Source organism: Paenibacillus sp. Root52, assembly GCF_001426865.1.
In the GTDB taxonomy this organism is placed as follows: domain Bacteria; phylum Bacillota; class Bacilli; order Paenibacillales; family Paenibacillaceae; genus Paenibacillus.
On the sequence record NZ_LMFO01000004.1, the window covers coordinates 115,343 to 173,013 of the forward strand.

General features: G+C 44.4%; 45 protein-coding genes (2 of these 45 running past the window's edge). All 45 read right to left on the reverse strand.

All coding sequences use genetic code 11. The features are described from left to right. Positions 1 to 428, reverse strand: the beginning of a protein-coding gene (locus ASD24_RS07320) for a helix-turn-helix domain-containing protein (RefSeq protein WP_235540447.1). 973 nt of this gene lie to the left of the window's left edge; the window shows 428 of its 1,401 coding nt (coding positions 1–428); its start codon is at positions 426 to 428; the stop codon falls past the left edge of the window. Positions 429 to 633: 205 nt separating this feature from the next. Then, positions 634 to 936, reverse strand: coding sequence for a hypothetical protein (locus ASD24_RS07325; RefSeq protein WP_235540449.1), 303 nt, complete (start codon positions 934 to 936; stop codon positions 634 to 636). Positions 937 to 1,467: 531 nt separating this feature from the next. Next, entirely contained in the window at positions 1,468 to 1,848 is a 381-nt protein-coding gene (locus ASD24_RS07330; RefSeq protein ID WP_056693766.1) for a hypothetical protein, read from the reverse strand. 375 nt (positions 1,849 to 2,223) lie between these two features. Next, complete coding sequence (locus ASD24_RS07335; RefSeq protein ID WP_056693769.1) at positions 2,224 to 2,946, reverse strand: response regulator transcription factor; 723 nt, start codon at positions 2,944 to 2,946, stop codon at positions 2,224 to 2,226. A 4-nt stretch (positions 2,947 to 2,950) separates the two neighbouring features. Then, complete coding sequence (locus tag ASD24_RS07340) at positions 2,951 to 4,111, reverse strand: sensor histidine kinase (protein ID WP_056693771.1); 1,161 nt, start codon at positions 4,109 to 4,111, stop codon at positions 2,951 to 2,953. 47 nt (positions 4,112 to 4,158) lie between these two features. Further along, positions 4,159 to 6,882, reverse strand: a complete 2,724-nt coding sequence (locus ASD24_RS07345; protein ID WP_056693774.1) for a stalk domain-containing protein — start codon at positions 6,880 to 6,882, stop codon at positions 4,159 to 4,161. Between the two features lie 713 nt (positions 6,883 to 7,595). After that, positions 7,596 to 8,084, reverse strand: coding sequence for a hypothetical protein (locus tag ASD24_RS07350; RefSeq protein ID WP_056693777.1), 489 nt, complete (start codon positions 8,082 to 8,084; stop codon positions 7,596 to 7,598). 28 nt (positions 8,085 to 8,112) lie between these two features. Beyond that, positions 8,113 to 8,709 (reverse strand): hypothetical protein, encoded by a 597-nt coding sequence (locus tag ASD24_RS07355; protein WP_056693779.1) that lies wholly within the window; start codon positions 8,707 to 8,709, stop codon positions 8,113 to 8,115. 337 nt (positions 8,710 to 9,046) lie between these two features. Continuing rightward, entirely contained in the window at positions 9,047 to 12,877 is a 3,831-nt protein-coding gene (locus tag ASD24_RS07360; protein WP_056693782.1) for an S-layer homology domain-containing protein, read from the reverse strand. A gap of 241 nt (positions 12,878 to 13,118) precedes the next feature. Further along, positions 13,119 to 14,321, reverse strand: coding sequence for a methionine adenosyltransferase (gene metK / locus ASD24_RS07365; RefSeq protein ID WP_056693785.1), 1,203 nt, complete (start codon positions 14,319 to 14,321; stop codon positions 13,119 to 13,121). A gap of 257 nt (positions 14,322 to 14,578) precedes the next feature. Next, positions 14,579 to 14,854, reverse strand: a complete 276-nt coding sequence (locus ASD24_RS07370) for an alpha/beta-type small acid-soluble spore protein (protein WP_056693790.1) — start codon at positions 14,852 to 14,854, stop codon at positions 14,579 to 14,581. A gap of 148 nt (positions 14,855 to 15,002) precedes the next feature. Further along, positions 15,003 to 15,602: a hypothetical protein gene (locus ASD24_RS07375; protein WP_056693793.1), complete on the reverse strand. Its 600-nt coding sequence runs from the start codon at positions 15,600 to 15,602 to the stop codon at positions 15,003 to 15,005. 121 nt (positions 15,603 to 15,723) lie between these two features. Next, the gene (locus tag ASD24_RS07380; RefSeq protein ID WP_056693797.1) at positions 15,724 to 18,369 is read right to left on the reverse strand and encodes a hypothetical protein; all 2,646 of its coding nucleotides are present in this window, start codon (positions 18,367 to 18,369) and stop codon (positions 15,724 to 15,726) included. Positions 18,370 to 18,550: 181 nt separating this feature from the next. Further along, on the reverse strand, positions 18,551 to 21,661 hold the full coding sequence (locus tag ASD24_RS07385; protein WP_056693800.1) for an S-layer homology domain-containing protein: 3,111 nt from the start codon (positions 21,659 to 21,661) through the stop codon (positions 18,551 to 18,553). Positions 21,662 to 22,178: 517 nt separating this feature from the next. Then, complete coding sequence (locus tag ASD24_RS07390) at positions 22,179 to 22,520, reverse strand: hypothetical protein (protein WP_056693802.1); 342 nt, start codon at positions 22,518 to 22,520, stop codon at positions 22,179 to 22,181. A 204-nt stretch (positions 22,521 to 22,724) separates the two neighbouring features. After that, positions 22,725 to 26,636 (reverse strand): S-layer homology domain-containing protein, encoded by a 3,912-nt coding sequence (locus ASD24_RS07395; protein ID WP_056693804.1) that lies wholly within the window; start codon positions 26,634 to 26,636, stop codon positions 22,725 to 22,727. A 164-nt stretch (positions 26,637 to 26,800) separates the two neighbouring features. After that, complete coding sequence (locus ASD24_RS07400; RefSeq protein ID WP_056693807.1) at positions 26,801 to 27,928, reverse strand: glycosyltransferase family 4 protein; 1,128 nt, start codon at positions 27,926 to 27,928, stop codon at positions 26,801 to 26,803. A 431-nt stretch (positions 27,929 to 28,359) separates the two neighbouring features. Next, positions 28,360 to 29,118: a WecB/TagA/CpsF family glycosyltransferase gene (locus ASD24_RS07405; protein WP_056693809.1), complete on the reverse strand. Its 759-nt coding sequence runs from the start codon at positions 29,116 to 29,118 to the stop codon at positions 28,360 to 28,362. 7 nt (positions 29,119 to 29,125) lie between these two features. Beyond that, the gene (gene csaB, locus ASD24_RS07410; protein WP_056693812.1) at positions 29,126 to 30,316 is read right to left on the reverse strand and encodes a polysaccharide pyruvyl transferase CsaB; all 1,191 of its coding nucleotides are present in this window, start codon (positions 30,314 to 30,316) and stop codon (positions 29,126 to 29,128) included. Next, entirely contained in the window at positions 30,292 to 32,313 is a 2,022-nt protein-coding gene (locus ASD24_RS07415; protein WP_056693814.1) for a DUF5693 family protein, read from the reverse strand. The genes csaB and ASD24_RS07415 overlap by 25 nt, the downstream gene beginning before the upstream one ends. Positions 32,314 to 32,639: 326 nt before the next feature. After that, a complete protein-coding gene (locus tag ASD24_RS07420) occupies positions 32,640 to 34,358 on the reverse strand; it encodes a phospho-sugar mutase (RefSeq protein ID WP_056693816.1) in 1,719 nt (572 codons plus the stop codon). Positions 34,359 to 34,505: 147 nt separating this feature from the next. Further along, positions 34,506 to 34,937, reverse strand: a complete 432-nt coding sequence (gene fabZ / locus ASD24_RS07425) for a 3-hydroxyacyl-ACP dehydratase FabZ (protein ID WP_056693818.1) — start codon at positions 34,935 to 34,937, stop codon at positions 34,506 to 34,508. A 495-nt stretch (positions 34,938 to 35,432) separates the two neighbouring features. Beyond that, positions 35,433 to 35,657 carry a DNA-directed RNA polymerase subunit beta gene (locus tag ASD24_RS07430; RefSeq protein WP_056693821.1) on the reverse strand — a complete coding sequence of 75 codons (225 nt, stop codon included), beginning with the start codon at positions 35,655 to 35,657 and terminating at the stop codon, positions 35,433 to 35,435. Between the two features lie 12 nt (positions 35,658 to 35,669). Further along, the gene (locus tag ASD24_RS07435) at positions 35,670 to 36,509 is read right to left on the reverse strand and encodes a flagellar hook-basal body protein (protein WP_056693824.1); all 840 of its coding nucleotides are present in this window, start codon (positions 36,507 to 36,509) and stop codon (positions 35,670 to 35,672) included. 45 nt (positions 36,510 to 36,554) lie between these two features. After that, the gene (locus tag ASD24_RS07440) at positions 36,555 to 37,439 is read right to left on the reverse strand and encodes a flagellar hook-basal body protein (RefSeq protein ID WP_056693828.1); all 885 of its coding nucleotides are present in this window, start codon (positions 37,437 to 37,439) and stop codon (positions 36,555 to 36,557) included. A gap of 102 nt (positions 37,440 to 37,541) precedes the next feature. After that, entirely contained in the window at positions 37,542 to 38,540 is a 999-nt protein-coding gene (locus ASD24_RS07445; RefSeq protein WP_056693831.1) for a rod shape-determining protein, read from the reverse strand. 219 nt (positions 38,541 to 38,759) lie between these two features. Further along, positions 38,760 to 39,047, reverse strand: coding sequence for a sporulation transcriptional regulator SpoIIID (gene spoIIID / locus ASD24_RS07450; protein ID WP_024632710.1), 288 nt, complete (start codon positions 39,045 to 39,047; stop codon positions 38,760 to 38,762). Between the two features lie 171 nt (positions 39,048 to 39,218). Continuing rightward, a complete protein-coding gene (locus tag ASD24_RS07455; protein WP_056693835.1) occupies positions 39,219 to 39,956 on the reverse strand; it encodes a M23 family metallopeptidase in 738 nt (245 codons plus the stop codon). Between the two features lie 1,155 nt (positions 39,957 to 41,111). Next, a complete protein-coding gene (spoIID, locus tag ASD24_RS07460; protein ID WP_056693837.1) occupies positions 41,112 to 42,467 on the reverse strand; it encodes a stage II sporulation protein D in 1,356 nt (451 codons plus the stop codon). 447 nt (positions 42,468 to 42,914) lie between these two features. After that, entirely contained in the window at positions 42,915 to 44,261 is a 1,347-nt protein-coding gene (gene murA, locus ASD24_RS07465) for a UDP-N-acetylglucosamine 1-carboxyvinyltransferase (protein ID WP_156395370.1), read from the reverse strand. Between the two features lie 520 nt (positions 44,262 to 44,781). Further along, a complete protein-coding gene (locus ASD24_RS07470; protein ID WP_056693844.1) occupies positions 44,782 to 45,039 on the reverse strand; it encodes a DUF1146 family protein in 258 nt (85 codons plus the stop codon). 631 nt (positions 45,040 to 45,670) lie between these two features. After that, positions 45,671 to 46,075, reverse strand: coding sequence for a F0F1 ATP synthase subunit epsilon (locus ASD24_RS07475; protein WP_056693845.1), 405 nt, complete (start codon positions 46,073 to 46,075; stop codon positions 45,671 to 45,673). 64 nt (positions 46,076 to 46,139) lie between these two features. Continuing rightward, complete coding sequence (gene atpD / locus ASD24_RS07480; RefSeq protein ID WP_056693848.1) at positions 46,140 to 47,543, reverse strand: F0F1 ATP synthase subunit beta; 1,404 nt, start codon at positions 47,541 to 47,543, stop codon at positions 46,140 to 46,142. A gap of 156 nt (positions 47,544 to 47,699) precedes the next feature. Further along, positions 47,700 to 48,572 carry an ATP synthase F1 subunit gamma gene (atpG, locus tag ASD24_RS07485; RefSeq protein WP_056693849.1) on the reverse strand — a complete coding sequence of 291 codons (873 nt, stop codon included), beginning with the start codon at positions 48,570 to 48,572 and terminating at the stop codon, positions 47,700 to 47,702. A 127-nt stretch (positions 48,573 to 48,699) separates the two neighbouring features. Then, the gene (gene atpA / locus ASD24_RS07490) at positions 48,700 to 50,214 is read right to left on the reverse strand and encodes a F0F1 ATP synthase subunit alpha (protein ID WP_056693852.1); all 1,515 of its coding nucleotides are present in this window, start codon (positions 50,212 to 50,214) and stop codon (positions 48,700 to 48,702) included. 16 nt (positions 50,215 to 50,230) lie between these two features. Then, complete coding sequence (locus ASD24_RS07495; protein ID WP_056693855.1) at positions 50,231 to 50,779, reverse strand: F0F1 ATP synthase subunit delta; 549 nt, start codon at positions 50,777 to 50,779, stop codon at positions 50,231 to 50,233. After that, positions 50,776 to 51,264, reverse strand: a complete 489-nt coding sequence (gene atpF / locus ASD24_RS07500) for a F0F1 ATP synthase subunit B (RefSeq protein ID WP_235540450.1) — start codon at positions 51,262 to 51,264, stop codon at positions 50,776 to 50,778. Before atpF ends, ASD24_RS07495 begins: the two co-directional genes overlap by 4 nt. Before the next feature lie 120 nt (positions 51,265 to 51,384). Then, the gene (atpE, locus tag ASD24_RS07505; RefSeq protein WP_056693857.1) at positions 51,385 to 51,609 is read right to left on the reverse strand and encodes a F0F1 ATP synthase subunit C; all 225 of its coding nucleotides are present in this window, start codon (positions 51,607 to 51,609) and stop codon (positions 51,385 to 51,387) included. A gap of 77 nt (positions 51,610 to 51,686) precedes the next feature. Beyond that, the gene (atpB, locus tag ASD24_RS07510; protein WP_056693861.1) at positions 51,687 to 52,505 is read right to left on the reverse strand and encodes a F0F1 ATP synthase subunit A; all 819 of its coding nucleotides are present in this window, start codon (positions 52,503 to 52,505) and stop codon (positions 51,687 to 51,689) included. A gap of 47 nt (positions 52,506 to 52,552) precedes the next feature. Beyond that, entirely contained in the window at positions 52,553 to 52,930 is a 378-nt protein-coding gene (locus ASD24_RS07515; RefSeq protein ID WP_056693864.1) for an ATP synthase subunit I, read from the reverse strand. After that, a complete protein-coding gene (locus tag ASD24_RS07520) occupies positions 52,923 to 53,177 on the reverse strand; it encodes an AtpZ/AtpI family protein (RefSeq protein WP_056693868.1) in 255 nt (84 codons plus the stop codon). The genes ASD24_RS07515 and ASD24_RS07520 overlap by 8 nt, the downstream gene beginning before the upstream one ends. 187 nt (positions 53,178 to 53,364) lie before the next feature. Beyond that, a complete protein-coding gene (wecB, locus tag ASD24_RS07525) occupies positions 53,365 to 54,522 on the reverse strand; it encodes a non-hydrolyzing UDP-N-acetylglucosamine 2-epimerase (RefSeq protein WP_056693870.1) in 1,158 nt (385 codons plus the stop codon). 238 nt (positions 54,523 to 54,760) lie between these two features. Further along, complete coding sequence (gene upp, locus ASD24_RS07530; protein ID WP_017691929.1) at positions 54,761 to 55,390, reverse strand: uracil phosphoribosyltransferase; 630 nt, start codon at positions 55,388 to 55,390, stop codon at positions 54,761 to 54,763. Between the two features lie 429 nt (positions 55,391 to 55,819). After that, entirely contained in the window at positions 55,820 to 57,070 is a 1,251-nt protein-coding gene (glyA, locus tag ASD24_RS07535; protein WP_056693873.1) for a serine hydroxymethyltransferase, read from the reverse strand. A 252-nt stretch (positions 57,071 to 57,322) separates the two neighbouring features. Then, positions 57,323 to 57,671, reverse strand: partial view of a TIGR01440 family protein gene (locus tag ASD24_RS07540; protein WP_056693875.1) — the 3' portion only. Its footprint extends 245 nt past the window's final position; 349 of the gene's 594 nt are visible here — the last part of the coding sequence; its start codon lies off the right edge, out of view; the stop codon is at positions 57,323 to 57,325.

The following is a 57,671-nucleotide window of genomic DNA, read 5'->3' on the forward strand; positions in this document are numbered from 1 at the left end:
TCAGCTTCACTTACAGTACGATATAAAATTCTAGCTGCTAGCCTTTTATGACTCTTAAACAATTCTTCTGCCATGTCAAAAAGAATAGTGGTATAGGATAGGTCATCTATTAAACGATTCACGGCCTGTTCAATACAATCTAGTCGATCTAACTCGGCACAGCGAAAAATAAAAGGCCGAATCCGTCTAATCGAGACGGAGAATGCAAAACATTCTTCTATGTAATCATCAAAAAAATAGTCTTCAGGAAGTCTCATTCCAGATGTTATTCCGACAAGTTGGTTCATAGATATCGCTCTGTCTCCATGTAATATGCGGCTTAACGTACCCGAGTTGATACCCGACATCTCAGCAAATTGAGATAGATTCATGTTGTTTTTTTTCATATGCTGCATTAATTCCTGCCGAATAGAATTAGCAGTATCCAAAAGAAAACACCTCCCGGGCAACTAAAAAATCCAAAATTTAGTGTTTATAACCTATATATAGATGATCATAAATAAAAATCAAACGAAGGTCAATAACATAAATTCAGATATCACTCTCACATCTCAATAAAACGCAAAAAAAAGCACATGCTCTCCCGACGATTTGTCGGCGCATGTGCTTCCTGTCCATTCTTTTATACTCTCATTATTCTATACCCTGTTCTACATCCGTATCAGGACATGTATACCCTGGTTCCGCAGTACATACAAGAATAGACTCCCCAGGCTCAAGCATACGTCCATTATACATAAACCTAAATGTCGTTTCAGGTGAGGTACCATATATATCCGGAACATCTTGCCCATCCCAATCATCTACGGACATTTGCTCCTCTGTAGCAACTTCATCCATATGAAAAACGTCGGCAATTATTGCGTTTGGATCAACACCTAAGCCACTAATGATCATACCGAGCAATACCAAGAAACTAATCAAAGACTGCTTCAACCCTTTCACCCCAGTAATTCGTCCACCTCGCATATATGTACACATTCCAATCAATATCCATATTAAGTAATTATATGGACATTACTACCACCGGTCAACTCTCACATCTTCGTAAACATAAGACAACTATTAAGAAGCGAACTTAAAACTAGATTATATACTAAGCAAAATGCTTCTATTACTTCCCTTCAAGCCAAGGAAACAATTTACCCAATACAACACTTCCTTGCATTCAGCTAATAACGAGAATCTTTCTGATTATTATGCGAAACTTTTTCCAGAAGAAATCGTCTATACTTTTAAGTTAAGAATTCCGAGTTCAAATGAGTCTTTAGCAATTGGATATCTCTCGCAGTGCCCTGCTACACCCAATTCTTTAGCTCAATATCCATAGATTGCATAAAAACCCATTTACAATTTAATAGCAACCTTGACTACAATTACTACAATTACAAAAAAAAGACTACAGCCTAGGCTGTAATCTTTTCTGCGGATCTATACACACCTGATTACTTCAGGTCACAACATTGTTCACAGCTTAGGTTCACGTAGGTCAATTAAGCGAACGCCATGCTTCTCCGTCTGTAGAGCCCGTTCCATATCAGAGGGTACAGCAGACAGGTAAGATAGCTCCATGCCTTGCCTGAGCATTATCTTCTCAATAATGCGAACCGTCTCCGATTCCTTACGTTCAGCGACAACCGTCATCGTGAAGCTTTTTCCACGGTAGACCAATTCCCGGCAAAGTGCCCTTACAATACCTTCAATCCGATGTTCCTGATTAGAAGGAATGAGCAGAATCTGCTCGAAGCCTTCGGTTTCCGGACGGGATAGATGGCGCTGGTGTATCGCATGAACGGCCACTGCCGCCAGGAAGTATATGAGCAGAATCATAGTCAAATGAGCAACCATGGCAACTGCACCTCCTCGGAAGGTTATGCTCACCCATGGCGAACATCCCTGTATACAGCAGTATATGCCGCACACTACGAAGGGTTACAATTGCATATGTGAAGACTCACATCGCTCATCTCGCGTATTCCAAGACACTTTCTTGAACAACCTCTTATCCCCGATCGACGCTGGAGACAAAAGACCGGCCAGGTCATTACTCATCCATGCTCAACGTTGAACAGATGTTCTTTGCACCTTTACTCTTTGCTCATTTGCAGTAATAAAGTCTATTAACCCGCGGACTAATCCAGTATTTGGAAGAGGCGCGAGTGAACAGTAATCTATAATCAACCATTTCATTCATCATACATAGGTGCTTTTCATTAATAAAGATTAGAGCGTAACCCAACCATATTTGATCGAGTTGATAACAGCCTGTGTGCGGTCATCCACTTCCATCTTCTGCAGAATGCTGCTGACATGGTTTTTAACGGTTTTTTCACTGATGAACAAGAATTCACCAATCATTTTATTGCTCTTACCTTCGGCCATCAAACGCAGTACTTCAGCCTCACGACGAGTCAATGGGTTATTATCGCCAGCGACAAACTTCACGCCTGCCTCTTTGGAAGTTCCCTCACTCATCGCACCTGTTTCATTCAGATACGTCATACGACGCAATTGCATAATCAATTTCCCTGTTACTTTAGGGTGGATAAATGCATGTCCCTCATGAACAGAACGAATCGCATTAATTAGAGACTCTGCCTCCATATCCTTCAGCAGGTATCCATTAGCCCCTTTACGAAGCGTTTCAAATACATAACTCTCATCATCATGGATCGACAAAATAATAACTTTGACATCCGGGAACAGCTCACGCAATTTCTCTGTTGCTTCAACCCCGTTCTCGATTGGCATGTTGATGTCCATCAAGACGATGTCTGGTTTCTCCTGATTGCAGAATTCGAGCACTTGAATCCCATCGCCACATTCCCCGATGACCTCAATGTCGTCCTCCATATTCAAAATGCGTTTAAGCCCTTCACGGAACAGCTGATGATCATCAGCCAAAAGAACTTTAATTGATGTTTTACCAGTATCACGGTTTTCCATCCTGCTACTCCTTTCCCTTATCCACGTTTGTCGGGATATGAATCACGATTTTGGTTCCTTGATTTTCGCCCGATTCGATCTCTATTCTTCCTTCTAACAGTTCAACCCGCTCTCTCATCCCAATCAGACCGAAGTGGGTATGATCCTTGCTTTTCTTCGCAAGAAGCTCCGGTTTGAATCCAAGCCCATTGTCCTGAACGACAATTTTGACGAGCTGAGCCTGGTATGTAATTTCCACTACAACATAAGTGGGATAAGCATGCTTGGCCGCATTGGACAGTCCCTCCTGCACGAGACGATAGATCGCAGCCTCCATAGCAGAAGATAAGCGGTGTTCCTTGCCTCTGGTTTCAAAAAGCGACCGGATTTTTGTTTTTACTTCAAAATCCTGCACGTACTTGCGAAGCGTTGGAATTAATCCCAGGTCATCCAGTGCCATTGGACGCAGATTGAAGATTACTTTTCTCATTTCTTCAAGACTGGAACGAACCTGGCCCTTCAAATCTACTATTTCGGCTTGGACCATCTTAAAATCCTGCTTAATGAGCATTCTTTCTACAATTTCCGTCCTAAGCACTAGATTAGCAAGCATCTGCGCAGGCCCGTCATGAATCTCACGTGCAATACGTTTCCGCTCTTCTTCCTGGGCCAAAATTATTTTCAAACCAATCATTTGTCGATTTTTAGCATTTTCAATGATCCGGGTCACTTGACCCAATTCACCTGACAGGTACTCGAGTACAACACCCATTTGCGAACCGATGGTCTCGGCACGCTCTACGGAAGCTTCCACATTTTTGGCACGCTTCTGCAGATCATCCCGACGGGCTTTGAGATACATTTCCTTCTCACGATAAATCATCAGATCCAGCTGCAACTGTGTCGCTTTCTCATACGCCTGCTTGATATCATGCTCGGAATAGCGGACGAAGTCACGACTCACCTCGGTAAGCCGAATCCGGGAGCGGCGGTAATTCAGCTCCAATTGATCTACTTTCTCGATCGTTTCCGCCGCCTCCTTCAGAACAGACTTCAGCTCTTCATTGAGGGTCTTGAGCTCGTCGCGCGTCGAGTCCATGATTTCGAACATTTGATATTTGCTGTTTTCCATGACTTGTATGGCGTTTTTTATGACGCGGTCTATGGCATCGGCTTGTAAATCCACGTTTGTTCGACTCCATTTCTATCGTTTCCGGTATATATCATACCATATCACGATGAGATGGTAACGGTCTTCGTTTTCTGTTCCCATTTTACAGTCAATCCAAGTTGCTCAGAAACGAGACGAAGAGGGACTAAAGTCCTACCTCCTGATACATACGGAGCTACAGTTGCGCTCTGTCTTTTACCATTAATAATGAATTCTTTCTGACCAACCACCAGATCAATCAACTTTCCACCACGCAAAACGGTAATACGTTGATTTTTGCTATCCCAGCTCGCCTGTCCACCAAATGCATCCAATACATGCTTAATTGGCACATACGTAGTTCCATTTTTCAATACAGGTGCTGCATCGATCGCTTTCTTCGTTCCGTTAACGGTCATCGACTTCTGTCCAAGCACTAGGGAAGCTGTACCTGTCGGCAGTCCAACCTCGCTTGATTTAGATGGCATTGTGAAGGCAATATTGTCAAAAGCAACCTTACCTGTCATCGCACGCTCGTCTTGACCTTCTTCCACATTAACCACGTACACTCGCTTCAGCTTCGCTGGATAAGCAATGTTCAGACCGTTCAGATCAACATTCACTTTCTTCCAACCTGTCCAATCAATTGCCTTCGCAAGATCAGCGTAGACGGTTTTGCCATTCGCATCGGTGAACTCTGCACGGAGCCAGTTCAAGCTCTTATCACCCATCACATCTAGGGACATGGAGGTTGCCGCCGCAGATAATTCTCTACCAACTGTACCGTTTAGTTGTGCATAAGCATACATTTTACCTGTTCCTGCGGTCATATCATAGCCCAGTTCAAGCACCTTGGAACCTGACTTCTCGCCTGTTCCACTTACAACGGTTGCTGAACCAGTCACACCTGCTGCATTCGTAGTGAAGTTAATTGGATAATTCACGTTCTCAAAATTCTCCCACATCGTCTCACTCGCAGCAGCAGAGAGAACTACAACTGTGCTATAGCCATCATAACGACCGATCGCATAACCTACCTGTGCCCCCGAATTGACCGAAGATACCGTCAACTGATCTCCTGCTACCTTACCTTTGAATCCAATAAATTCCCAAGTTAGTGAATCTGCTGGAACCGTAACGCTCTGTCCATCTTTCGTCTGTGCAGTAACCGGGATAGATATCGTTGATCCTGCTTTCAGAGAGCCAAGCCCTGATCCTGCCTTCAGGGAAGACAATTCGTTTCCACCAAGTACGGTAACTTTAATGGAAGAGGAAGCGCCGTTGCTTGATGCGGTCAACGTAGCCGACCCTGGCTTCACGCCTTTGATCACACCATTACTCACATTAACAATGCCATTGTTGCTCGACTTCCATGAGAAGTTAAGATCCCCTGTTGCGATAGGATTGTAGTACGTGTCATAACCTTTGGACGTATACGTTCCCTGCTGACCAACTAGCAATGTTTTGCTACCGCTAATCGCGAAGCCTTTCAGTTTACCTTCTGGAGCCGTGGAGAATACTCCCAGTGTATTAACGACCTGGCGTTGCTCCGTACCATACTCTGTGTTGAAGGTAAGACCTGCAGACTGCTCTCCTAATGGACGGGTTACCATCGTGGTCGATCCACCGCCGTCCAGATTCATGCCTTTCCATACGCCGACACTGGTCATGAAGGATTGCAATTCGTTTAGCGACATACCGCTACTGTTACTATTTTTCTCTGCAGCAATAATGTATACATAACGACCATCCTGGGAGTATCCCACCGCTGTTCTTGCACGAACACCACCGATACCGGATGAGGCAATATTACGTGAAAATGCTGCCGCTTTGCCCCCATTCACCAGAATGGTGTGTCCGCCAATCATCATATCCAGATTACTTGGATCAACGGTTTGCCCTGTCGTTTTGGCTTTTAACTTATAATCCGCCGTCAGTGGCTGACCGACAGACAGATGACTCATAATCCACGTTGCCGCCGTTCCATGAGCACGCAAAATGTACCCATCTGCTGGTACCTTCATGTTCAGTGCTTTTTTATCGGATATTTGGGTGATCACACCATTCTGTACAAGCACCTCAGTTGGTGTGGTGGAAGGGTCATTTGGACGTTTATCTGATATCCAGGCTGGTGTATAAATATACATAGAGTTCGCATGACTGTATTTCACCGCACCGGATTCAACTGTATAATCCTCTTTATTTATCCCACGCAAAGCGAAGGTTGAACCATCACTTGCCTTGACCGAGCCATCAAAAGAATATTCATCAATCATCGGCTTGCCATCTTTGGTTACCGTGAGAGCATACATGCCTGACAGTTCAGAAGGTGTAGAGATCAGAACGCCATCAGATACTTGTCCACCAATGGGCGCCAGCTCGCCTGATACGTTGAAATAATCGCCATTTACCGCGGCAACTGCTTCGTTTTCCTTCGCCATGCCACCTGTGCTCTGTTTCGTGTTCAGCGTACCGCCTTTACCTGTCATCACATCTAGCTTCACATACGGATTCTGTAGATCCACTTGGATAACGTCGGCCAGGACATTCACCTTAGAGCCTGAGCGTGTTGTTGTATATCTGTATTTCATTAGCTTCGCACCGGAAGTGAGAATCTCCTCACCCAGCTTCGTTGTATTTGTAGATGCCGCTGCAGCCACAGATTGCCATGAGGTTCCAGACAAGACTTGTTGTCCTACATCCATAACCGGTGCAATCCAGATTACGCCTGCCAGCGTCACGATCATCCATTTCTTCGCCTTACTACCCTTAACGTCTACCAGCTGTTTCTCGCGTTTCCCCAGCATGTTCGAAACGTCTCTCCCATCTTGTATATCAATCTTAGAGATTACACCTCTCTACCAAAATGCAGAAAAAGGCTAGATCTCTAGCATACTCTTCTATTAATAGACTTCTATTTTAGGAAAAAGTTACGCCCATCACCAAGATTGAGGGTTATATTGGAATTCAAAAAAGCTGCCGCCTGTGAATTACAGACAGCAGCTTCAACGAATTGCTTAGATTTCTTTTAGAATGTACTTTATAAAGGGTACAAATGAAAAATACATCTCTACCGTTAGCAAAGAAGGTTAAGCCTAAAATTACCTAGATACATAATCTCTTATTTAGAATACTATTTTTCCTACTATATTCTAAACACCACAAACCTATTCTCCATTTTCTAGGTTAGCATTGAAATTCTTAAGTGCCTCTAAATATTGATTGATATTTTGCATACCGAACGCTTCTTTGCTGGGATCCGCAACAGAGAGGATCTTTAACCAATGTATCCTTCTCGGCATAGCTTTTTATTGCATTCATAATGTTATCTAGAATAATTTCATTGACAGTAATATCAGGTTGGGAAGAAGAGATATAAGCTGATCCACATACTGAAATCCCCCCTTCAAGTAGACTCTAATGTGCTTTTTACACACTGTCGACTTAAAGGGGTATTATCAAGTTCATCTCATAAAATATTTCCTATCTCTAGATTAATCTTTATAGTTGACCACTAAACTTAAATTATCTGAATAGGACGCCCCCAAATATCCAAGTAAAAAGTAATCTCGGAACTTAAGTTTACTTTCCTCCAGTCCGATTTATCTATTAAGAAGCTCTCTTTCCCAATTTCAGGTGATTCTACGGAGATATAAAAATTCTCATCTTCCTCAAATTTATTAGTTATTACTCCTGACAAAGGATCTCTTGTTAGTTCATTATTTATTGAAACGATGTAGAGATGCTTCCCTCTATTTAGATATTGATACGTTATTGCATCACCTTCCTTTAAATCAACGCATGATGGGCTTTCAAATCGTTCTGTTTGAGTACTCTCGATAGATTTTTGGGGATTATTGACGGTAACTTCACATATATTACCATTAAGTTCAACTGATTTTACATGCCTGCTGGTTTGCACAGGAATTGGATCTTTTGTGAAGAAGAAAATAACAATCATTGCCATAATAACTGATAAAAGCACTACTAAAAGCACTCCTTTTTTCAAAAAAAAACTCCCTCCTTCTTATTTGACTTTAATAGTATGTTCTCCAACCTGTCCATGCAGTAGGTTTGCCCTCATAAGTAACAATTACTGACTGCATAATATATCCTTTAGGGTTAGTCACATAAATCATTGTAGTAACTGTTCCTCTTTCAGAAACTTCGACATTGCCGAATAACGATGCTACTAAATATATTGCATCTCCAGTGGGTGTTTTCGTCTCTCTTGAAGCCAAACTCATGAGTTGCGAAGCAATTTTCCCCATAATCGCATCTGTTTTACCTTTTGTGTACGTTGTTTCATCATAGATGCAACCTGTGCAAAAATATTTAGAAGAATTTGCATAATAGACTATATTACTTTTTGGATTTACCATTACTTTCATATCTCTTGAAGTCTCATGTTGTAAAACAAATGTATTTAGTATAGGGTCACTTTGCTTTAAAAGTCCCTGCATACCTTTATTGCTGTTTCTTATCGCTTTTGCTTGATTTGCAGCTTGGTTTCGCTTGTTGTGTGCGTGAACCCACATTGATGAATTGTCTTTGGATCCTTTAAAAATCCCATCCCAGTAAACCCAATCTGCTTTTAAGGAATTTAACTTCCAGTTAATGTCGAAAACATCCATATCTACAGCAATATTTCAATAAAACCTTTTTTTAAACTCACGAAATCAAATTCCTCTTTTTTTTGTAATATCAATCCATTTAATCCCTAAAAAGATACTCAAATGGCTTGTGAATAATTAATATCGGCATTGTCCTAATTTTAGGTAATAGTAAGATAGTCCTTTTTTTATGGGATTATTATCCTTTTATAATTCAGATAACAAGAATTCATCATACATATAGTCAAAAAAAGAACACTTCAAGAAATGACTTTCTTGAAGTGTCCCTATTAATTACTTACCTTTAACCCCAACTCTGGATGAGTAACATTGTTGTTAATACGTTAATCTATATCCTTTACAGATACCCTAACTTATCCAATACACGCTTCAACATCACTGCTGCTTGCGCACGGGTCGCATTGCCTTGGGGTTCGAATGTTCTCGATGTCATCCCTTGAATGATTCCCTCCTGCACCGCTTTGGCGACAGAATCCTTGGATTGGATTTTCTTGTTGTCATTGAACTTCGATAAGATGGACATCGATGAAGAGTTCAGCACCGTTTGCTTACCTCCGTAATTCAAAGCACGAACCATCATAATCGCCATCTGTTCACGAGTAATCGGACGGTCTGGCTTGAATGTTCCATCGGTATTACCTGTAATAATTCCTGCTTCAGCAGCGGCACCGATATAGGCACTTGTGATACTTCCACTACGAACGTCAGGAAAACGACTTGCAGCGGTTGGTTCCCCGCTTAATCCTAGTCCTCTAGCAACTAATTCAGCGAACTCTGCACGTGAAATGTTCTCATTTGGACGGTAGTAGGAACCATTCGGTGCACTAATGATCCATTTAGCCGAAAGCTCCTTAATGACCTCACTTGCCCAGTGTGAAGCTGTATCCGGATAACTTACAACGTTATTAATCGGAACAATCGCCTGGTTGCCGTTCAGTTGTCCTTGGATTACTACACCACTAGCAATATTTTTGAAGGAGCTAGGCACATTCGAAAGTTTAAACGTCACTGGATCAACAAAGGCAAATCCAGACGTTAAGCTAGGCGTGTTGGCAGCCAGCTGCATCGCCAATTGGCTTTTAACTTTTTGCTCTACACGCTGATCATTCGTTCCATTGTTAGCAAATACATAGACATCTGTAGAGTTAGCTAGCTTCTGCGCTCTTGCGCTTGCAATCAAACTTTCCATTGTCCCTGATGACGATACAGGAACCGTCTCTAATTGAACATAGAAGGATGGAGCGGCTGCTCCTGTGGCTGTGCTTGTGTTAATCGGTGTAATCACCGTAGAAGCACCAATCGTTCCCATGCTCCGGTTCATCGCTGCCAGATCTAGATTAGCTAGCGGCACCGTCCAGAGACGATCACCATATTTCACACCAATCGAACCTGTACGATAGCTTACAGCCACCTGTGTCAGTGCATTCAATGGGAATCCAACAAACGCAGAGGACTCACTATCTGGGATTTCGAACACAATCGGTTGATTCAATTTCCCTGAAGCAGAAGCATATTCAAAGGACTGAATCAATTTCGTTCCATCCACATTGAACTGTCGCGTAGAGCGGTTAAAATGGGACATCGCAGGTACAGCAGAAGCTGTATTGTTGTTCATTACAAGTAACGGCTGACCATAGTTTGATGTATCCATTTCCGTCACCCAAACCGGACGGCTTCCCGTCTGATTGTTATTGACGTTAGTATTGGTCGTCTGTTGCAATGCAAGCGGCCCGAACGCTGGTACAGTTACACTAGATGCATCCCGAATTGGGACAGCTCCAGGTACATAACTTACCGTTCCCGTCTGTGCAGTTGTGGTTGATCCAGTCCCAATAGTAGACGTATCTAATTTCAATGTCACCACCGAGCCAGAAGCTGTAGCCGATAATATCGTTGCAGTTGAACTATTCACTACGACACTGAACTGAGGCAATGTTAATGCCGCCTCTGCTTGGATTGCATCACGGAAGTTAATCTGAACCGTATCCCCCTGAATGGTAGCTGACAGGATTTTGCCGTTACCGTACGTATACGTGACTGGCGTGAGATTCAGATATCCTGCAGGATTATTATTCAGATCCGTTAAGCGTAATGAACCCGGTACATAAGATAATGAAATATTTTGAGTATCCTTCACAGCCGAAGCCAGTGTCAAAGTAACCAGATCATCCTCGATCACCGAATCATTAACGTAGACCGGCTTGCCATCGACTAGAACGGAATACTGGCTATTCGTTGGTTTGTTCGTTGTATTCAATGGTTCATTGTAGCGAATCCATAATTTGTTACCACTGACCTCTGCGCTCTTGAACTCAGGTGGTTTGGTATCAATCGAGTTACGGACATAGAAACCACTGAATCCAGCAAGAGCTTGTCCACGTGTATCTTTTACAGGCCATGCGCCTGGTGTGTATGCAACACGAACCACTTCGCCATCCGTAATGGAACGACTGAGATTCAATGTCACAACCGAACTTCCGTTGATCGATATGCTATTGATGCCTACAGTCGACTGATCTGCTGTTACACTGAATTGTCTCGCAGCATCACTCGAAGTAATGTACACCGTTTCAGGATAATACAACGTAATGGTACTGTAGTATGCATTTCCTTCACGCGGCTTAGACATAACGGAGTCTAACCCGTTCTCTACATCTCGAGCGCCAAATGCAGCGGCAGCATTAGAAGACTGGTCGGTCACGCGATTGCCAGTTGTGCCAGGGGCATAAGCAATCCGTACAACCTGTCCTACTGCTACTCCCGTGCCCAGTACAACATACACACTGTCACCTGAGATGTACGTGGTGCTGACACTCCGATTTTCTCCGTTCACCGTAACCGTATAACTACTGCTTAATGGGCTGGTGCTGCTAAGCCACTTGTCATACGTAAGACGAATCGTTGAATTGTCGTGCATCTTAGACGTTTTCAGCACAGGTGCTGTTGTGTCTCTGCTTATTGTTTTGAATGCCCATGAGGTTGATCCATTCAGGCCGGCAAACGTATTGCCTGCTTGATCACGGAACGTATTTGCAGGAATATCGACAACATAATTCGTATTATTCTCCAACGAGCTGGTTGGCGTAACAATCAGCTGTCTGTTGTTCGAACTGAAGGTTGTTGTTGATGCAACCGTTGTTCCGTTTGATTTTTTGAGTGCGATCTGTCCTCGATACGTCGGATCGAGTTCCTTGCTAAACGTAACCGTTAACGTGCTGTTAAGAGCCGCATTGGTTGTTCCATTGGTAGGGGTTAACCCAGTCACCGTCAAGGCAGACGGATCAGACTGCACAGTGAATCCCCAATCCATACCGCTGATCGCACTGATGTCATTCCCCTGCTGATCTCGCAAAAATCCTTCAGGCATCACGATGTAATATGTATTATTGCTGTTGAAGTTTTTGACAGGATCAATCGTAATTGTCCGAGTTCCCAGACCTTTAATTAACGAAGAACCAATAGCAATTTCTTCAAATGGTGTACCCGTAGCATTTCCTTGGAAAATCTGAAGTGTACCTACACCAGCACCGACTGGCTTATCAAATGTCATCGACACACTGGAAGCAGGTGTCACCCCAAACGCTGCATTCTGAGGGGTTTTGTTCGTAATAGATGCTGTACCTACACCATCCGTATCAAACGTCCACTCTTTGTTCAATCCCGCAAAAGCAGCAGGTTCAGCACTATCCGTGTAGACAAATGCCCCTGCATCGATCTGAACATAGTATTTTCCCCCTGGAATTGTAGCTGAAGGTTCAAGTGTTATAGTTACAAATTGTCCCGTAGCAGGTGTTGTAGTTGAGTCATCTCCAGTTGGTGGTACTGCTGGACTGGTGATTGGCCCTGTAGTTCCAATAATTACTTGATTACTGGATACCGGTATCGAAGCAACCACCGTATCGTCATTAACACGTTTAATCGCTACTATACCTTTGTTATCCGTAGCTTTCTGAACTGGTCTGGCGAATTCAATCACCAATGGCGTAGAGCCATCGACATTTTTCGCATTTACTCCTGGAACTGTATTTACAATTCCTTTGTTCGTCAATTCACCAGCAGCATATGTTGCCTGCTCTACTCCACTCCAGCCCATTAGCCAGCCTTGTGCGGTCAGCATCACGATGAGAATGCCAAGTAAGCCTTTTCTCGCTATTCTATTCAAGTTCACTGATCTTCCCCCTTATCCTGTATTTCTTCTCCTGTCTGATGTACAGACCTCATTATGTATGTCGGCAAAACAAGGCATTTCGATTAGATAAATGGGGTATTTTGGTATTAATTTCTGAACTTCCTGTAGAATTTCCATCGGAATGAAGCACCTACTCTCACCAAAACAAAAAAGCTCCTGATTCCGTATATCGGAACCAAGAGCTCTCTTTAGATCGTTCTCATATTTTACTGGATTTAACTTACAGACCTGCTTGAGATTTCAAAAGTTCTGCTTTGTCCACTTGCTCCCAAGGCACATCCAAGTCTGTACGGCCGAAGTGACCGTAAGCAGCGGTTTGTTTGTAGATTGGGCGACGCAGATCCAGCATACGGATGATGCCAGCCGGGCGAAGATCGAAGTTGTTACGTACAAGCTCAACCAATTTTTCTTCGCTGACTTTGCCTGTTCCGTATGTATCTACGTTAATCGATACCGGATTGGCTACACCAATCGCGTAAGCGAGCTGGATTTCTATTTTGTCTGCAAGACCTGCTGCTACGAGGTTTTTCGCTACGTAACGAGCTGCATATGCAGCAGAACGGTCTACTTTTGTCGGATCTTTACCAGAGAACGCACCGCCGCCGTGACGTGCATAACCTCCGTAGGTATCTACGATGATTTTACGTCCAGTCAAGCCTGCATCTCCCTGAGGTCCGCCAATAACGAAACGTCCTGTTGGGTTGATGAAATATTTAGTCTGCTCATCCAGCAATTCGACTGGAACAACAGGCACAAGTACATGTTCTTTGATGTCCTTTTGAATCTGCTCAAGTGTGATTTCTTCCGCATGTTGCGTGGATACAACGATCGTATCAACACGTACCGGCTTATCACCGTCGTATTCAATCGTTACTTGAGTTTTACCATCTGGACGAAGATATTCAAGTGTACCGTTCTTACGCACTTCAGCCAGACGGCGTGCGATACGGTGGGATAGTGCGATTGGCAAAGGCATGAGCTCAGGTGTTTCATTCGTAGCAAAACCGAACATCAACCCTTGGTCACCAGCACCAATATTTTCTGTTTCGCGCGCAACTTGCTCTGGATCACGGTGCTCAAGAGCTGCGTTTACGCCTTGTGCGATATCAGCAGACTGCTCGTTAAGAGACGTCAGCACTGCACAAGTGTTGTAGTCAAAACCGTACTGGGCATTGGTGTACCCAATTTCCTTAATTGTATTTCGAACGATGGACGGAATGTCCACGTATTCAGACGCTGAACTGATCTCACCAATGACAAGCACAAGACCTGTAGCTACGGAAACTTCGCAAGCCACACGAGCGTTAGGATCGTTCGCAAGGAACGCGTCCAACACGGCGTCCGAGATCTGATCGCAAATTTTATCCGGATGTCCTTCAGTTACAGACTCCGAAGTGAATAGATGCCGGCCTTTAATAGACATTGAAGTTTCAACCTCCCATAACGAGTAGTATGGCGATTGCCCGAACAAAACATTTACGGTGGTTCGTTCACTGTACCCTCGAAGCTTTCCAGTCGGAATAAGGACGCGGAGTCCTAAGTTACGAAGATAAGGATTTTTCAGGTAATTGCCCCAATAAAAAAATCAACCTTCTCCTACCATGGAAAAGGTTGCATATCTAACTGCCATCTTATCGTATTTGTCAAGTAGTGTCAAACCTTGTTGATATGAAGGAAAAGCTATAATAAGTGCTGCTCTGCCTGGCGAATCAGCCTTTTGGTAATCTCTCCACCGACCGATCCGTTCTCACGTGATGTCAGATGTCCCCAGCCTTTGTATTGACCATAAGAGTGATTGATCTCGCCCAGCTCAGAGCCAAATTCAGTATCTGCACCAGCAAGACTCCCTTTACCGCCATACCCCACATTCAGACCAAACTCCGCTGCAATCTCATACTTCATCTGATCCAGCATTTGCCGACTTTCCGGTACCACTTTACGGTTGCTTCTAGCCATCGTTCCTGCACCTCCGGTTATTGGTTGTTTACAGGTTTAGATTGATCCAGAAGCAGGCTGGCTAGCCGTATAAATGTTTGTTAGAACTGGTTAATCTGCGCAATCGTTTATACATAATCATGAATAATTGCTACTACTTATGCACACTCTATTTAAGAGTATATCCGCCGCGTACCATAACAGTCAGGCTGTATTTGTTACCATCAAGAACGGCAATACCACGCCCATCCTTTGGAAAGGAAAGCAGATGATTGGTCGGTGCCTCTTGACCATTCGTCAGGTCTACCCCGTCCGTCAGATCGGCTACACCATTCGTACCCTCACTGACGATCACAGCTTTACCGCTACGTACAATGAACTCCGCGCCAGTTGCACCGATAAGCTGTTGACCCGGCTTCACCATAACAATTTCCAATGATTCCGAAGCACCGGATACTAATGGAGGAAGCGTCGTATCTCCACCTGTGCTCCCTGTAGAAGATATAGTGGAACCTGTACCTGACCCACCTGTGTTGCCTGAACCAGCGTTGCTGTTATCACCACTATTTGTATTTCCACCTGTCGAAATTTTACCGCCTAAGGCTTGTTGAATCTGCTGATCTACATAACTTTTGGTCACCACGGGATCATCTGCTGTTCCTGGCTGACTTGTTCCTGCACCAATTGCCGTATTGCTGTATACCGACCCAACCCACACGCCAACTCCAATGGCCAGCGCCGCCAGGGATACTTTCATATAAGGTTTCATCTGTCTATGTTCCTCCTCTGGTAATCTATCTAATATTTACTATAGAGAAAAAAGCGCGATGCGACAAGCAAAACCTCGCTCCGTTAAGCTAGAGACGAGGTTTCTTGAGTGACTCATAACATTAATTATTTTGTGAATTGTTATCAACAGTGTTTTCTGGGAATCTTTCAGGTTCTTCTTCCGGTACTCGGGAAACATCATAACTATAAATTTGCTCAGCAAGCTTGATACGATTACCCTGAAATTGATCATATAAAGCCATCTTATAAGATCCACCTCTTAATTTATTGAAAATTTCATCATCAATACTCCAACTCAATGATTGATTCAAACCAGGCTTTAAATCACCTTCTAGTGAAAATTCCTTTGCAAATGTCTTTCCTGCTGAGTTATGAGTCATTTCCAAAATTAGTTTATGCTCATTTTCTCCAATATCCATATCTTCCTCTTGTGTTAAAGTGTATGACATCTCAATCTGAACAGATGCTCCACCTGTTAAATAAGCTCTAATGTTATTACCTGTAAAGGTGTAAGGGTACAAGTCAATATTACTTAATGTACTTTTTACTGTCAGAGAAGAAGGCTGAATTTCAAATGACATAGCATTCACATAAGCTGTAGCTGTAGCTTCTCCTTCACCTGTCACGAACTTATTATCAGCAATTCCTTCACCCACGATTAGACGCATATCAGATGATGTAACACCTCTCGGTACTTTCGCCCAGAAGGTTACAACGCTCTTCTGCCCCGGCCCTGGTGCACGATCTGCTTGTTTAGCGGTTGCTTTGTAATATTGACCATCAGCTGTCTTGTAGTAACCTACCAACTTACCAAGACCACCCTGGCGTAGAGACTTGTTCGTCATTTCGAATTCAGTATATACGATGTTGGATGAAGTACCTGGATAGATATACGTTCTACGTACACCAAGTTCGGTTTCTTTCTCGCCTGTACCTTGGGTAAAGGTCTTGCCTGCACCAACATAAGAGAGCGGCTGGATTAAACCAGACGTACTAAGGGTAATCCAATCGTTCGTTTCCTGCTCGCTCACTTTCTCCAGCAAGGTTACTTCCAGGCGACTCATGTTGAGCTCAGACGGAATCTTGGTTATGAGATATGCCTCAGTGACCATGCCCGAACCAAGTAGCTTACCACCTTGGGCACGGATCAATTTCGTATCGCCATCAATACGTGCGGAATCAATGGTGAACATCGCTTCCAACTCTGGTAATTGAACGGTCTTGTTCGAAGCATTACGAATGGTTACTTTCGCAGCAATGATGTCACCGTCAGTCCATGGCAGACGCTGCAAGGAACCAACAGATACACCGAACGTACCTTTACCGTTCTTAATGACTGTCTCTGTAGTTAAGCCATCTCCAGTAATTACTGAATCAGGAATCGTATAGATGCCCACAGGATAAGAGAACTCCAGTCCATTAGAGCCTGTATCGCCTTCCTTGTTCTCATCCTTAGTCGTTGGGGTCATGACATAGAATTTGATCTTGCTTGTATCCCCATCCCCTTGAATGGTAGAGATCAGCTTAATCGTCTTCGTTGCACCTGGTTTAAGCTTCAGATCATCCAGTGCCTTTGTCTCGATCGGATAAGCTACGCCATCTTCTGTACGAATATCTAAACCATATTTAGGAATCTTCACTTCCTTCTTGCCTTGGTTCTTAATCACCCACTGCATCGTTAGATCATACTCTTCATCCTCTACACGTGTCCGGGCAGATTCCAGCAAGGTGGATACCGGTTGTCCATCAATAGAGATAATATTCGGTTGATTCGCTTCCGTATTCACGTTCGTTTGACTTGCTTCTGGCAATTGAAGTGCAGCTACAGGAAGTGCGGTTTTCTCTTCACCTTGTTCTTCAACAAGCAACAATTCGGATCTCTCCAATTTCCCTGCTGTAGGCAAGGAAGCAAGTAAGCTCAACGTTTTGTTCGCTTGTGCCTGAATGCTAATGCTTGCACTATCTTTGTCCAGCGTTAAGGGATAGTTCATACCGCCTGGTGTACGCAAAATCCACTTAATATTCGGGTTATCCAAAAGCTTGTAGCTGATGTTATTGAGGTTTACGCCGACTTTGACGTATCGCTTCTTATCTTCACCTGGATACACCTTAATACCGGATACCTTCACCTTCACCGCTGAATCACTTAGGCGAACGGTCTTGGTTTTGCCAGCTGGCGTAGTGATGCTATACGAAGATGGGACATTAAACTTTCCTAAAGTGCTTTCGTAATTCGGTTTACTGAAATCCCATTTGACGATGAGGAAATTCAGATCACTTAACTTCACTTCACGTCCAACCTTCATCACATAAGTGAGTTCTACCGTGGAGCCCGGAGACACGGTCTTCTTCTCTTGATCCTTAGCAATCAGCTTCGGAGAGAAGCTTGTCCCACCTTTGGTTTTCACTTTGCTCCAGTAATCCAGCATCATCATCGGTTTACTATCATTATTTTTGTAAGATAACGTATACGTCACCGTGTTTCCATCATCTTGAGCTAATATATTCACATCTGTTAGATGCACTGTACTACGAGCAGTAACTTTCACCGCAGGTACGTTAGCCAGTGTATGTACGACTTCTTTGGTAGCAGATGTCTGATCCTTCTGAGTTGTATTACTATTTGCACTATTTGTCGTAGGTTTCCCCGAATCCCCCGACGTACTTGCCGCCGATACGATCCCCCCACTGGAACTGATGAACAACATACTTGATAACAAAGTCATCATGACCTTTTTATGATCCACTTCCAAACCTCCCATAAGTTGCTTGTTGCTATATAGTATAAACGTTTGGGAAGGCGAGAAAGTTACGATGTTGTTTAATTTGATATTATCTAAAACAATAAAACACCCTCTTAGCAACATATAGCTAGGAGGGTGTTTACCATATTATTTAACATAAATAATATTCTTATTTCAGAAAGTATTACTTAATTTCAAAATCTTTAAGTGCATTGTTTTTAGTAGCATCTACACTGTTAATTTCATCTGTAATCAGTTTAACGCTATTACCAGAGAACTTAACGTTGTAAACATTAAGATTACCAACTGCAACAGTTGTTGTTACTGTTAAAACAATTTCATTGCCGTTGACAATTTCAACATCAGTTACAGTAGCAGCAGAGTTATTCAAAGTTACTGTAAACAACTGGCGAGCTGGGAATGCAGCATTAGAGTTATCTACTACATTTTTAGTTGTTTTGAATGCTACTTTGTACTCATTTGCTGTCGAAGTACTCGTAATTGTTGGTGCTTTTCCATCCCACTCAGGCTTAATAGTATTAGTTACTACTACTGCTGGATCCAATTTCACCAAGTTACCATAAGTATCTTGTGTGTAAGTTGTTCCAGATTTAGTTTCTACTTTCAAAGTGTTCAGAGCAAAGTCCAACGGAAGTTTATTGTTATCAAACTTCAATGTAAGTGTTTTACCATTAGCAGATAGTGTAGCATCATTCGGTTGATAAGTTACACTTGTTGCACTTGCTGGCGTATATGTTGCAACAAAATCTTGTGCATAAGCATTGCTAACTGGTGTTGTAAACTCCAATTTCAATTCAGTAGCACTTGAAGCTTCTACAGTAGTAGGAGCAACAGAGATCGCTGCGTTTCTTCCAACAATTTCTTTGGAAAGTACATATCTATTTGCAGTAGTAGATCCACTGTAAATATAGTTCCCGTTGTCAAGATACTTACCAGTTGTATCGGCAACATAACTCACAACAATTTTATTACCCGCAGCAAGTTTCACATTGTTACGTTTAGTTACACGAACAGTATCAGCGGAAATCAGCTCGATATCCGAGTCATTCGGTGTCAATTGATAGAACTGACCAGCTTGTTCAACAACATATTTTTCAGCTTTTAAAGCATTTCCTTCGCCAGAAGTAGCAAGAGCTTTATTGAACTGAATGTATACTTCACGAGCATCATCAATGTTATTGGAATCTGTGTATGCACGGACAACTTGACCATATGCTGCATCTTTAACAGACAAATTAATTGTCACTGGCAACAGAACGTTTGCTGCATAAGCAGTATCACGCAGACCGGATACAGTCAAACTGTAGTTGTCGTCTTTCAGATTAGAACCAAAGTTGATTTTCACAATTTTGTTACCGCTGTTCGCAACAAACTCTGGAGTACGGATTGGGTTACCATCAGAGTTCAAACCATTTGCATTTGGGACTTTGCCATCAGCATTTTTCAAAACGTAGTTGGAACGATCAGTAATACTGCTTGTAGCAAGAGCTTTGCTAAATTGAACTTCAGCAATGTAGTCACCGCTCACGCCTTCTTGATAGAACTTAGAAGTTACAACAGTTGGACGAGTAGAATCCAAAGAAGAAGTAACATCATGCTCTACATTACCAGTGTTACCACTGTAATCTCTAACACCAGTCAAGAAGATTTTGTTGTCAGTGTAGCTAAGTGCTTTCTCGCCAAATGTGAGGGTTACCTTGTTTCCACTAATTTCAGTTTTCACTGGTTTAACAGAAGAAACGTTAGCATACGCACCGGATACCGCTTTAACCGGCTCATCGAATTCAACTACAACTTTTTGCAAGTCGTTAGTTTTTGCAGAAACTACTTTAGGTGCTGCAGTGTCAGCAGTAGCCGTGAAAGTTTTCTCTACTGGAACTACAGTTAGACCAGAGAAATCTTTAACATTGCTTACACGTAGAGTATGTTGACCTTCAGTCAAGTTTGTTTCAGCAATAATCACATTAGGATATACATAAGTAAGAGATGCAGCAATGTTTTTATCGTCGATACGGAAGTTACTTGAAGTAAGATTCGTATTTACGATTGGCTCACTGAACTCAATTTTGAATGCTTTTGTTCCCAGAGCTGTAACTTCTTTAACTTCTGGAACTGTCACATCAAGCGGTGTGAAAGCAACACGTTGAGTAATCGTTTTAGTATTGTCAGCGTTCTTAACGTTGTTTACTTGTACAAACGTTTCACGTTGACTTGGCAATACATTTTCTACTTGACCAGGCAAGAAACTGGAAGTGCGATCTGCCAACAACAATGTTACTGTTGTTTTGTCATCAGACAATGTAGCAGATGCAATTTGTTTACCATCAGAGTTAGCACTGTTTTCAATTACATAGTTGTTTTCATTTTCAGCAGATACTGCATCTACAGTACCATCGAATTTAACAACAACTTCTTTCAAGTTAGATGCAGATGCAGAGACAACTGCTTGTGCTGTTGTAGTTTCATAAGTAACTGTATGTTTGAAGTCACGATCGTTATACTTGAAGGAAACTTCAGTTGCTTTATTAGCTTCAAGAGCTTTATCCAAAGTCACTTTAACAGATTCGCCATCACTCATTTTGAAAGTAACAACTTTACCTGCTTCAGATACTTCGTAAGAAGATACTTTCAGGTTTTGAGCTTCGTCAATTACGTAAGCTGCTCCTACGAGCAATTCACGGGAAGCGTTACCTGCGAAGTTAGCGTTAGCATCCAAGAATCCAGCGTTAATTGCTGCTTGAACGTAACCTTTAGCCCATGCCGGAGCACTGTTGTTAGTTTCAGCTGGGATTTCCAGATCGAGTGCACGAGTAAGGATTGTAGCCATCTCGGACACAGTTACTTTACCGTTGAAGTCGAAGATTTTCTTTTCAACGTTTTTACCTTCCATGATACCTGCAGCAGTTACTGCTTCAATGTAAGGTACAGCCCAGTTCTTAGCTGTGTAGTTTTGGTCAGTGTAAGACAATTGGCCCGTGATTTCTTTCAGGCCGAGCAATTTAGTGATGACTTTAGCGAACTCAGCACGAGTCATGTCTTTTTCAAGACCTGCTGTACCATCTGGATAACCATTGAAGATACCTTTTGCTTTCAATGCATCAAACTTTTGTTGTGGTGAAACTGCTGTATCACCGAATGCTACAGATGCAAACATTGAGAATGCCATTGCTGTAGACAACGCTACGGATAAAATTTTCTTCATAACCTTTTTTTCTCCTCCTTGGGTGTTCATAACATTGTAATTTTCTTTAATAGGGTTGCTCTTATTTCTCATATATTGTTGCACCCCCTTTCCAGAGTTCTGAGCAAGTTAATATAAATGATGTCTGTGAGCTTATCACAGAAACTTGTAAACTAGTTCGTAAAGCAGAATCATACGAAAATAGAGTAGTTTCCTAATCCTACCTACGTATTATACAATGGGTCTTGCGAGTCGTAAAGCAATTTTTTCTAATAAATAGACAAGATTCTTCACGAGGTCATTCTTGGAAAGTCCCCCAATGTTTTTGACTCTACATCTTAAACGCAGTAGATTCTGAAAAGTTGCGGATTCCACAAAAAAAATTTTGAATTTATTTATGTACTGTTACCGTGCGGGCCTTCTTGAAATTCAAAACCTCGTCAAACCATTGATACAACAGCGTTTCCAACTCTTAGGATTTGTTTCCACTTGAATGCCAACGTTTAAATATACCCTCCATTTTTATCCTTGAACCGACATTTTTCTCAAATTTAAAAATAAAAAAAAGCATCCTCGAAAGGATGCTTTTGCGTATTCTTGGCTATATTGGTTAGCGAATTTTCATCGCAAGTTCAATAATTTGGGCACGCATTTGTGGGTCACTATTCAATCTCAGATACATATCATCGATCGAAAGTCTGTTCTCACGATACGTTTTCTCATGCTTCATTGTTGTATGAGACCATTCAATTAGTTCATTCTCAGCCAAGACCAAATTATTGTATGCATCATGGAATCCAGTAGACTGTACAAGTCCTTCCATGACTTCCTGAGAGATCTCTTGTGTCTTACGTGTATCTTCCAACTTTTTCTCCAGAATGACTGCCTGCTTCTCGAACTGTGTCTTTGCCTTCATGTAGCCCAACTGAGCTTTTGAATAAATCGGTTTCATTAGCTAACTTCACCCTCTAGATCATTGTGTATTTACCGTTATTGTATCTTAAACTCTAGCAAATTACAAAATTAGTTATTGGTAATAAATCTGTTTCTTCTATTATAAAAGTGTTCTTTACAGCTTGATGAACAATCATGAAAAGACCTGCCCCTTTAATGTAAGGGACAGGTCCTTCCTAAATACATTGATAAAACCCTTGAATTAACTCAAGTTTTTAGGGAATACTTTCGTACTCTTCTTCAGCAATTCCACGGCAATTTTACCTGCTTCTGCGCGAGTCAGATTACCTTTTGGATTAAAGGCAAACTGTGGTTTGCTCTGCCCTGCAACAGTTACTGGTGAACCTTCCATGATTTTGGCTTTGGTAACAGCTTGTATCGCAGGTCCGGCATAATTCTCCATGCTCCCTGAATCAATGAACGACTTAGCCAAGGCAGTCTTTAGCTTAGTATCGTTAGCAGCCAGTTTGAGTTCAAGTGCTCTTGCGATCATTACTGCCGCCTGTTCCCGTGTAAGTGGTCTGTCTGGGCCGAACACACCATCAGTTAATCCAGTGATAATACCTGCTCTCGCTGCTGTTTCAATACTGTCATAATCCCAAGCAACTGAACTAGTACCAGTCGATACATCTGTAAAGGTTGGTCTGTTGTCTGATGTAATTGGAAGATTGAGCCCTTTAACCAACAGTGTCGCAAATTCCCCTCTAGATGTACGATCGTCTGTGCCGAATTGCTCGAACCGAAGTGGAGCCATAAACCCTTTAGCGTATAAAGCATTCAAGATATTTCTTGCCCAGCCATGATTGGTAATGTCGTTGTAACTTCTTCTCAATTTCATAACTTTATAATACCCAAAATTGTCAAATGGTACTGTAATGGTTTTCTTTTTAGAATCAACCTCACCACCAATCCGCTTCCATTCACGATTTGGAGTGTAATAGAATACGGAAATAGTTGAACCAGCATCATCCACAACATTGGAATCGTAAGTTAACTTTAATGTTCCTCTCTGAGAAGGCTTAATCTTTCTTTCAGATGGGGTCTGAGGATTCCCATAGAAAGACTCCATAGTATAAGGACCTAGACCATTAGTGCCCGCCTTGTAGGTTGAAGTTCCTCTTTCTCCTGTCTCACCCAAACCACCACTAATCCAATAAATATCGGAAATAGGGCTGAAATTTATAGAGTCTCCAACAATTGCCGAGAACCTTCTGTAGTATTCCTCAGGCACCGTTAGTGGATTTGGATCATCATCTGCTTTCTTGAATCCAACAATGCTCCCATAATCATTACGACGTTCAACGATTCCTGTAGTTGGATCAGCAATCCCGAACAACAGCTTGTTATCCGGATAAAACGTCTTAATGCCATTGACATCGGTACTTTCCATAACAGTTCCTTTAGGAAAGCTTAATTCAAGTTCTTTATTAAAGGTAGTGTATTTATTAGTTACTTTTGGAGCCATGTATTGCGAATCTACTCCTGTAGCCCCAGTGTAAAAGACCTCAATCGTGTCTGTTGTTTTTACCCCATCCCGATCAATCGTAAGTTTAATTTTGTTAGACTTGTCCTGCTTCAGCCCCACGTAATCTAGCACAAAACGATTATCTGTCCCTTCAAGTTTCTTAGCATTCTCTTTATCAATAACAATTGAGGTAGCACCTTCAGCTTCAATATCAAAATGCACGAAGTTTTTGTTTACAACAATTTTGTTACCAGAGGTAGGTTGGGGAGATAGCATTCGGTATCCCGCTGCTTCCCTAATAATTTCAATTTTTTGGCTTGTTTTTGCACCTGTTTTATTGAACAGATCCAATGTGTAAATATACGTTCCAGGAGTGTCTGCTTTTAGGTTTTCGAGACGAACCAGAAAATCCTGCTGTTTCCCTATGCGATCAACAACAACAGTATCAGGCTGATTGTCTAATGCATATTGTGTATCAATTTTTAATCCTTGATCGGTCCAAACTGTATCACCTGCAGCTCCATCAGGAATATCTAGATCAAAAATTTTTTGAGTTCCCATACTCAGAGACATTCGAGTTGCTCCCGCACCACGGAGCACCAAATCAAATTTTTTCAAACTTGTTGTGTATTTTTTATCTGCTAATATAAATTCAGGTGAAAGAGACAGTAAATTTTTCACCCACAAATCATCTGGATTGTATGGTTCTACAAATCTCGGGCGATCCTTAGTTGGAGTCGGTACGAAGCTCTGAATAGTCGACACATTGTTATCGTTGATGTATATCCTAAGTTCCTTAGATACTTGATTTAACTGTCCTTTGTCGCCTTTTCCTGTACCTGTAAGTACAATCCGATTTTCTCCAAAGAACAACGGCCCTGTATTACCATCAATTTTAATCTTCAAACCTTTGAAATTCCCATCTTTGTCCAAGGCCAACTTTTCCTGTACAGGATCAGTTCCCGCTTCAGGGTGTGTTGAAAAAACCTTTACTCCATTAGCGAAAATTTCAGCTACAAAATAGTCACTATCTAACGTAGTAAAATCAACATACTTTCCGTTGAGTTCTATTTCTCTAGGTGATCCCTGTTTCAATTCATAAGTTTGTCCATCAGATAAATTCTCAACAAAAATATAATTCTTTGAGGCAAACGAGATCGTAGCATTTCGGCCTGTTGCTGATTTATCAAACTTAAATTGTACAGTCTGGGTTCCGTTTATAAATCCCGAAATTTTATAAATATACTTCGTTGAAGAGACCTCTTGTATTGGTTCAGAAAGCTCTATACTACTCGTTCCTAACGGAAGATATTGCGCCATCAATTTTTCCTGAGGTTTTGTACTTGTTTCCACCAAAATATAAAAATCAGGAGAGGTTACACTAGCTCCATTCAAAGGAACTCCATCAGGAATTGCACCTCCTGGTTTAAAATCCTTGAGATATTTTAAATTGGTAATCACTGTTTCGTTTTCTAAGTATACAAAATCCATATTCGTGGTTGCAGTCTTACCACCATACTTAACTGACAATGAATGTTCCTGTACTCGGTCAGGCTTAGTCACAGGAGGTGTATCCGTTGTAGTTATAGTTTTGAACGTTATAGATGGAATCTCAAAGGAGATCAATACATACGAAGGAGTATTAATTCCTATACTAGGGATCGGCGTAACATTAGGTGTAATTGGTGAAGCAACTCCATCAACTTTGATTTCAGTTGCAGTACTGCTTTTGTCATCAGGAAGTAATAATTCTACTTTGACGCTTGCCTGTGTTGGATCCCCTCCATAGGTGGGAGTTTCAGATAGCATACTTTGGGCTATTCCGCCGCTCTCTGTCAGATCCAACTGGGAGAATGGATTTTGATCATCGTAGTACATTAATGAATAATTGAACACATTTTTATCCACGCCACTCTCAATTGTGATCTGGAGATCATTATTTCCAGATTTTAAATTGAGTACTGGCGAATTGAATATAAAGTCTAGTGGCGAAAGGGCAGTTGGTAAAGGCTGACCACCATTAAGTGATACAGTTACTTTCGAAGAATTATGTGCAGTACCTTGCAAGGTTACTTGTTCCGTATCTACTACAACCTGAGATCCTTCGTTTAAATTTAGACTATCCGGCCCTCCAAGAACTTGGAGCTTTTCAATGTATGGAACTGCATCATACAAGATGTAAAAACTCTCGGAACGTTCACTCGGCCCTTGCGAACCTGTAAACGTGATTTTATTCATTCCTGGAAACAATGTAAGATTAGCACGAAAACGGTTATCGGGACGGTTCGGATCGACAGTTATTAACCCCGGTGCTACACGCGTAGACTCTGGTGTCCATGTGCCATCCTTAAGGTTCATTAACTGAATATTCACACCCAGAGTAGATCCTGTTACATTGGTAAAAGTTCCTGTCAATACTTGCTCAGCATTTGTCACATTAAACGCATTACTTCGTGTCAAGCCGTTTGTCTCACCACTTCTCATATCTAGGCCAACTGTATCTTTCAATGGTACGTTACCTACGTTATCTGGAGTAAAATAACTCGTCTGTCCTGCCGCCGATGCGACGGGTGCAAAACCTGCTGGTATTAGTGATACAACCAGTGCCACCATCATTAGCCAAATCATCGGCTTCTTCATACGTTGCATTCCATCATCTCTCCTTCTTTTAAGTCAGTTAGAGTTATATATCGGACAGAAGGTTCCAATTATTTAGTAAAAACAGCAAAAAAAACAAAAAACCTTATCCACGAGGGATAAGGCTTGGGGCAGGGAAAATGGTATATATAGCGTTAGGCATATCGTTTATTATGTTATGATTTCGAGCGAGTCTCTGGACTTAGTTTGACGCGCATGCGCATCAGGAAATTAATAACTGGCCTTCTGGTTTTGCTGACTAAGCCAATGACCTCTGCGCCGACCTGTAGGAAGAACATCATGATACAGATCACGACGAACGTCACCCAGTTGGCTTCGAACATGGCAGCAGACGATTGGATAATCGCAAGCACACCGAAGAATGCAGCAATACCGTAGATGATCAGCACCGTCTGGCGGTGACTGAATCCAAGCTCACGTAAGCAGTGATGCAAGTGGCCTTTGTCCGGTGAGAAAATCGGCTTCCGTTGTACCGCACGACGAATGATCGCGAAGAAGGTATCCGAGAGCGGCACACCGATGATGATCAGCGGTGTAATGAAGGACACAACTGCAATTTGCTTGAATCCGAGCATAGACAGCATCGCCAGTGAGAAACCAAGGAATAGTGACCCGGTATCTCCCATGAAGATCTTCGCCGGATGGAAGTTGAAGAACAAGAACCCGATAATACTTCCGAGCAACACAAGACACATCAAGGCAATCATCATGTTCCCCATCAAGAAGGACATCACGGCGATTGTACCAATCGCAATACCGGACACGCCGGCTGCCAGACCGTCTAGGCCATCAATCAGGTTGATCGCATTCGTTACCCCAACAATCCAGAAGATAGTCAGCGGAATCGCTACCCAAGCCTCCAGTGAAGAATACGCATCCTGAAATGGAATGTTAACGAAGTCTACGCGAATATTGAAGCCAAACACAACAACTGAAGCAGCAACGATCTGTCCAAGCAGCTTCACTTTGGCTGACAATTCAAACCGATCATCCAGTGCACCAATCAGTACGATAATCGTACCACCGATTAGAAATGCACTAACAAAACTCATATCTCTCGTTGTAAACCATGCAGACACAAAAGGCAGCAAGGCTGCAACTGTAATAATAAAAGCTAGGAAAATTCCGAGTCCACCTAGACGTGGCATAATCCGAGTGTGCACTTTACGTGCATTCGGCGTATCCATCGCGCCAATACGTACTGCGAACTTTTTGACAAGCGGTGTCAGGGCAAGAGCCAGTCCCATTGACACGATAAATCCAATGATAAAGATCGCTACCATTTGAACATTCGACCCCCAATTATAATGCCGTGCATAATGTTAAATCCCCTGATCTCTGTTCGAGGTTTGTTCATTCAACAAAGTTCACATTCCTAATCGAACTTCCTGAATCCTCTTTTCTATATATAAAATTACTTGTAGACATGTTTAATGATGAATATCTGTTACACGTTAACGGAAAGAGCAAGGAAAACCTGGAGAAGTGCAACGTTCGCATTTATCACCGGATTTCTCCCTTATATAAGGGGAATAAAAGAAATCTGGGGATAACGGCGATCGAAAGGTTGCCTTGATCTTGTAGTGGTAAGTGTAACGTTCTACTCATTTCAGTGGCACACATGTAATCCAGAACGAATTATACGCTGAACCCCAACGAAACGCCAACCTCAATTTTTAGCAAAAACACGCATTTTTCTCGTATTAGCCTATATTTATTGGGCTTTTGTCACGTTTTCTTTGTCCGTTATGACTTTAAGTGCAAATTTCGGGAGCGCAAGCATTCGACCTGCCCGACTTGGCTCGCGAAGCAAGCGATAGAACCATTCCAGTCTTAACTTCTGGAACAGTTTCGGCGCACGTTTCGTTTTGCCTGAGATGACATCGAAGCTTCCTCCAACACCCATCATCACCGGAATCTGGAGCGCATCCTTGAACTTGTTAATCCAAGGTTCTTGAGTATCTGCACCCCGTGCAACAAACAATAGATCCGGAGCAGTTTCACGAATTGCAGCCACGACTTGATCATCTTCATCCGAACCGAAGAAGCCGTCACGATAACCTACAATACGAATCGCCGGATACTGCTGTTGTAACCGAACTGCCGTTTCTTGAATCACCTCAGGTGTAGAACCGAGTAAATATACACCCCAACGATAGTTTTCTCCAACGCGCAGCAATTCATGTAAAAGTTCATATCCGGGAACACGCTCAGCTACAGGATCTCCGCAATAATTCGCAGCCCATACAACGCCTGTACCGTCAGGGACAATCATCTCAGCCGATTGCATAACTCGCATGATGGCTGAATCTTCCATTGCCGCCATAACCATGATTGGATTGGCTGTAATTACGTGATGCGGTTGCTTCGACAGCACCGCTTCTCGCAGAACCTCTACCGTCTCACTCATAGGCAATTTAGAAAAAGGAATACCGTAGATGGAAACGGTAGGTATAGTGCCGGTCTGACTCATTATCTTCTCACCCTTTGCGGCCTAAATAGTTAATAATCTGCTGTGCAGGCACTCTGGCCTCCTGCTTCAATTCCGTAATTAGTTCCTCATGCTCCTTCAGCCATTGTGACCGCTGATCGAGAAGCTTCGACACATGCTTGGCCAGTTGATCTGCATCAAGCGTGCTTGTGCTACCTACAGGATCACTATCCAGGCGAAGCATGAACTGATCGATCTTCGGATCGTAGGAGATCCCCACTGGTGGTACATACTGTGAAGCCGCATAGATCAGACTGTGCAGTCGCATCCCAATGACGATATCACACTGACTCACCTCTTGCAGCATGAGCTGAGGATCGGTCAGATTGTCCGTTATGCTGACCTCGCTCCCTTTGCTACTCACATCGCCCATCAATTCCATTACGAATCGTGATGCCTCATCATCCTTAGGCAGATGGAATGGCATGAATCGCAAATGAACTGCTTTGTGCACACAGAGCTTCTTTAATCCAGCAGCAATAGCCGTAAGCTCTTTACGATCCGATTCCCAGAAGCGAACCGAAATCCCGATAACGGGAAGTTTGGTATTCCCCGAAGGAGTGTTATTAACGGAGGAGCCCTCGTTCACCGAAGGCTTTTCACCCGATCCTGCCACAACAGACTTCTTTGTCGCTCCACTCTCCGGTAATGGCAGTCCCATCACTGGATCAGGTACAACGTGAATCTGATTCCACTGCAATCCTAGCTGGCGAAGCAGCTCGGCAGATTGCTCATCACGAACCGATACATATTTACAGGCTTTGAAAACGGAACGGATCATTGGATTAAAAATCTTCCGGTTCACCGGGCCGATCCCTTGTGCATATATAAACGTTGGTTTCTTCAACCACTGGGCAAGCTTGATAACACCGAGATAATACGGGATGGACTTCAGCCCTGTTGCATCCTGCAGCAGGCTACCACCACCGCTAATTAACCCGTCACTTTCCTTGATGGCTTCTCGAACTTCCTTGAATTTCATACGGTGAACAGAACGAACACCATACATTGAAGTGGTCGATTCTGGATCACCGGAGAGCACAATGGGTTCAATGGTGATGCCCGATCTGTGGCTCTCCTCTTCCAGTGCTGTCAGAATTGACTTCAGCACCGCTTCGTCTCCGCTGTTACGGAAACCGTAATATCCTGAGATGACTAATTTTTGAGAAGTGGTGACCATTTTTTCCAACATCCTTCCGCGACTTGCCACACACCCACAGCAATGATCCCGAAGATTAAGCCAAGTCCCAATCCCATCACACCACGAATGAGGGACAACACAGCTGGTGTGTGGATATGCGCAAACGTATCAACCATAGACAACTGTCCAATCGTTGCAATAATAAGAACAAAAATGAATTTACGATATTTCAATGCAGCGAACACACCAACGATGAACAGTGGGTGTCCTCCCATGAACTCTTTGAATCTTGGACGAACGCCGAAGGTATCTTCAAGCGTTGTACGCAGGAACATTTCAAGCGGTGTAACCGAGCCTGAATTGCCTGTCCGCGTCAAATAATAATAACCTGCAGCTGCAGCAATGACTGCGAGTACAACCATCAATACGTTAATTGGCATACGCAGCATTTCTTTGATTTTCTTAATCGAGAAGCTGCCCGAACCGCGATAGAACACAACATAAATCGCAACCAGTGCGATTGGTGCAAAGTGCAACAGACTCACGCCTCGGAACTGGTTAATGACCAGACTGTACGTAATGCTGTTCAACAAAGCGATAACAAACGGCACTGCCATAAATGAAAGAATCGATGTTCTTACATATAGAATGATGGTCTGACCTAAACGACGACCTGCTGACGCATCTGGCTGACGTTGCTGTTGGTAGTTCACCGTGCGAACGGCAAGCACCATGGCAATCGTCGGTGCCGCAATGGCTACTAGCAAGGCGATCCCTTGCTCAAGCAGTGTCGGTTTCAGCAAGAACAATCCAGCACTTCCCACTAAACTTAGTGCGAACACAAGCAGAGTTAGTAGTGGTACAAAGTACGATACCATGAGCGTAATCAAGGCAATCGCACCAATTAGAGCAACCAGTTTGGCATAACGCTGAATGGACGAATCCTTCACCGTAAAGGCTTCAGCTTGTCCAAGCTCGAATCCGAATTTACCCATACGTTCAACCGCATGACCTGGTTCGCCCAGACTGTTGATCAGATTCTCGATTGGATCTGTAATCATGGCTTTGGACGTATTCCGACTTGGTGAAGCATTCATGTAGAGCATGCGAATGTTACGGTCTTTCGTCGCCAATACGAAACGGTCTGCAATGGTATCTACGTCCAGATTGGCATCGGCATCACTCAGGGAATATAGGCGTGCAACATTATAATCAATTTTGTAAGCGAGTGTCTGGAAGCCAGATTGTGGCTTCTTCAGATTCTCAATCGCTGCGAGTCCGATGTCGTATTTATTGAGCAATTGTGCGAATTGATCAATACTCTTCATCTCCGCATTATCATTGTACCCTTTCACAGCATCCCCATCAAACAAGATGCGTGTAACGCCATTCTCTTTGAAGAACGACAGCAGTCGCTCCATGGAGGCTTGGTTGTAAGGTACGCTATCTGAGATCCGCGGCAAGATGTGGAAGCCATGATCACGCAGCATTTTCATAGCAACCGGGTCAGGCTGCAATGGCTGCATGTTGGCATTCTCCGGCGGAGTCTGCAATATTAAGCCGCTGCGGCCTTCATATTCCCATGGAACCACAGGAATCTGGCGGTCAGCGAACGTTTGTTCAATGATAGGGGCATATGTCTGTGCATTCTCTCCGCTCGTGAACAGCACATACGTGTAGTTCTCATTCGAAGGAATCACATTCTTCGTCAGGTTCGCGAGATCCTGACCGTTATATACCATAATACGGCGTGTCTTTCTCAACTCATCTAGTGTACTTTCGAACATTGCCATGGTCGTTACGCCAGCATCTTTTAGACGTGTTAATTGTTCATTCATAAAATCTTGCGGATGGGCCTGATATGCTGAGATATCCAGCAGACCCCGATAATTGAAGACCAGTTCTACCTTGTTGGCAGAAGACTCCGTCTGCACTCGATCACTAATCACTGGAATGGAGGCTACCAATCCAATGATGACAACAAGCCACAGCCACTTCCGGGAAGCGGTATTCCAATAAAGCCATTTTTGACGCACTATACGTGTACCTCCTCAAGTGTTGGAACCAAAATCCACGTTCAGCTCAAGTAATTCCATCATTCATCCCACTTTTACAATATCCACTCCGATGACAGAATAACCTTCCGATCGCTGTTATCCCCAGATTTTTTTGAACCCTTCATTTAAAGGGAAAATCCGGGGATAAAGGCGAACGCTTCGCTTCTTCATGTTATTTCTGTCCTCTCCGTTCTCATGTAAACGTTAAGTTTAACTCTAACATAAAAGCCCCTCCGCCAACCAACCTTTCGGTGCGGAGAGGCTTTCTCATGTTCAAGCTACATCCTTTAAAACCTGTAACTGAATTACGCGTCTACACGTGTCATTACTGCGTTAGACAAGCGTTCGATACGGCTTTGAGCATCGTCTGTACTCTCACCACGAACGGCAAAGTAAATTTTGATCTTAGGCTCAGTTCCTGATGGACGCAGGCAGAACCATGATCCGTCCGCCAAAATGAACTTGAGTACATTTTCTTTAGGCAGACCGTCTAGGCCAAGAGAGTAGTCCAGCACATCTTGTACTGCGATTCCCGCTACTTCTTGTGGCGGATTGGAGCGCCAGTCTGTCATTTTAGCTTGAATCTGAGCGACTCCATCTTTACCTTTCAGTGTACGGGACTCCAGCTTCTCCAAGAACGTTCCGAACTGGCGATATAGCTCTTGCAGTACATCGTACAATGTTTTGCCTTGGCTCTTGTAATATGCAGCAGCCTCAGCAATTAGCATGGAAGCGAGGATTGCATCCTTATCGCGTGCATAGTTGCCTGCCAGGTAACCATAGCTCTCTTCGTACCCGAACAAGAACGTATGACTGCCGCTTTCTTCGAATTGATCCATTTTTTCACCGATATATTTGAAGCCTGTCAGGGTGTTCATCACTTCTGCACCATAGTGCTCAGCGATTACTGCGCCCAACTCGCTCGTTACAATCGTTTTGATCACTGCACCATTGCTTGGCAGCTTACCTGTCTCTTGCAGGCGACTTAATACATAATGAACCATAATGGCACCGGACTGGTTACCGGACAAGACGAAATATTTGCCATCGTTGTCTTTTACCACCGCACCCATACGGTCTGCATCTGGGTCTGTACCGATCAAAATGTCTGCACCAACCGCTTCGCCCAGCTTCATCGCCAGCGTAAATGCTTCGCGCTCTTCCGGGTTAGGGGACTTCACTGTGGAAAACTCTGCATCTGGCTGTTCTTGCTCTGCTACGATGTGAAGTTGTTCGAATCCGATCTGCTCCAATACACGACGTACAGGAACGTTTCCTGTTCCGTGCAGTGGTGTGAAGACGATTTTGAAATCACGTCCTACACCGTCTTGGATCAGTTCACGACTCAAGCTCTGACTTGCTACAGTATCGAAGAATGCTTGATCTTCTTCTTCCCCAAGCCATACGAGCAACCCTTGTGCTTCAGCTTCTTCTTGAGTCAGCTTTTTGACATCGGCCAGAGAAGGAACCTCCTGGATGTACTGAATCACCTTCTCCGCTTCATGCGGTACAAGTTGACCCCCTTGGTGGTTGTACACTTTATATCCGTTATATTCAGGAGGGTTATGGCTCGCTGTCACCACAATACCGCCCGTTGCTTGCAAATGGCGCACGCTGAAGGACAATTGAGGCGTAGGGCGCAGGGATGTGAACAGCTTCGCCACGATTCCGTTGCCTGCCAGAACAAGTGCAGCATCCAGTGTGAACTCTGGTGAATAGTGACGGGAATCATGCGCAATGACCACAGAAGGTCTGCCTTCTTTGTCACCATGCTGTTCCAGCAAATACCGAGCGAATCCTTGTGTTGCACGCCCCACCGTGTAGCGGTTCATCCGGTTGCTTCCAGCGCCGATCACACCACGCAATCCACCCGTACCGAACTCCAGATTACGGTAGAAACGATCTTCCAGCTCTTTCGGCTGATCCTGCAAGTCACGAAGCTCCTGTTTCGTCGCTTCATCAATCGAAGCATCCTCCAACCATTGCTGCAGCGTCAATGCTGCTGTTTCGCTTAACTGTTCCATTCCTGCAAACCCCTTCCTCTATGTCCATTCAAAATAATTGCTGACTCCATCAGCATGTTGCCCTTGATTCCAGATTCTCATATGCCATAGCAGATCGAACATCTTCTCTCAGGTGCCACATGCTCACGTATGTACTCAGCTTATCTCTTAGCTTGGGTCAGACAATGCAAACATGATCTCGCCTTCAGCGACAATTTTATCTTCCACTCTAGCTGTAGCTTTACCTTTACCGATCGAGCCTTTCAGTCGAGTGATCTCCACTTCAAGCATCAGCGTATCTCCAGGCACAACTTGTCCACGGAATCGGAAGTTGTCCAGTCCCGCTAAAAATCCAATTTTGCCTTTATTGCTCTCGATGCTAAGCATAGCTGCTGCGCCAACTTGAGCCAGCGCTTCTGTAATCAAGACACCCGGCATTACCGGATACTCTGGAAAATGACCCAGGAAGTGCGGTTCGTTGATCGTTACATTCTTCAAACCAACAGCACGCTTGCCCTCCTCCATCTCTACAATTTTATCCACCAGTAGGAACGGGGGACGGTGTGGAATGATCGCTTGAATCTGTTTGCTATCGAGCACGTTGTATTCTCCTTTCGTGTCGCATTTTATATGAGGTGTTCCATAATGGACTGACCATGTGCGTTCTGGTGACGCTCCGGGTGCGGATCGTTCTTTCGATCGCTGTTGTCTTCTAATTTTATCTGATTGTAGCTTTTAAAAGGTTAAAATTAGAAGACAAAGGCGAACGCGTTGCTTCTTCAGAATCGATTCCTTCCCCTACACTACGTTACGCTAAATACAAGTTCAGACCATTATAAAATCCAATCTCATATAAAATATAGTTGTTGTATTTGTTTAAAAAGCGCATTTTCGGTTAACACTAGAAATATCCTTCATGACTGCAGTAGTGAAGGTTGAGATAAGGGGTCTCTCTTGGCGATGATGCATATCATTCGCAGGGGAGGCCTCTTTTGACATTAGACGTTAGAAGTCAAACGTCATCCATCATTATACTGTTTTCAACACCAAAAAGAAAACTCCTGCCTACGCAGGAGTTTTCCCTCATTACACGTCCTATGGAGCGAACACCAGATTATATACATGCTCCCAAGTGCTCCACTCCAATACGGAGCCGATATCCTGTTTACCCAGTACTACATAGCCAGCGACCATACCACCAGCGAGGGCAAGAACAAGCAGAAACGGAACCAGAAACCACCTGGCGATACGCCATCCACTCTTCTTCTTCTTGACTTTCGTCTTATCCGGCTTACTGTTCTGCTGCTCTGTATCTGTCATCACATTCACCTTTTATGCTCTCAAATTGTTGGCTAGACCCGCCATCGAATCACTGGATGTCAGTGCCCGAGCTGCCAACTGATACGTACGCTGTCCTTGCATCAGCAAAGCCATCTCCGAAGTCAGATCCACATTCGACTGCTCCAAGTAACCCGCACGAATTGTAGCCGTCGCTGGACGCGTCGCCGCATTAGCTCCAAATACATCATCTTCCGTTAAACCAACGTCCAACCCAAACAGATTATCGGCATATTGCACCAAACCTTCAGGACGCTCAATATCGACGAGTTGCAACTGAGCACCGATAGTTGCGTTAGCCGCATTACCTCGGCGAATTAGCAAATTCCCATTCTCATCAAATGCGACCTTGCTATTCACCTGTGCGGTAATCCGATTACCTTGACGATCAAGCACAAAATGCCCTTCTCCGTTAACGAGAACCATCATCTGAGGTGCATTCGGGTTCGGATTCGGTCTTTCATCAGGTACAAAATGGAATGCACCTTGACGTGTCCACATTTTCTGCCCGTTCGCTTCCACAGCAAACATAGCATTGCCTTCAATCGCTAGATCCGTCGGGTTACCCGTCTCATTAAGCGATCCTTGCGTCATATCCTTCGTAACATCTGATAAACGTACTCCAAACCCGAGGTTATATCCCATCGGTGTAGAACGACCATCTAGTTTATACTTCTCAGGTTGTTGTTGTACACGAGTCAAAACATCTTCAAACGCTGCTTGCTTGCTCTTATAGCCTGCCGTGTTCACATTGGCAATATTATCGGCAATGACTTCCAAACGTTGCTGAATGCCAGTCATGGAGACCTTGGCACTAATCATGGAATTATTCATCGGTGGTTTACCCTCCCCACTACGTGGTTATATCTACGGTTGACGTTATACACGTCCAACTTCATTAACGGCCTTTTCTAAACTTCGGTCATAGAACTGCACAATTTTCTGATTGGCTTCATACGCACGGAACGCAGCATTCATGTCCACTGTCGCTTGAGAAGCATCCACATTGGAGCCCTCTAAGTATCCTTGACGGATCTGAACGTTATCTCCAGCAGCCATCATTCTAGCCGTTGCACCGCCCTGTTCGTCCAAACTGAAGTTACCGTCGCCTTGACGTACCAACTGATTCGGCAGATCAACCACGCTAATTCCAAGTGTAACGCCTGTGGGTGCACCTGTAGCTGCATTCACGAGACGACCTTGCTCATCCACTTTAAATTGCTCCACTGAACCTGTCAACACGATAGGTTGTCCATTATTATCCAACACTTGAGAGCCCGTCGAGCTCAGCAATTGTCCTGTTCCCGTAACAAGGAAATGCCCATCACGCGTGTATCTTGTATTACCATCTGCATCCTGCACCGTAAAATATGCCTGTGGTTGGTACGTAACCGTACCATCTTCTCTCACAAACTTACCTGATGCATCAAATGTAACAGGTTGTCCCGTCTGTGGATCGTTTACCACCAAATTAGATGAAATGGCAAAATCACTCTTCTGCCCGCTCTCTCTAATCGCACCTTGCACATTCATGGACAAGCTCTCTTCGGCAAATACACCTGAGTTCAATCTACCCAACCGCTTTGTCGGAGCATTGGCATCTCCGCCCACCAAAGTAATGAGCATTTCCGGGAAGGAACGGCTAACACTGCTGACCTGTTTGTATCCCGTTGTGTTCATATTCACGATATTCTGGGTTGCTGTATCATGGCGACGTTGTTGCGTAAGCATTCCCGCGGTGGCCGTATATAGACCTCTTAACATGGTTGATCCCCTCTCCTCAAGCGCTTGTCCTGCATGGCAGGCTTACGGCTTGTCCGTTCTTAACCCGAGCATGGGCGAACCTTTGTTGATTATATCGGCAGATTAGAATTTTTTCTTAACCACTTGATCCAAATTATTCAACATAATGCCTGTTCCTTTTACAACACAGTGCATTGGATCCTCTGCTACCCATACTGGTACATGCAATTCATTCGATAACAGCTCGTCCAATCCGTTCAATAGTGCTCCCCCGCCTGTCAACACAACACCACGGTCAATGATGTCCGCTGATAACTCAGGTGGTGTCCGCTCCAATACAGACTTCGCTGCCACAATGATGGATTGTACCGAATCCCACAGGGCTTCTTGCACTTCATGGCCAGAAACCGTTACGGTAATCGGCAGACCCGTTACCATATCACGACCACGAATATCCATCTCCGTTTGACGTCCGCCAGGATGTACAGAACCAATTGCAATCTTCAGATCCTCGGCTGTACGTTCACCGATCATGAGTTTATATTTGGCTTTGATAAACTTGATTATTGCTTCGTCGAACTTGTCCCCTGCAACTTTAATAGAAGAGGCGGTGACTACGTCGCCCATAGAGAGGACTGCAACGTCAGTCGTTCCGCCGCCGATATCTACGACCATATTGCCGCTCGGCTGAAAAATATCCATGCCTGCACCGATCGCTGCCGCTTTCGGCTCTTCTTCTAGGAATACTTCTTTGGCACCGCTGCGTTCAGCAGCTTCACGGATTGCCTTCTGCTCTACGGAAGTAATATTGGTCGGTGCGCAGATCAAAATCCGTGGGTGGCTGTACCAACTTCTCGCCCCCACACGGTTAATGAAATGTCTGAGCATCGCTTCCGTAATCTCGAAGTCCGCAATAACACCATCACGCAGCGGTCTAATGGCAACAATGTTACCTGGAGTACGCCCCACCATACGACGCGCTTCTTCCCCAACAGCAAGGACCCGCTTCGTATCGCTTTCAATGGTCACAACGGAAGGTTCATCGAGGACAACCCCGCTTCCTTTCACGTGAATTAGCACGTTCGCCGTGCCAAGATCAATACCGATATCCTTGCTTAACATAAAAGAGCCCCCAAAGTGATATTATTTGGTCAGCGTATCCTGTGAAAAAGAGTCCCTTATCACGTCACCGCTCGTTCGACAAAGTGCAACATATATATGTAAAAATCGGGCTGATAAGATGTCATAATTCGATCCTGTACCAGCTTTTAACATATCATACTTCAGGGGAGGGATTCAATCCAAGTTTGAGCTTTTTGGCCTATGTCTTGTCAAAGATGATTACGATTTTGCAGAAGCCAACACTTCACGCTTTTTTCCACTCGTTTTTTTGTATTTGATCTTGGTCGCTTCCCCGCCCCGCAAATGACGGATCGACTTGTGGTACTCCAAGATGTGTTTCACCTGGTCAGCAAGATCAGGGTTGATTTCCGGCAAACGCTCCGTCAGATCCTTATGCACAGTACTCTTTGACACGCCGAATTCCTTGGCTATGGTACGGACCGTATTTCTTGTCTCAACAATGCAGCGACCAATTTTGATGGTCCGTTCCTTGATGTAATCGTGCACGCTCCCGCCTCCCTACTGTGTGGATAGTTTGGTACATTATATGAGGAGCATGCCTATATATTCGCGGTTTAGAGGTGTGACAAGCTTCGAAGGTCCCATAATTTTCAGAAAACGTAAAAAAAGCAGAGGGATCATTCCCTCTGCCTTCGGCGTACTGCGGTAAAAAATCAATTATTTTTCCGGGAGAAATCCTTTGGGGTTAACCGGCTGTCCGTCTTCATAAACTTCGAAGTGCAGGTGGTTGCCAAGCGTTTTACCCAACTCATTCACGCCAGCTGATGCAATGGCATCTCCTTGCTTCACTTCGTCATTTTCTTTTACTTTCACATCGGACAAGCTCTGGTATACCGTCTTGAGGTTCTCGTCGTGAGTAATTTCCACAACTTGACCTGTCAGCGGATTTTGCTCAACCCGGGTTACCGTTCCGCTAAGTGCTGCTTTTACTTCGAACGATTTGTTATCTCCTCTTGCCAGGTCTACACCGGTATTCGGGATAAATGTATCGTTATACTGTACCATCGCAGCTTCATGCTCTTCCGTCGAACCTTCGTTTTCATAGAAAGGCTTCACGATCGATACTTCCGAAGGGCTCGCTACTGGCCATACAAAACTTTCCGACTTCGCAACAACTTCCACACTTTCCTGTTCGCCATCAACCACTGCTGTTTCTTCTGTACCTTTGGTGCCGGTTTCTACTACACCTGCTGGATCCGAGTTAAGCGCTTGTTCGCTTGTTCCCTGATAGACCCACACTAAGGTTAGTATAATGCCTGCTGCTGCGATGTAGGCTGCTGGGAACACCCAACGTTTGGACATTGCTCTTTTCCATGAAGAGGGCTGGCTAGCCGGTACTCCTTGTGTTGTTTTAGGAGTTTCTTCTTGGACTGTTTTTTTGTTTTGTTCATTCATCTTGATCACCTCAGTAACAAGTGTTACCGGGTGCAACTCTTTTATACACGCGCGACTCTAATTATTTTCATAAAACTTTCAGAGAGTGCTATATAAGGGGGAATGACGGTTAACCTAGACCACTCCACAGCCAGAGCAATCTTCCGATCGCTGTTATCCCTAGATTTCCTTTATACCTTTTTTCAAAGGTTGAAATCCCGGGATAAAGGCGAGCACTCCGTTTCTCCAGATTATCTCTGTCCGCTCCGTTCAGGTGTAACCATACATGCCATCCGATATAAGCAAAGCCTGAAAGTTTTAAGATGTGGCGGGTAGATAGGATAGGATAGGATGATGGAGTAGATGCGCGGTTGGTATGCGCTCCGCTCCGGTGACAGAAAACCTTTCGACTCGCTGTTATCCCCGGATTTCCTGATTATAATCTCCTAAGGGAGAAATCCGGGGATAAAGGCGGACGCTTCGCTTCTACAGGCCTTTTCTGTCCCCTACGCTCCCCAACACTCGCACTCTCCGCCGATATAGTCAAAACTTGAAAGTTTTAAGATGGGGCGGGATAGGTAAGTAGAGTAGCCGGGAGTAGATAGATGGTGATTAGCGGTAGTGGTTATATTAGGAAATTTGCTGGCTTGAGATTGGTGTACTAGCTGAGTTGTTAATTCGCTAGCTGATGACAGGTGCACCGGTTGAGTTGGAGATTCACTAGCTGATGATAGGTGTACAGGTTGAGTTGGAGATTCACTAGGATGGATGATTGGTGTACCGGTTGAGTTGATAACTCACTAGCTGATGATAGGTGCACCGGTTGAGTTGGTAATTCACTAGCTGATGATAGGTGCACCGGTTGAGTTGGAGATTCACTAGCTTTGGTATTTGGTGCATCGACTGAGTTGGGGATTGGCTGGCTCGCTAGTTGATGCACCCTAGAAATTGATATATTGCTAACGAACTCAGGTAGCCTTATTGGCACGAAAATCTCAGCTAAGAAATTCTAACGAATCGTGGACATGCTAATTACTCATTTAGGCGCTAAGATCGCATCAATTCCGTGCTACTGCGTGATATAGCGCTTCTGAGGTTCGTTAGAATTTCCAATCGCTGAGATATAGCCTAATAAGGTCTCTCAGATTCGTTAAGCACCAACGGCACCCATCTCCCCTACTTCGATGCCAGCATCTTGGATGCCTGTCCGAAGGATATGCCAGTATAGTAGTGTTTGAGGATTTGTGTTGCTGTGTGTCCTTCTTGCGCCATCCCATTGGCTCCCCACTGGCTCATGCCAACACCGTGGCCGTATCCATAGGTTGTGAACTCGATCTTGTCTCCGTCACTCTTCCAACTGAATTGACTCGATCTCAATCCAAGTAAATTCCTAACCTCAGGGCCGCTGAACGTCTGACCGGCAATCTGCATTTCTTTAATCCGGTGTCCCTTCGTTGTGGACAGCACTTCCATCCAGGCTCTTCCCTTTTGAGCTGACACGGGTATTGCACTGGCGCTCAGATTCAACTTTTGCAACACTTCACTGCGCTTCATCGTAACGGTCTCCTCAAATCTCGGGGCGATCTTCTTGTCCCACGGGCTGTCTACACTTTTAAGATAAGGCACAACATTCCCCCATACGTCTTCTGCATTTTCGGTATACCCATTACTGGTTGAGAAAAAGGAAGCCGTGATCGCTTTACCCTGATACGTCATGACCGCATCGCGGCTCTCACGAATGGCTTGCTCTAGCTTCTCCCAATCTTCCGCTTTGCCAAGCCGCGTCCATTCAGCCTTCGCTTGATCTGGTGGGATAAATACTTGGTGACTTACCGTATCCGTAACGTCCGCATCTCCTGATGGCACACCACTTGTATCATTCGCCGCCAATCTTCTGACGATAAACGTGCGAGCTGCAATTGCTTGGGCCTTCAATGCTTCCAGTCTGAACTCAGCTGGCATCTCAGCTGCGACCACACCAGATACGTACTTCTCCAGCGGAAGCTCCATCGTTGTACCTGTTGCTGACAGATATACCCGTACATTAGGCTCTGGATACGTGACAGGTACAGCAGGAGTAGGTGCTGGCGTAGATGTACTATTGGCGGTGGGTGATGCCGGAACCGACTTAACCGAGTCATCTGATCGCGGCCAGACCAAAATAACAGGGATCAGCAAGGCGAGCGTGAGTAGTGTAGTTGCCGCTGCAACAGGTTGCCAGCGTGGAGGTTTGCGTCTGCCCCAGCGATGCCCACGTGCAAATGTCCGCATTCGCCGCCGCTTCACAGGACGGAAATGATCCAGTTCAATAACAGGTACATGCATCTGGCCTGTTGTTGCATCATCTGACGTGTCTACCCTCGCTTTGCGTGGAGCAGATACTGTTGCTGAGCCTACTGATGCTAACCGAATAGGTGTCACCGAGGCTAGTTTGTCTTTTTCCATAGCTGAATTAGAAGTTGGCTCCTCTGGATCTGTAGTACCTGGGCGAGGAACAAGAGGTACCTTAACCTGAACACGCGCTTCTTTCATTTCGACATAACCCTCCGTTGTCCACGAGTGACCATGCACCGGCCTATTTTGTTCAATTCCATAGTTTAGGGTATGAGTTGAATCGATCTGATAGAACAACATTTAAGAGAAACACACTTCTCTTCTATTCTTTCATTTGGGCATCTAGATGCGTATGGAGCACCGATAAATATTGATCTGACGGGATGTTCCACTTCCTAGCTCCCTATTTACTTACTCCGTCCCCAGCGCTCCCAGTTCTTCTCTCTCGCTTAGAATCAGTTCAGAATTCAATGTTATGCTACACATAGATTAGGATCAGCTATTAATAGAATCAGGTACTTATACCATCACCCACGCATGGCACTTCACTCCAAAAAAGGACAAAAAAAAGCCAAGCCAGATGGCTTAGCTTGGTTGGTTCATGTTTACAGTTCAGCACAGCGAATGACTATGCATACTTCAATGTTAAGCCAAAGTTGGTTGTACCTTGAACAACGCTACTTCTTCTTCAACCTTATCATTGGAAGCTTTCGCTGCATCGAGCTTAGGCTCTTCAACGGAAATCCGATAAATATCGGCTCCAAGACCATTCAGCTTCTCAGCCAAATGAACATAACCACGGTCGATGTGATGAACACCGCCCACTTCTGTAGTACCTTCAGCAACAAGACCCGCGATGATAAGTGCGGCACCCGCACGCAAATCGGTAGCTGTTACTTTAGCACCCTTCAGCTTGGCGTTACCGGTAATAATAGAAGAACGACCTTCTACTTTGATCTCCGCATTCATCAGTTGGAATTCATCCACATGCATGAAGCGGTTCTCAAATACCGTCTCTGTTACTACGCTAGTTCCTTCAGAAGCCAGCAATAGTGCCATCATCTGAGATTGCATATCCGTTGGGAAGCCAGGGTATGGTAATGTTTTCACATCTACCGCCTTGAGTGGACGATCTGCGATAACTCGAACTCCGTTCTCGTCAGGCTGAATCGTTACACCCATCTCTTCCATTTTCGCAATAACCGATCCCAAGTGGTCAGAGATTGCACCTTCAATGTAGACGTCACCACCGGAAATTGCAGCAGCAGCCATATAAGTTCCTGCTTCAACCCGATCCGGAATAACCGTATGTCTAACACCAGAAAGTTTCTCTACACCCTCGATCCGAATTACACCAGTTCCAGCACCGCGTACTTTGGCTCCCATTCCATTCAGGAAGTTAGCAAGATCCACGATTTCTGGCTCTTTAGCGGCGTTCTCCAGAACAGTCACGCCTTCAGCCAATGTTGCAGCCATCATAATATTTTGAGTAGCACCCACAGATGCCACATCTAGATAAATTTTAGCACCACGTAGTCGACCTTGACTGCGTGCTTCTATATAACCTTGACCCAAACTGATCTCCGCACCCATGGCTTCAAAGCCTTTCAGATGTTGATCAATAGGTCGTGTACCGATGGCACATCCACCAGGAAGCGAAATTCTCGTGTGACCCATACGTGTAAGTAGAGGTCCCATCACCAAAAATGACGCCCGCATTTTACTTACCCACTCATACGGAGCCTCACAGGAAGTAAGTTTTTCCGCATTTACGGTAATCACTTCGTCCCGGTATGTAACACCCGCTCCTAGCGATTCCAACACCTTGTTAATCGTCATCACATCGTCTAGAGGAGGTGCGTCAATAATAACGCTTTGTCCTTCTTCCCCTAAGAGAGAGGCAGCGATGATCGGAAGAACAGAATTTTTAGCGCCGCTAACTTTGACACTTCCGGTCAACCTTTTGCCACCGCGGACGATAAATTTGCTCATCATGGTTCCCTCCGCGCGTTTATTCCCTTTTCTTCATTCCGGAATACGTGTAGCCCTTCTTGCAGAAGGACTGTTGCTGTGTGTGGAATTCCGACATATCATGGCAAAATATACCATCGATGTCTGCTCAGAAAAGAATTGGTTTATAGTTCAAAAATTTGATGATGACACAGCCGAATCAACTGCATAAAGCCTTGTTAAACAAGACATATGGATCGGCGAAGAATAAAAACTGACGGTTGGGATAATTTTCAGCCGGATTTAACCGGAGATCCCGTTTATAACCTTATAAATAGTGAACATTTGTGATTTCCCTAACTTCCATCATAACATTGTTGAATTGTTCGATACAAGCATTTTTACATAAAACATCTCAAAATCATCCAATTTCACGTCACATTTTTTTCGTAATTAGCACGTCGACAATCCATATTCTAATTGTTAACACAATTAATCGATGTTATTCGACAATGACCCTACTTGAAAGAGCCTAAGAGAAAATTAACCAACCATCTCAAGATTAAAACAAATGACGCAACATTTGTGTCCATGACAGGTAATCGATAACGAAACCTGCAACGGCATGACCCAGAATGATGGCGAGCAATAAGTGTAGCAATCTTCCCTGAGCTCCTCTAGGCTGTCTGATTATAAGATCAAGCTTCAGGTTCTGCAGAGCCCACCAAGACAACGCTATACACATAAGCGAGACGATAATCGAAACGAGACCATTTGTACTTAGAGCCTGGTTTACCTGATTCGTCAGATCAGTATCCATATATTCATTACCTCCACATTTGTTGCAGCGATCCGCGCAATTTTAATTGTCATCCTTAGAAGTGGCCTTGTGAGGATATCTGGCAATTAACACGGTATACACTGAGCCTACTATGTTGGAGAGCTCCTAAAAGGATTCTCCACTGCCCAATCACTGAGTAACAACAAACTGGCTATGAATGACTATGAATTTCATCACTGCAACTGCGTCTTCTGCTGACTCTATGGAATATAGGCTCTTTCATCATACATTGTCAATTACATTGATTTCCACTTCGGAAATATTCTAAATGAAATTAATCAGGATTTTGGTACTAAAACGACATAAAAGAGCGCTATTTTGATATCAAGCTTGTCATTTCCTCGGAAATAATTTGGTTTTTTATTTAAAAAAATGGTTCTTATCGCTTCATTATCGTCATTACTTTAGTCCTATATCCTATTCATGGCCGCCCAATCGGTGATTGTCATCTCAACAATTTAATATATTAAAAAATTCAGATTTATCCTTCTCAATCCTCAGAAGGGTCAGCAGACATAAAACCAAATTCACCTCAATATAATCGGCTTATATCTCACCTACACACGTCAAAAAAGCCTGGCGGAACAAGCCGCCAGGCTTATTGAATCGTTTACTTGCCGTATACGTTAATCCGGTTAACCGCTTTTTGTAGGGCAATCTCTGCGCGACGGTGATCAAAGTGATCCTGGTTGCTTTGGCTAGCAAGCCGGCGTTCAGCCCGCTCTTTCGCCGCACGCGCACGATCCACATCGATACTTTCCGGGAACTCGGCACTCTCTGCGAGTATAACTACTTTGTCTTTGCGGACTTCGATAAAACCGCCGCCAATCGCAGCTTGTTTCATTTCTTTTCCACTTTTGATCATGATTGGTGCAATTTGTAATGGAGTAACCATCGGAATGTGCCCTGGCAATATCCCTAGTTCCCCTTCAACACCACGAACGCTGATACGATCAACCTGTTCGGAGTAGACCAGACGCTCAGGTGTTACAATCTCCAACAAAAAGGTGCTCAATTCCATCCCTCCTGAAAACTATCCGAAGGATAGCTCGCTTCATAAGGACGATCCTGGATTCAGATTATACCAGTGTTTTGGCTTTCTCCACTGCCTCTTCAATTGTACCCACGAAGAGGAATGCTGCTTCCGGAAGATCGTCATGCTTGCCTTCGAGAATTTCTTTAAAGCTGCGCACCGTTTCTTTAACCGGAACGTATTTACCCGGAATACCGTTGAATGCTTCAGCAACGTGGAAAGGCTGGGACAAGAAGCGTTGAATTTTACGCGCTCGGTAAACGAGTGCTCTATCTTCCTCGCTGAGCTCGTCCATACCCAAGATTGCAATGATATCCTGCAATTCATTATAACGCGCCAAGATACGTTTAACACCTTGAGCTACGCTATAATGCTCATCGCCAACAACTTCAGGAGACAAGATTCGGGAGCTAGATGCCAATGGATCTACCGCAGGGTAGATACCCATCTCTGAGATTTTACGCTCCAAGTTCGTCGTTGCGTCCAAGTGAGCAAACGTTGTCGCAGGAGCCGGGTCAGTATAGTCATCCGCAGGTACATAGATCGCCTGGATGGATGTAACCGATCCTTTTTTGGTAGAAGTGATACGCTCTTGCAATTGACCCATTTCTGTAGCCAGCGTAGGCTGGTAACCTACCGCGGATGGCATACGTCCAAGCAAGGCAGATACTTCTGAACCCGCTTGAGTGAAACGGAAGATATTATCGATAAAGAGCAACACGTCACGGCCTTCTTCATCACGGAAATATTCCGCCATCGTCAGACCTGTGAGGGCTACACGAAGACGTGCGCCTGGAGGCTCGTTCATTTGTCCGAAGACCATTGCTGTTTTGTTGATAACGCCAGAGTCACTCATCTCGTGATACAAGTCGTTACCTTCACGTGTACGCTCACCAACACCGGCGAATACGGAGATACCACCGTGCTCTTGTGCGATGTTGTTAATCAACTCTTGAATCGTTACCGTTTTACCTACACCGGCACCACCGAAGAGACCGATTTTACCACCTTTCGCATAAGGAGCCAGCAAGTCGATAACTTTGATACCAGTCTCCAGCATTTCTGCTTGAGTAGTCAATTCATCAAATGCAGGAGCCGAGCGGTGGATCGGGTTTTTATGTTCAGCAGCTACTGTACCACCAGTATCAATCGCTTCACCAAGTACGTTAAATACACGACCTAGTGTTGCTTCCCCAACAGGTACAGAAATTGGCGCTCCTGTATCTACGGCTTCCAAACCACGAACAAGACCGTCCGTGGAGGACATCGCGATACAACGTACCCGGTTGTCACCCAGATGTTTCGAAGCTTCGAGTGTAAGATTCACACTTACGCCGCTCTCATTTACTGTAGTGATCGTGATGGCATTGAGGATTTCCGGCAGACCGCCGCGATCAAACTCGACGTCAACAACCGGACCCATGATGCTCACAACGCGTCCTTTGTTCATCTTAACGTTCCCCTCCTACAAGCCTGCTACTTTTGCAAAAACAATATACCGTTCGCTTATCTTTGCACTGCAAGCCTTCATTATAAAAACTGACCATATTCCCTTCTCAAGCACATTGGAAAGAATGAATAAAAAGGAAATCAGTCTTATTTTGTATTAACCTTGTGCTGCGTTGGCACCAGCCACAATTTCGGTAATTTCCTGCGTAATCGCCGCTTGACGGGCACGGTTGTATGTCAATGACAAATCGTTAATGAGTTTGGATGCATTTTTGGTAGCATTACCCATTGCGGTCATTTTCGCGCCTAGCTCACTAGCCTTACCATTCAAAAGCGCACCATAAATCAGCGTTTCCGCATAACGCGGAAGTAGCGCTTCTAGGACAGCCTCAGCTGAAGGTTCGTACTCGTAGCCTAACGATGATCCTTCCGCAGCAGTTACCTCAGGTGTATCCATCGGAAGAAGACGTTCTACCGTAGGAATCTGGGTCAACGCATTCACAAAGCGGTTATAGCAAATGTACAATTCATCAAATTCAGCCAGTTCAAACCCTTTAACAGCCTCGTGCGCAATGGATTTGATATCTGCAAATGAAGGCGAATCCGACAGATCCGTTGTTGTGGATGCCATCGCAATCTCACGACGTCTGAAGTAATCGCGTCCTTTACGTCCAATGACGAACAATTCGTAATCATCCTGAGAGGTATGGCGTTCCTTGAGCGTCTGGTTAACCTGACGCAGAACGTTTGCATTGTAACCACCTGCAAGACCACGATCCGATGTAATGATTAGATAAGCTGTCTTTTTAACTGGACGACTTTCTAGCATCGGATGCTGAATATCTTGTGTGCTTGCTGCGATACTAGCTACAACTTCCTTCAACTTCTCCGAATAAGGACGAGCTGCTTCTGCTTTTTCCTGTGCTTTACGCAGTTTTGCAGCAGCAACCATCTCCATTGCTTTGGTGATCTGCTTGGTGCTCTGTACGCTTTTAATTTGCCGCTTAATTTCGCGCATGCCTTTTGCCATGATTTCACCACCTTCAAGTTTTGACGTAGTCAAAACTACTTCGTAAGCACAACCTGCTTTGACAAAGTCAAAGTTTTACATGCAGACATGCGGAATCGGTAAACAACTCCGCAGTTGCATCATTTATTTAGACAGAGACAGAAAAGCTCTTTCTGAATTTCTCGATAGCGCCCTTCAGAGCGTTTTCGTTGTCTGAAGTCAATTCTTTTGTATCACGGATGGATCCGAGAATCTCTGGATGGCTGCTCTCCATGAACGCAAGGAACTCTTGTTCAAAACGAGTAACATCACCTGTTGGAATCTCATCCAGGAATCCTTTAACCGCAGTGTACAAGCTGACAACCTGTTGTTCAACAGGCAGCGGTTGGTTTACACCTTGTTTCAGGATTTCCATCATACGTGCACCACGATTCAGACGAGCCTGAGTCGCTTTGTCCAGATCAGAACCGAACTGGGAGAACGCTTGAAGCTCACGATATTGAGCGAGGTCAAGACGCAGGGAACCCGCAACCTTTTTCATCGCTTTGATCTGAGCAGAACCACCGACACGGGATACGGAGATACCTACGTTGATCGCCGGGCGTTGTCCAGCATTGAACAAGTCAGCTTCCAGGAAGATCTGTCCATCCGTGATGGAAATTACGTTCGTTGGAATGTATGCAGATACGTCGGAAGCTTGTGTTTCAATGAACGGCAGTGCGGTTAAAGAACCACCACCCAGTTCATCATTCAGCTTCGCAGCACGCTCCAGCAAACGGGAGTGCAGATAGAAGACGTCACCCGGATAAGCCTCACGGCCTGGTGGACGACGAAGCAACAAGGAAAGCTCACGGTAAGCAGAAGCTTGTTTAGTCAAGTCATCATAGATAACCAGAACGTGCTCGCCTTTGTACATGAAGTACTCACCCATCGAACAACCGGAATACGGTGCGATGTACAAGAGTGGTGATGGATCAGAAGCTGCTGCAGTTACAACAATTGTGTATTCCATAGCGCCTTTACGACGAAGGGTTTCCACAACTTGAGCAACTGTAGATTGTTTCTGACCAATAGCCACATAGATACACTTCATGCCGCTACCCTTTTGGTTCAAGATCGCATCAATCGCGATGGAAGTTTTACCTGTTTGACGGTCACCGATGATCAACTCACGTTGTCCACGACCGATTGGTACCATTGCATCAATCGCTTTGATACCAGTTTGCATCGGCTCATGAACCGATTTACGATCCATTACACCTGGTGCTTTACCTTCAACCGGGCGGAATTCCGTTGTAGCGATTGGTCCTTTGCCATCGACAGGAATACCAAGTGGGTTCACAACGCGTCCGATCAATGCTTCGCCTACAGGTACTTGCATAATTTGGCCGGTACGTTTAACTTGGTCACCCTCACGAATATCATAGTAAGGTCCTAGGATAACGACACCGACATTGCTTTCTTCTACGTTCATGGCGAGTCCCATAACACCGCTTGGGAATTCAACCAACTCGTTGGACATAACATTCTCAAGTCCGTATACACGAGCGATACCATCACCAACCTCGATAACCGTTCCGACTTCGACTACATCGATATCGGTCTTGTATTGTTCGATTTGGCTCTTAATTAATGTACTGATTTCTTCTGGCTTGATACTCAAGTGTCCTCACCCCAATCTACTGTACTCGTCTGTTAAAAGACTGCTCAAGACGTTCGAGCTTGCCAGCCAAGCTGCCGTCATAGATCGTATCGCCAATGGCGACTTTCAATCCGCCCAGCAGAGTCGGATCAACAATATTCTCGATACGAATCTTTTTATTTACACGGCCACCAAATTCACGGGCTACCGCTTCTTTTTCTTCATCATTCAATGCATAAGTCGAGTAAACGCGCGCATCAGCGATACCAAGCGACTCACCCTGAATCTTCCGATAATCATTCAGTAAATCTTCCAGCAATTCAACACGTCCGCGTTCAATCAACAGCAGAATGGTACGAAGGACAGGTTCGGATACCTTGCCATCCAGGCTGGAATGAAGAACGTTTTGTTTGGCTTCATCCGAGATGTTCGGAGACACGATAAATTTCTCAATATCTGCATCTCCAGCCAAAGCAGTAACAACTACACGCAGCTCTTCTTCAACTTCAAGTACCTGCTGTTGCTGAAGAGCAACTTCGAACAACGCTCTCGCATAACGTTTGGCAACAATCGTATCGCGGCTCATTGTCGGCCTCCTACCTCATTGAGGTATTGGTTCACAAGCTCTTCTTGTGCAGGACCGTTCTCAACTTCTTTTTTAATCAATTTGGAAGCAATCCGAACGGAAGCTGTGCCAAGTTCACTACGAAGTGCTGCAACAGCTTTGTTCTTCTCGCTCTCAATCTCACGTACTGCATCGTTTTTGAGGCGATTCGCTTCCGCATTGGCATCAGCGAGAATGGCTTCCGCTTGTTTACCGCCAGTTTGACGGGATTGTTCAATAATATCCTGAGCCTCTTTACGCGCTTGCTCCAGAGCCTTCTTCTGCTCTTCAACATAAGTAACAGCCTGTTGACGAGTCTCGGCAGCCTCGTTCATCTGCGTCATCACGAGTTCACGACGTTTTTCCATAATAGAGAACAATGGCCCAAAAGCGTAACGACTCAGCAACCAATAGAGAATTGCAAATGCTACCATCGCAAGTATCGTGTTTTCCAATAAGAATTTCAATCTGTTCACTCCTTCCTGGAGGTATCCTGTAGCCTATCATCCTCTGCAGGATGTATAGCATTTAGCTAATAAAGAAGGCGCGGAGGGCTCAAGCCTTCCCCGCCATTCCAAGTGTATAATTTAAGCTGCTCCGTAGAACATGAACGCGAGTACCACACCGATGATCGGCAATACCTCGATCAGACCTACCCCGATAAACATTGTTGTTTGAAGAGTAGATTTTGCTTCTGGTTGACGGGCAATACCATCCACCGTTCTGCTAATTACCATACCGTTCGCGATACTTGCGCCCAAAGCGCCTAGTCCTGCAACAATTGCTGCTGCGATTAATGCCATTGCTCCCATTTGTATATCCTCCTTAAAAGTATAAATCATATTTTTTTATTGGTTCAGCCTGGGGAGAAATCCCGTAGGACTTAAACTTAATGTTCTTCATGCGTCTCAATTGTCTGCGAAATGTATACCATCATCAAAATAACAAAAACAAATGACTGGATCGCACCGATAAAGATACTAAAGCCTTGCCACACCATTAGCAACGGAATAGCTGCTATCGCACCAAAAACCTTAAATGTGGTCAACTTGAGAATCGTTGCAATCAATACTTCACCCGCAAAAATATTTGCGAACAAACGCATACCGTGTGTTACCAGTTTCGAGACCGTCTCAATAATATTGATCGGAACAAAGAACGGGTAAGGTTGGAAATAGTGTTTGAGATATCCGCGTGTGTTACGGAACAATCCTAGACCGTGAGCTACTAAGAAGGCTACTAGAGCCAGTCCCATGGTAACGGACAAATCAGCTGTTGGTGATTTAAACCATGCAATCTCAATATGAGGGTGAGCATCAGGGTGTCTAACCTGTGCTTTTTCATAGGCTTCTACCACTGAGACAATAGGTTTACCAAATACGGTTGCCGCATTGATATCCTTAACATCCGTTACTGCTTGGAACGGAAGCCCTAACATATTTCCAATGAAGATGAACATAATCATTGTGAGTGCAAGAGAGATAAAATGTTTTCCTTTTTTTAGATCCATTGTACTTGAAATGATGTTAAGTACAAATTCAACAGCCCACTCCATAAAGTTTTGCAGCTTGCCCGGGTTTTCAACTGATAGATTCCGTGTAGCCACGATAGCAAAGATGAAAACGATAGCACTCGTTACAATCAACATTAGCAAAACGGATAAATCAAGATGAAAATTCCCGAGCATAATGACTGGAGCTTCATGCATACTTTTTTTCACCCCTTTCTCGACTTGAAAGCTACAGCACCTGAAAATCAGATTTCTTTGCGGGACATAACAATCCCTATAATCAATAAGGAAAATTGCGCAATGACCAGACCACCTGCAACCGCATATGTATTAAAATACTGCGGATATCTCATAGATATGAAGATACCTAGTACTGCAAGTGCCGCTCTTGTCAAGAATCCCAGGTTCACACGCTTCAAGTTACCTTCTGCTGCACCATCAGCCACCTTCTTCACCTTGTGGCCAAGATATAGCGCGTTGATCAAGCTGATCGCCGCACCAAGTGCGAGTCCTAGAGCAATAGCCTCCAAGCTGGGTACGAAAGCTGCAGTGAGGAAACAAATCATCATGACATACATGACAGTTGCAATCATTCCTCTGCGGTATCTGGTTAGTTCACTCATCACTTTCCCCCATGATTTTTTTCGCGATAAAGTAAATACTTACACCGCCTGCCGCCATAAAAAAGAGAACGCTTACGGCGATCCATATTCCGTTACCTCCAATGGTCTTGTCCAACCAGGAGCCTACGTAATATCCAGCAACTGCAAGAACTGCAATCTCGATCCCAAAAGCAGTCACGAGCCCCATTGCTTTCCATACATTATCGTCATGGTTACGGGATGAATTTGGTTTGTTCGAATCGGCCATTTTCCACGCCACCCTTGCAATCCCAGTTAATTTTACTGAATGATGAGAGCCTTTGTCAATTGAATGATTTTAGCGTTTTAAAGGGTAAAACGACAGGTAAACAGGCCCTTAAGAGCCCATAAACCCGCGTAAACCGTACAGTTTAACTGTATGCTGTACCCTTTGGGAAACTGTCTAAAAAATTGAATTATTTTTTGAACTTTCTGTGAAATGGTTCCGGACGTTCGCTATTTACACCAAAATGGTGCAAAATCGCATTGACAATTCTTTCCGAAGCATGTCCATCACCGTATGGATTGGCTGCTTGACTCATGCTTGCATACAACGTTTCGTCTGTAAGCAACGCTTTTGTCCGTTCATACACACGTTCCTCATCCGTACCTACAAGTTCAAGCGTTCCAGCCTCGATCCCTTCTGGGCGCTCTGTCGTATCACGTAGGACAAGAACAGGCACACCAAACGAAGGCGCTTCTTCCTGCAAACCGCCTGAATCAGTCAATATCAAGTGTGTATGCGGGTAAAAATTATGCAAATCCACTACGTCTAGTGGATCAATTAATTGAATACGTGGGTGATTCCCCAAAATCGCGTGAGCCGGCTCCTTCACAGCAGGACTTGGATGTACCGGATACACGATGGCGATATCTTCGAACTCATCGGCAATTCGTTTGACGGCCTGGAAAATGTTACGGTGAGGCTCGCCTTGAGATTCACGGCGATGAGCTGTCAACAATACAAGGCGTTTGCCTTCTGCCCAATCAAGTACCGGATGTTTGTAGCCCTCCTGTACTGTATATTGAAACACATCTGTGACCGTGTTGCCTGTGACGTACGTACTAGACTCTGGTTTATTTTCTTTGGCAAGATTATCAAAGGACCTATCTGTTGGCGCAAAGTGTAAATCAGCCAGTACGCCTGTCAATTGACGGTTCATCTCTTCCGGATATGGAGACAGCTTGTTCCACGTCCGAAGCCCTGCCTCGACATGCCCTACCTGGATCTGCTGCAAGAACGCTGCATAGCTGGCTACAAATGTAGTCAGGGTATCTCCGTGAACGAGCACAATGTCTGGTTTCGCTTCACGCAGTACAGGCTCCAGCCCTCCAAGGACACGAATCGTGATTTCATTCAATGTCTGACGATCCTTCATCACATCCAGATCATAATCCGGATGGATGTCGAATACTTCAAGTACCTGATCCAACATCTGTCGATGTTGCGCAGTTACGCAAACAATAGATTCGATAGACTCGGGATGTTTCTGCAACTCCAAAATAAGCGGAGCCATCTTGATTGCTTCTGGACGCACCCCGAAGATCGTCATCACTTTAATTTTGTTAGACATTCGAGCAAAGCCCCTTTTCTATAAGTTCCGAACCTCTATAACGTGCGTGTTCAAAAAGGGTGGTTTTCAGTACCGAGAAGATGGGATGAAGATAGAAATGGAGTAGCGGAGCGTAGGTAAATCTACGTGAGCAACGGACATTTCGGCTGAATCCCATATTCGATGCTGAGATGCCGTTAGGCATCCTTCGTAATCAAAAGCAGACTTTTTGAACAACCTCTACAAGCATGTCATATGCTTATTTAGTGCCGTATAGACGGTCTCCTGCATCTCCAAGTCCTGGAACGATGTAACCATGATCATCCAGACGATCGTCCAGAGCAGCTACATAGATATCTACATCTGGGTGAGCATCTTGCACGGCTTTTACGCCTTCTGGAGCGGCTACGAGGTTCATCATTTTGATCTGTGTGCATCCGCGTTTTTTGAGCACGTCAATTGCCGCGATTGCCGAACCACCCGTTGCGAGCATCGGATCAATCACAATCAATTGGCGTTCTGTTACATCCGTAGGCAGCTTGGTGTAGTATTCAACAGGTTGAAGTGTTTCCGGGTCACGGAACAGACCAACATGTCCTACTTTTGCCGCTGGCAACAATTTCACAACGCCGTCCAGCATTCCAAGTCCTGCACGCAGAATTGGCACCAGTCCGAGCATACGTCCAGAAATAACTTTCCCTTGTGTCGCTGCTACAGGAGTCTGTACATCGATCGTCTCCAGCTCAACATCTCTTGTGATTTCATAAGCCATCAACGTTGCTACTTCATCCACTAATTCACGAAAATCTTTCGTATTCGTACGCATGTCGCGTATAAACGTCAGTTTGTGTTGGATCAAAGGGTGATCACATATTACTAATTTTCCCATCTAATTTGTCCCTCCGGTAAGTTCATCATGTTACAGCATTTCCATATATGCCTAATCATCATTCATAGGCTCGATAAATCCTGTATATTATATCATCACCAACACCGAATTACACCATTAAAGGGCACCTAATCATTACAGAATACCGAATACTACAAAAACAGGACCGGAAACATGGTGTCTTCCGGTCCTTTTGACTCTTGCTGGTATGTCATTGAATAGCTGAAATGATGAATACATTAGCGCTCCGCTAACAGAATGCTCCTTCGATCGCTGTTATCCCCGGATTTTTTTGATTCTCCTCCCCACATAAGGGGAAAATCCGGGGATAAAGGCGAACGCTACGCTTCTCCGGCTTCATTCTGTCTGCTGCGCTATACGTATCCCATTTTAAGAAACTCAAATACAAACAGCATGAGCAACGTTTTTTTAGTATTTAAGGTCAGTGTAGAGCGGGAATTGATCTGTCAGTGCTGTTACTTCTGCACGTGCTTGATCAAGTGTTGCTGTATCTTTTGGATTTTTGAGTGTTTTCGCAATGATTTTACCGATGGATACCATAGCCTCTTCGTTCATACCGCGGGAAGTCGCCGCAGGTGTACCAATACGGATACCGCTAGTGATGAACGGGCTTGTTGGGTCAAATGGAATTGCATTTTTGTTAACCGTGATTCCGATGGAATCAAGGACATGCTCAGCTTCTTTACCTGTAATGTTCACACTGCGTGTATCGATCAGCATCAAGTGGTTATCTGTACCACCAGATACGATGTTCAAGCCTTCAGAGATCAATGTCTCAGCCAGAACCTGTGCATTTTTCACTACATTTTGCGCGTACTCTTTGAATGATGGTTGCAACGCTTCACCCAATGCTACTGCCTTGGAAGCAATAACGTGCATCAGTGGTCCACCTTGGGAACCAGGGAATACCGCTTTATCAATTGCAGCAGCCCATGCTTTGGTACACAGGATCATACCCCCACGTGGTCCACGCAATGTTTTGTGAGTTGTCGTTGTTACGAAATGTGCATGTGGAACCGGGTTTGGATGCAAACCAGCGGCAACCAATCCAGCGATGTGTGCCATGTCTACCATGAACAACGCGCCTACGTCATTAGCAATGGAAGCCAATTTTTCGAAATCAATTGTACGTGGATATGCACTTGCGCCTGCCACGATCAACCGAGGACGGTGCTTGAACGCTGCTTTGCGAACTTCATCATAATCGATCAAGAATGTATCTTCTTGTACGCCATATGCTACGAAGTTGTAGAGCAAACCAGATGCATTCACCGGGCTACCATGCGTAAGGTGACCACCATGTGCAAGGTTCATACCCAGTACCGTATCTCCAGGCTTGAGCGCTGCAAGATAAACTGCCATGTTCGCTTGTGCACCAGAGTGTGGTTGAACGTTAACATGCTCTGCTCCAAACAATTCTTTAGCGCGATCACGTGCGATATCTTCCACGATATCTACGTGCTCACAACCGCCATAGTAACGTTTGCCTGGATATCCTTCAGCATATTTGTTCGTCAGAACGGAACCAAGCGCTTCAATAACCGCTTCGCTTACAATGTTCTCAGATGCAATCAACTCAATGTTGTTTTGCTGACGTTTCAACTCCAGATTCATCGCTTCCAATACCGCCGGGTCATTCTTACGCAATTGTTCCATGATTAAATTCCTCCTAATATAAGTGAAGTTATAAAGTGAAATTTTGTTTACACGTAAACGGAGAGTGCAACACCAATCTGGAGAAGCAGAGCGTTCGCCTGAAAGCTTTCCGAAGGAAAGCTACATCGAAAGCATACGCTATCACCGGATTTCCCCTTTGTAAAAGGGATTCAAAGAAATCAGGGGATAACAGCGATCGAAAGATGGTGATGCAATCGAAGTCAGAAGTGTAACCCCATTGTTTCACTTTATACGTTAGTCACAAAATGTCGAATCAGGCTGCTCTTCCATACGATACACTGCACGTTCCCCACCAATCAACTTCGGACGCGTCAACGCTGTTGTCACACGGGCATCTCCAATGTAACGAAGTGATGTACGAAAAGGAACCGCCACATGCCGCAAATGCATACCAATCATCGTCTCTCCGATATCCAGCCCTGCGTGTGCTTGCACATGTTCTGCCAGACAAGGATCGGTAAGTGATCGATAAGCTGCAGATGCCATTGAACCACCCGCTGTAGGCACAGGTACCGCACCTACCTCGGTCAATCCCAGACGTACCAACACAGAACGCTCCATTACCAGCGCACGGTTCAAATGC

Bases quoted from the DNA above. Each gene is read 5' to 3' on its own strand.
- ASD24_RS07370 (WP_056693790.1), bottom strand. From the start codon at position 14,854: ATGGCTAGAAGCAACCGTAAAGTGGTACCGGAAAGTCGGCAAATGCTG.
- csaB (WP_056693812.1), bottom strand. From the start codon at position 30,316: ATGGTCACCACTTCTCAAAAATTAGTCATCTCAGGATATTACGGTTTC.
- ASD24_RS07495 (WP_056693855.1), bottom strand. From the start codon at position 50,779: ATGAGCCGCGATACGATTGTTGCCAAACGTTATGCGAGAGCGTTGTTC.
- atpD (WP_056693848.1), bottom strand. From the start codon at position 47,543: ATGAACAAAGGACGCGTTGTGAGCATCATGGGTCCGGTTGTTGACGTC.
- ASD24_RS07390 (WP_056693802.1), bottom strand. From the start codon at position 22,520: ATGAAACCGATTTATTCAAAAGCTCAGTTGGGCTACATGAAGGCAAAG.
- ASD24_RS07440 (WP_056693828.1), bottom strand. From the start codon at position 37,439: ATGTTAAGAGGTCTATATACGGCCACCGCGGGAATGCTTACGCAACAA.
- ASD24_RS07405 (WP_056693809.1), bottom strand. From the start codon at position 29,118: ATGAGTCAGACCGGCACTATACCTACCGTTTCCATCTACGGTATTCCT.
- metK (WP_056693785.1), bottom strand. From the start codon at position 14,321: ATGTCTATTAAAGGCCGGCATCTATTCACTTCGGAGTCTGTAACTGAA.
- upp (WP_017691929.1), bottom strand. From the start codon at position 55,390: ATGGGAAAATTAGTAATATGTGATCACCCTTTGATCCAACACAAACTG.
- ASD24_RS07430 (WP_056693821.1), bottom strand. From the start codon at position 35,657: ATGACAGATACAGAGCAGCAGAACAGTAAGCCGGATAAGACGAAAGTC.
- ASD24_RS07375 (WP_056693793.1), bottom strand. From the start codon at position 15,602: ATGAAACCTTATATGAAAGTATCCCTGGCGGCGCTGGCCATTGGAGTT.
- atpG (WP_056693849.1), bottom strand. From the start codon at position 48,572: ATGGCAAAAGGCATGCGCGAAATTAAGCGGCAAATTAAAAGCGTACAG.
- ASD24_RS07515 (WP_056693864.1), bottom strand. From the start codon at position 52,930: ATGAGTGAACTAACCAGATACCGCAGAGGAATGATTGCAACTGTCATG.
- murA (WP_156395370.1), bottom strand. From the start codon at position 44,261: ATGAGCAAATTTATCGTCCGCGGTGGCAAAAGGTTGACCGGAAGTGTC.
- ASD24_RS07355 (WP_056693779.1), bottom strand. From the start codon at position 8,709: ATGGATGTTTTCGACATTAACTGGAAGTTAAATTCCTTAAAAGCAGAT.
- ASD24_RS07330 (WP_056693766.1), bottom strand. From the start codon at position 1,848: ATGGTTGCTCATTTGACTATGATTCTGCTCATATACTTCCTGGCGGCA.
- ASD24_RS07345 (WP_056693774.1), bottom strand. From the start codon at position 6,882: ATGCTGGGGAAACGCGAGAAACAGCTGGTAGACGTTAAGGGTAGTAAG.
- atpB (WP_056693861.1), bottom strand. From the start codon at position 52,505: ATGCATGAAGCTCCAGTCATTATGCTCGGGAATTTTCATCTTGATTTA.
- ASD24_RS07395 (WP_056693804.1), bottom strand. From the start codon at position 26,636: ATGCAACGTATGAAGAAGCCGATGATTTGGCTAATGATGGTGGCACTG.
- ASD24_RS07335 (WP_056693769.1), bottom strand. From the start codon at position 2,946: ATGGAAAACCGTGATACTGGTAAAACATCAATTAAAGTTCTTTTGGCT.
- ASD24_RS07520 (WP_056693868.1), bottom strand. From the start codon at position 53,177: ATGGCCGATTCGAACAAACCAAATTCATCCCGTAACCATGACGATAAT.
- ASD24_RS07435 (WP_056693824.1), bottom strand. From the start codon at position 36,509: ATGAATAATTCCATGATTAGTGCCAAGGTCTCCATGACTGGCATTCAG.
- ASD24_RS07385 (WP_056693800.1), bottom strand. From the start codon at position 21,661: ATGAGAAATAAGAGCAACCCTATTAAAGAAAATTACAATGTTATGAAC.
- ASD24_RS07445 (WP_056693831.1), bottom strand. From the start codon at position 38,540: ATGTTAAGCAAGGATATCGGTATTGATCTTGGCACGGCGAACGTGCTA.
- spoIID (WP_056693837.1), bottom strand. From the start codon at position 42,467: ATGAAAGAAGCGCGTGTTCAGGTTAAGGTACCTCTTGTTCCTCGCCCA.
- ASD24_RS07470 (WP_056693844.1), bottom strand. From the start codon at position 45,039: ATGGATACTGATCTGACGAATCAGGTAAACCAGGCTCTAAGTACAAAT.
- ASD24_RS07455 (WP_056693835.1), bottom strand. From the start codon at position 39,956: ATGAATGAACAAAACAAAAAAACAGTCCAAGAAGAAACTCCTAAAACA.
- atpE (WP_056693857.1), bottom strand. From the start codon at position 51,609: ATGGGAGCAATGGCATTAATCGCAGCAGCAATTGTTGCAGGACTAGGC.
- wecB (WP_056693870.1), bottom strand. From the start codon at position 54,522: ATGTCTAACAAAATTAAAGTGATGACGATCTTCGGGGTGCGTCCAGAA.
- ASD24_RS07420 (WP_056693816.1), bottom strand. From the start codon at position 34,358: ATGGAACAGTTAAGCGAAACAGCAGCATTGACGCTGCAGCAATGGTTG.
- ASD24_RS07400 (WP_056693807.1), bottom strand. From the start codon at position 27,928: ATGGTAGCGATCTTTATCATTGGATTTATCGTGTCAATGGGACTGGCT.